The organism is Tolypothrix sp. FACHB-123 (genome assembly GCF_014697075.1).
Lineage (GTDB): Bacteria > Cyanobacteriota > Cyanobacteriia > Cyanobacteriales > Nostocaceae > Aulosira.
The window spans coordinates 1-57,671 of sequence record NZ_JACJRE010000022.1 but is presented as its reverse complement, the minus strand read 5'-3'; the positions used below and the strand labels follow the sequence as shown (position 1 = coordinate 57,671).

Genomic DNA, 57,671 nt, shown 5'->3' with positions numbered 1-57,671 from the left:
AACCCTTGACTCTTCAGTCTCATCAACAGCCTCATTCATAAGTAATGCAATAGGGGCTAGAGACTAGAGGCTAGGGACTAGGTAAGAGAAATTTGTATGTTTGCTTGTGAGTTTCATGAGGAGCTAGAGGGCTAGAGGAGTAATATTTTCATTCTGATTTTTGGTATTTTCGCGCTCATAACCGGAAATCAACCTAATTAACCTAATTAACCAGAATCAAGAAATACTCTGTTTCCTAGCCCCTAGGGCGTGTCTTCAAAGTATCGAATGCAATTACATAAGGCTGACAACGGGACAATGGGACGCGGCGACGCGGTGAAAATTTGTTCAAAAAGCTCTAAAGTACCGCGTCTCCCCCTCCTCCCCTGATTCAAGAAATGAGTTTGAAAACACGCCCTAGCCCCTAGACCCTAGACCCTAGCCCCTAGCGCCTAGCCCCTAAATCCCGTAGTCTGCAAGGTCAAGGAGAACTTAACCAATGGATAGTTATATTACTTCTGAGGACTTGCATCACCCAGCTGGTGAGCATACTCACGACGAAGAAGGCAATAAGATGTTTGGCTTTATTGTCTTCTTAATCTCAGAAAGCGTCATTTTCTTGAGTTTTTTCGCTGGTTATATAGTTTACAAAATCACAACGCCTAACTGGTTACCAGCTGGGGTTTCTGGTCTAGAAATCAAAGACCCAGCAATCAACACAATCATTCTGGTTTCTAGTAGCTTTGTGATTTACCTAGCAGAACGTGCCCTGCAACGCCACGATTTATTAAAATTTCGTCTGTTTCTCGCAGCCACGATGGCTATGGGTAGCTACTTTTTGCTAGGACAGGCGATTGAATGGCACGGACTCGCCTTTGGCTTCACATCCGGGACGTTTGGTGGAATGTTCTATCTACTTACAGGCTTCCACGGTTTGCACGTATTCACTGGTATTTTATTGCAGCTAATCATTTTGATTCGCTCTTTTCTTCCTGGTAATTACGACAATGGCCACTTTGGTGTAAATGCAACTTCACTGTTTTGGCACTTTGTTGATGTTATCTGGATTGTTTTGTTCATTTTGATTTATATCTGGCAATAAGCTTTACCTACAACACAAATCTTTCCTAAAGCCACTCCTCTCAATGCTTTTAAGCTAAATACGAGGGTGGTTTTTACCTTTTCTTAATCAAAAGATAAGCTTTATATAACTTTATCGAGATGCTTTTATTTTTTAAAGTAAACAAACATTCTCTATGTTTTTTTGATAAAGATAACCAGATAATCCTTGTTTTTGTATTGCTTACTAAACGTGGCATCTAAAAAATAATGTATAAAAGTAAGAGTTGCTCTACCGAAATATCACTTTGATTTGTTTCGGTAATCTGGTCTAGTTCATTTCGTGGAATCGATATTTTATAAGCAGTAATTTTCTGTCTGATGGCGATTACTGCAACGAAATGCAATCTGTATTTTTTGCCCAAATGTTATCAGAGTGCTGATTTCTGTTGTCAACAATTACCATTTTGGAGAAATTAAATTATGTTGAAACCCGCTGTATTCCTGCAAGCTTTGGGTGCAGGTATCATAGTCATGTTCACTGCTGCCTCAGCTAATGCAGCTACTATCACCTTAACAGGCACAATTCGCGACTTTAACGATACCCATGAAGATTTTGAATATAAAATTAAGACTGATAAAGGTATTGTGCAATCTACTCTAGGTGGTGACGGTAAGCCAGTGTATGCTGGAAATCCATTTACTCCAACTACTACTGGTAAAGATAACTTTGACCAATGGTATCGAGATGTTCCAGGTGTGAATCTCAGCAAACAGTATAGTATTACGTTAGACGATACTGGTAATCCTCCTGGTATTTACTCGTATACTAACAACAATTTCTTCCCCATTGATGGTGAGCTATTGGGTAATCAGGGACGTAAGCACAACTATCACTTTACTTACGAAATTGCTTCTAAGTTTACTTATCAACCTGGACAAATCTTTAAATTTAGTGGAGATGACGATCTGTGGGTTTTCATTAATAAGAAATTAGCCATAGATCTTGGTGGCGTTCACCAAACACAGACAGGAATTGTGAATCTTGATGATCTAGGTCTGACTGCTGGGAAAACTTATGATTTCAACCTCTTCTTTGCAGAACGACACACAAATAAATCTAATTTCTCAATTACTACTTCGATCGCGCTAGAACCGCCATCGGTTCCTGAGCCTCTAACCATTGGTAGTACTGTAGTTGCAGCTGGTTTGGGTTTGTGGATGAAGCGCAAGCAAAAAACTGCGCACCTAGCATAGTTGCGTAGTTGTTCTCACTTTCGTCAATTATTTTAATTTAATGCCCTTGTGTTCTCCCCAAGGGCATTAAATTTCTTTGCTTCAAGATAGTTTTTGTGCCTGAATTACCTGTAAACTGCCACCTGCATACAACTTGGGTGTAGGGACTGTAAACCCTATTTCTGCTAATAAGCTAGGTAAATCAGTTTTTAATAGTTGCCAAGCTGTCTCTGTTTCAAACAACAACAAAAATAGTGATAACCCAGGCCAAAATAGAGGATTAGTAGGAGGATGAAAATCTACTAAGGTAAATATACCCCCTGGTTTGAGTACTCGATAAACTTCGCTAAGAATATTACGCAATTGTTCGCTTTCCATCTCATGTAGCGCCACACTTGTATGCACTACATCAAAGTCACCATCTGTAAAGGGCATATTTTCTGCAAAAGCTTCTACATAAACTGCACTAGGTACATTTTGCTGGGCCCGATTTAAAGATAAGGGAGAGGCATCTAATCCTGTTACATTTTGTGAATATTTCACTAAAAATTGCGTTGCTTGACCGCTGCCACAACATAAATCTACAATCTGTGTCTGTGAGTTGATTGTTAAACCTTGCAAAGCTAGTTGGCGAAACCGAGTTTCACCGCCTACACTTAACGCCGCTAAACGAGAAATGCCATCATAGAACCATTGATAGCGGTAACTCCAGTCCCTTAAAATTGTTGCCATGACATCATTGCGTCCTGTTAACCTTTATATTTAATAAAGATATATTGTTAACATTAGTAAAAAAACTGAAAAGGTTAGGGGAAAATAACTGCTATGGGTCGTGTAGGCGTCTTATTACTCAATCTCGGTGGGCCAGATAAGCTAGAAGATGTTGGGCCATTTTTGTTTAACCTGTTTTCCGATCCGGAAATTATTCGCCTACCATTTCGTTGGCTGCAAAAACCCCTAGCTTGGTTCATTGCTTCACGACGGACAAAGACATCGCAAGAAAACTACAAGCATATCGGGGGTGGTTCGCCACTGCGCCGGATTACAGAAGCGCAAGGCGAAGCGCTCAAAGAACAACTGAAAGATTTGGGGCAAGAAGCTAATATCTATGTGGGAATGCGTTATTGGCATCCCTATACCGAAGAAGCGATCGCACTTTTAAGTCAAGATAAAATTGAAAAGTTGGTAATTTTACCTCTGTATCCCCAATTTTCCATTAGTACTAGTGGTTCTAGCTTCCGACTATTAGAAAGACTTTGGCAAGAAAATCCCAAACTTCAGCCTGCTGAATACACTGTCATTCCTTCTTGGTATAAACAAAGTAGTTATCTCCAAGCAATGGCAGAACTCATTGCTCAAGAACTCGATCAATTTCCTAATCCTGATGAAGTTCACATCTTCTTCAGCGCGCATGGTGTACCAAAAAGCTATGTTGAAGAAGCTGGCGATCCTTACCAGCAAGAAATTGAGGAATGTACAGTTCTGATTATGCGTACCCTCAATCGTCCTAATGCCCATACTTTAGCTTATCAAAGTCGTGTCGGCCCGGTAGAGTGGTTGCAGCCATACACAGAAGATGCGTTGAAAGAGTTAGGAGCCAAAGGCGTTCAGGATATAGTTGTCGTACCTATCAGTTTTGTCTCAGAACATATTGAGACACTCCAGGAAATTGACATTGAGTATCGGGAAATTGCCGAAGAAGCTGGAATTCACAACTTCCGCCGCGCACCTGCTCCTAATACCCATCCAGTATTTATTAGAGCACTGGCAGATTTGGTGATTGATTCCTTGAACCAACCCAGCCTCAAGCTGTCCCAAGTCACTCAAATGAAGAAAAAGGTGAAAATGTATCCCCAAGAGCGTTGGGAATGGGGTATCACCACCAGCGCCGAAGTCTGGAATGGCCGGATTGCAATGCTCGGATTTATTGCCTTAATTATCGAGCTAGTTACCGGGCGCGGACTACTGCACATGATTGGACTTTTGTAACTCTTAAGCACAGTCAACGTAACAACGGAACAGTGTGTTGTGGAATAAGTCGAGTCATATACAATCCTTGAGGTGCAAACCTACAATGACTCGCAACCAAATCTTAGGGAAAGTACTCACAGTATGGACTCTTACCTTAGTCACTACTGCTGTTTGCGGTTGCACTGCATTGACTGCTAAATTTCAGGACTCAGTTAGCCAATCTTCCCAAAATAGTCAACCGCTCCGCAAGCTCTCAACAGAATCAGATTCAGGTTATTCTGTTGCTTATTCTCCAGAAGTATCGAAAGCAAACAATGCTGTTGCTTCTACTCTTCTGGCCAGTGCTGGTACTAAAACCGTTAAACTTTGGCATCCCAGCACTGGAAAACTTATCCGTACCATTAGCGGACAGGCTTGGGCTGTTAACTTTAGCCCAGATGGTAAAATTCTGGCTAGTGGTGGTCAGAATGGAAATCTAAATTTATGGAATGTTGACACAGGAGAACTAATCCGTACCCTTCAGCATTCCCAACCAGTAATTGATATAGTATTTAGCTCCGATGGGCAGACACTAGCTAGTGGTCTTGACCAAGGCGCTAACATGAGGTTGTGGAATTGGCGCACCGGAAAAATCATTCCTATCCCTGATGATTCTCATGCTGCCACAAAGGGATTTGATAACTTCAAATCTGTACCCATCGTTTTTAGCCCAGATAGTCAGACTTTATTTGCGAGAAATGCTTCAGCTAACGCTATTCAGTTGTGGAATATTAATACTGGTAAATTTCTTCGCAGTTTCGATGCCCAATCATTAATTAACGATGTCGCCATCAGTGCAGATGGAAAAATTTTAGCTATTGGCATTCGTGACAAGGCTATTAAGCTATGGAATGTTAATACTGGCAAACTCATCAATACTTTAACTGGTCATACAGGTGAAGTGAGAGCGGTTGCTTTCAGTCCAGATGGAAAAACTCTCGCTAGTGGTAGCCAAGATGGAAGTATCAAGCTATGGAATGTTAGTACTGGCAAACTGATGAGTACGTTCATGGCGCAAAAAGAACAAGTTTGGTCTGTTGCTTTCAATCCAGATGGCAAAACTCTTGCTAGTGGGAGTCAAGATGGCATCATCAAGATTTGGCAGGTATTACCATAGTCTTTAGCCTATCTTGTGAAATTCTCCAGATTTCAGTTAAAAGGTGAATCTAAAATTATTTCCTAGCTTTTTGACTGCCGATGGCGATATTGCCAATACCAGTCATACCATTGTTTAGCACTGTGAATTGCGAACCAAAGGAGGATAAAAGTAATTAATCCTCCTGGCCAAGGGGCATGAAAAGCAAATATGATTAAAACAACACACAAAAAATCTTGCAGAAATGTTGCCCACAAAGGTAAACCACGCAAGCGATAAAACCAGCCAACTTGCACGAGTTGCAATACCAATGCCAACAAACCACCAATCAAAGCAATTAGCCAATGGGGTGATATAGCTGTTGAAGCAGCGGCTAAACCCAGAATTGCTCCGACAATCGGGGACAATAGCAATTCAAATATTTGTAGTACTCTTTGCCCCAAGCGTCTTTTGGAAGCTACCAGTTCGACCAAAGACCAGATACTAAACAAGCCTAGCAACACTGGTGGCGAAATATAAGACAAAATTGGGACTTTTGACCACAGTTGAACTCCGTGCAACAATCCCATAATTAGTAGGGGTAAACCTATTCTGATGCCTGCTGCCGCAGAAGCAGAAAGTGCGGCTAGGATTTCAATCATCACGGCACTGGAAGCCTTATTCAATAGGCTTTTAAGGAAATTAATCGACTTGGCAGATGCGATTGGGTAAGTATGTCAGCTATATAATATTTTACAACAAAAAATTTTGTTTGTGGGTAGGAGGGGGAAGGGGACAAGGGGACAAGGAGGACAAGTTAGTGACTCTTGCCCAATGCCCAATGCCCCATACCCCATACCCCATACCCCATTCCTAAATCCCTAGTCGTTGATAAACTTGTTCTAAATGCCGCAGATGTTGTTGAGGGTCAAAACATAACTCAATTTCTGCTGAGGTTAACTTTTCGGTGACGCGGGGGTCTTTAGTAATTAAGTCGTGGAAGTTTCCTTCTGGTTTATTCCAGGCGGCGTGGGCATTTGATTGCACGATCGCATAAGCTTCTTCCCGGTTAACTCCCTTTTCTACTAAGGCTAGTAGCACTTTCTGGCTAAATACTACCCCGCCATAGCAGTTGAGGTTACGTTGCATGTTTTCTGGGTATACCAGTAGGTTGGTTACCAAGTCAGTAATTTCATGCAGCATAAAATGAGTCAAAATGCAAGCATCTGGCAGAACTACCCGTTCTACAGAACTGTGGGAAATATCTCTTTCGTGCCATAGTGCTACATCTTCTAAAGCTGCACCTGCATGGCTTCTGACTAAGCGCGCCATTCCTGTTAGCCGTTCAGAACGGATGGGATTGCGCTTGTGGGGCATAGCTGAGGAACCTTTTTGCCCTTTAGCGAAGAATTCTTCCACTTCCAGAACGTCGGTTTTTTGCAGGTTACGAATTTCCACTGCAAACCGTTCGATAGATGCGGCGACTAAGGCTAATTGCTGTACATAGTCGGCGTGAATATCGCGGGAGATCACTTGTGTAGAGGCGGTATCTGGTTTGAGTCCGAGTTTTTGACAAGCGATCGCTTCTACACGGGGTTCAATATTTGCATAGGTTCCCACTGCGCCAGAAATCTTGCCTACAGCAATTGTTTTACGCAGAGTCTGTAACCGTTCTTGGTGGCGCAATACCTCGGCTAACCACCCAGCTAGTTTAAAACCAAAGGTGATGGGTTCTGCGTGAATACCGTGAGAACGACCAATCATCACTGTATAACGGTGTTCTTTGGCTTTATTGCGAATAGCTTGAATTAAATCTTCTAGACGTTGCAGCAACACATCTAAACTGGCTACCAATTGCAATGCTAAAGCTGTATCTAGCACATCCGAACTTGTTAAGCCCAGGTGAATATAACGTCCAGCATCACCAACATATTCATTGACATTTGTTAAAAAAGCAATCACATCGTGGCGGACTTCAGCCTCAATTTCTAACACCCGCTTAGGATCAAAATTCGCCTTGGCTTTAATTTCTGCAACCGCCTCAGCGGGAATGTAACCCAACTCAGCTTGTGCCTCACAAACAGCAATTTCTACTTGTAACCAAGTTTCTAGCTTATAGGCTTCACTCCAAAGATTACCCATTTCGGGCAAGGTATAACGATCAATCACAATCCGCCACAGAATACAACCGTCATATTTTACATTTTTATTAGGACAGATCGCTTTTTGATTTACTTTCTTCTGGAGGCATCAAGTTAGTTTTGCTGTCGGAGGTGATGACACTAATGCTACCGTCAGCTTCCATAAATGCTAACTTCACATCTTCCAGATATTCGATACTTTGCTGGCGTAACTTACTCATCAACTCTTCTTCTGTAATTAATTCCCGTTCTAGATGTCGGTGAATCATTCGGCCATTTTTTACCAACAGCAAAGGTGGGGGATTAAGCAAGCGCTGAAACTGCGGAAGTTTGTAACCTAACCAGTTAAGCAAATAGCTCCAAAAAATCACAGTTCCTACCAGAATACCCCCTTCAGTAATCGATGTATAATTACTGGCCATTGCGTTTTGAGCAGCTTCAGCAAACAACACAACTACAAGTAAATCGGTAATTCCTAGAGTTCCCATTTGTCGGTTAGGTAGCCAGCGCAGTACTGAGAACAACGCTAGGTAGACTAGAGAACCGCGAATTACCAATTCCAGCACGCTGATACTAGGTACAAAAATTGCGTGCCAATTAATCACCAACCATTTGTCCATTAGTATAAAATCCCTCTATTTTCCAAGCAGCAATTATATGTATAGGATTTATATTACTTGTATTTAATTTCTGACATTATCTGTAGGGTGTTCCCTTAACGATAAAACTGTGCATAGTAATCAATGCTACAAATATTCCAGTCAACCAAGTGGCTATTTTTATCTGCATTAGCGAACAGACAATTTAATCCTAAAAATAGTAAATTCACTGATGAATGTGAATTTTTGATAGGGAATTTTGTCCTTAAACAGGGGGATAAATCATGATTGTGCAAAGATATAGTAATTCTACTAGCACGGAAACACCTTTATAGTTAAATTAAAGGCTATAAAGAGTAGCCTTTGTTGAGAATGAATCGATTTCCTCCACAATTAACACAGCTGCACGAGTGGATTTTGCAGGAAACTCGACTTGGTCGCATGTGTGGCTCTCCCGAAAGATTTCGCGATCGCTATGAAATTCTCCAAGTTTTGGGTAGAGGTGGCTTTGGGATTACCTTTTTAGCTAAAAATGCTGTATTACCTGGTAAGCCCTTGTGTGTAATTAAACAACTTTGCCCCAAGGTTACTAGTATCAAAAGTTGGGAAAGAGCCTGTCAGAGGTTTAAAAAAGAAGCAAAAGCTTTGGGTGAACTAGGTAATCATCCTCAAATCCCCATGTTATTAGACTACTTTGAAGTCAAAGGAGAGTTTTATTTAGTTCAAGAATATGTGCGTGGTTCTACTTTGGCGCGTGAGATAAAAAAAACTGGCCTCAAAAATGAAGCCACAGTTAGAAAATTTTTGCAGGAATTATTACCAGTCTTAAAATATATTCATCAACATGGCACGATCCATCGCGATATCAAGCCACATAACTTGTTGCGTTGTGAAGACGATGGGCGAATTGTACTGATTGATTTCGGTGCAGTGAAACAGGAATTAGTTAACGCTGGTCAAAACTCAATCCATCGCCATGCTACGACTAATTTTGTCGGCACAATGGGATATGCACCACCAGAACAGTTTTCTTTAAATTCAGTCTATGCAAGTGATATTTATGCTTTGGGGGTGACTTGTCTTTACTTACTGACTGGTAAAAGCCCTTTAGAATTTTCTTACGATCAGAATACTGGTGAGATTTGTTGGCAACAGGAAGTAAATGTGAGTGAGAGTTTTGCCCTGATTTTGGGCAAAATGGTGAAAATTCCTGTAAAAGAGCGGTTTAAGTCGGCGCAGGATGTGCTGAGAGCATTGGAAATAGAAAGCTATGTACCGACTTTGACTAACTGTTTAACTACCCAACCACCTAGAAGTCATACTCACAAAAAACCAGAACTTGCTCAAGGCTACCTGACACCAGCGCAAAAAACTGCGATCGCAATTCGCGAATGGAAAGCGAAACTTAATAAGAAATAAGGGCATGGGGCATGGGTGATGGGACATTTAACCCGGGTGTGGCTACAGATACTAAGTCTGCCTGTAGGAATTATGAAAAAGCAAGCTTTTTAGCCCACGCAGGTGGGCTTTGTTCATATAGTCTCAAGCATTGGTTCCTGAAGGCTTTTAGGATTTGAAAATACGCCATATTCCCTATTTTCCAGCCATCACCGTATAGGCATCATTAATTTCTTCCCCATGCCCAATGCCCAATGCCCAATGCCCAATGCCCCATGCCCCATGCCCTTTAGTTACATTTTTCACAGATTTGAAAATCTGATTATTATATCATCAAGAAATAATTATTTTAGCTCTTGTAATTTTCCTCAATTAGGGGAAAATTGACTATAATCTACAAACGCTGACTATCTTAAGTAAATCCCCGTTTCCAACACAGGGATAATCTACCATCAGTAAACAAGAGCTAGTTTAAAACTAGGGAAATTGCGGATAAAACTTAGCATAATTTGTCATGCAGTAGCGCCTATCATCTCATGATCTGCTGCTTAAATCCTGATTGCTCAAATCCACTAAATTCCGATGAAAATAAGTTTTGCCAAGCCTGTAATACCCCACTCTCAGGACTGTTAAGAAATCGCTTCCGTGTTATTCGCGTCCTTTCGGATGAGGGGGGATTTGGTAGAACTTATTTATCACAAGATGTAGATAAACTACACGAACGCTGCGTAGTCAAACAATTAGCTCCAAAGTTTCAAGGAACTTGGTCGCAAAAAAAGGCGATGGAGTTATTTGCTGAAGAAGCTAAACGACTACAACAACTCGGAGAACATCCGCAAATTCCGACTTTATTAGCTTATTTTGAACAAGACCATTGTCTGTATTTAGTACAACAATTTATCAATGGTCAGAATTTGTTAATGGAGTTGCAGCATGGTAAAACCTATAAGGATAAGGATATTCACGCACTGTTGCTGGATTTATTACCTATCCTCAAATTTATTCACGATCGCGGCGTGATTCACCGAGATCTTAAGCCAGAAAATATTATCCGCCGTCACAGTGATGGACGTTTATGTTTAATTGATTTTGGTTCTTCTAAGCAATTAACAGCCAGAGTCCAAAATAAAATTGGTACTTCGATTGGTTCTCATGGTTACTCCCCTATTGAACAAATTCGCGATGGTAAAGCTTATCCAGCTAGCGATTTGTTTGGTTTGGGAACTACTTGCTTTCATTTACTGACGGGAATTTCTCCATTTCAGTTGTGGACAGAACATGGCTATTCTTGGGTAACAAATTGGCGGCAATATTTGCGTAAACCTTTAAATTCAGAATTGGATCGGGTCATGGATAAGCTGTTACAAAAAGATATCCATAAGCGTTATCAATCTACTGATGAAGTTATCCAAAATTTGTCACAAAAACCACAAAGACGGGTGTTACCTGTAGTTAAATTTTCGGCTAAAACACCAAAAACCCAGACACAATATTTACCTAAGAAATATAATTTCTTGAGACTACTGATTTTGACTTCTTCTGTACTTTTGTTATTTGGATTTGGTGACTTTTGGTATAAACCATTTCTCGAACTGCACAGTAGTTTATTGTCTCGCCTGAGTCAACAACATAATCGTCCTCGGAATACGGAGGCTGTTTTGACTCAGCAGTCAAAAACATCTAGATCATTAGAGAAAATTTCTTTAGCCAATACCCTATCAGGACAGGAAAATGGGGTTTTATCTGTGGCGATTAGTCGTGATGGTCGGTTGTTAGCTAGTAATAGCGATCGCATAATTAAAGTTTGGCATCTCGCCACAGGTAAAGTAATCTCTAACTTCAAGGGTCATTCCCAAAGAGTGAATGCAGTCATTATCAGCCCCAATGGCAAAAAATTAGTCAGTGGTAGTGATGACAGTACCATCAAAGTTTGGAATTTGGCGACAGGTAAAGTAATTCGCACCTTAACGGGACATTCTGACTCAATTCATGCTTTAACTATTAGCCCCGATGGTAAAACCTTGATCAGTGGTAGTGATGACAACACTATCAAAGTTTGGAATTTAACTACAGGAAGAGAAATTTATACATTGCAGGGACATAAATTCTGGGTGCGTTCCATAGCTATTAGTCCAGATGGGAAAATTCTGGCTAGCGGTAGTTTTGATAAAACTATCAAATTGTGGAATTTAGATAAAGGATACATAATTCGCACCCTCAGAGGAGATAACAAAACGATTACCTCTTTAGCTATGAGTCCTGATGGTCAAACTTTAGCTAGTGCAAACCGCGATCTGACAATTAAACTGTGGAATATCACTACAGGTATGGAAATTCGGACACTAGTAGGTCATGATAATACAGTCACGTCTTTAGCCATTAGCCCAGATGGAAAAAGCCTTGCTAGCGGTAGCCGCGATCGCACAATTAAAGTATGGAATTTAACTACAGGCGCAGAAATTGCCACTTTAGTTGCCCATAGCAATACAGTAACATCTCTTAACTTTAGCCCAGATGGTAAAACCCTCATCAGTGGTAGTGAGGACAACACTATTAAGATTTGGCAACTGTCGAGATAGATAAAGTTGAGTAACTATATATAATAATAATTTAATATAATATTCAGTAATTTTATCGATGTGCTTGCTATGTTATTGTGCAGCATTCAGGCAGTACTACTGGGAGATCTGCGATGTCTGTAAATCTCACTAACTCAAAACTTAAAGTCTTAACAACCACAGCTTTCCTGGTGTTAGGATTTGGCATGTCTTCGCAAGTTCCCTTAGCTGCCAGCAGTGGTAATGCGGATACCAATGAACGAGTATCAGAAATCTTAAATCTCAATGAGAATTCTGGTTCAGTCAAAGATGTAGCCATTAGTCCCGATGGTAACACGCTTGCTAGCGTCAGCACAGATAACACAATCAAATTGTGGAATTTGAATACTGGGCAAAAACTCCGTACATTAACAGGTCACAGCAATTGGGTGAATTCTATAGCTTTTAGCCCGGATGGCAGTATCCTCGCTAGCGGCAGTATAGACAAAACTATCAAACTGTGGAATCTATCTACAGGAAAAGAAATTCATACCCTCAAAGGTCATAAACTTTCGGTACAGTCTGTAGCCTTCAGCCCCGATGGCAATACTCTAGCTAGTGGTGGTTGGGATCAGACAATCAAATTATGGAATGTGACCACAGGAGAAACCATCAACACCATAGAGGGGGAATGTGATATTATCAATTCCCTAGCCTTTAGCCCAGACGGCAATACTCTTGTTAGCACTAATCATTTTGAAAAGAAAATAAAAATCTGGGATTTATCTAATGGCACAGTTATACATAGCCTGGGAGGCCATAGTGATGTCGTTAATGCGATCGCTATCAGTCCCAATGGCAAAACCATCGCCAGTGCAAGCTGGGATGGCACGATTAAACTTTGGAACTTGCGCACAGGGCGAGAACTCAGTACCCTCAAGGCAGATGCCAAAAGAGTTTGGTCTATAGCTTTCAGTCCTGATGGTCAAACCCTTGTCAGTGGTGGTTGGGATAACACTGTCAAACTTTGGAATGTCCCGCAAAGAAAAGAAATCCGCACTTTCACAGGACATACCAATAAAATTTGGGCTGTCGCCTTCAACCCCAATGGCAAAACCATTGTCAGTGCAGGTAAGGATCGCAATATTAAAGTTTGGCCAGTTGTGCAGTGAAATTTAGATGAGGGACAAGGAAGACAAGGGAGATAAATAATATATTTTCCCATGCCCCATGCCCCATGCCCCATGCCCAATGCCCAAATTAATACAAAGTCAATCTGTATCTACCCTTTTCTTGCGGATTAGCAGAGGTCACTACCACATAATAAGTATCATCTTCTGGTAATCTAGCGCGATCAATCAGGGCACTGAATTTACCATCATTAGCATTATCCGCAGCAATAATTTTACCTTGAGAATTTAATAAGACTACGTAAGGAGAAAATTCTTCAAATACACTGTCTGCACGAATACTAACTAGCTGATTTTTTTTGCCCTCAAACCTGGAAATATCGTAAGGGCTTTTATTTTGTTTTAAAGTCAGACTTTGGGCAGTTAGTTCGGCAGATTCGTCTAAAGCATAGCTGGCGCGATCGTTTCTCAGTGCTAAACTATAGCGACCTGTATCGCCGGGATTGCGACTAGTGACGGCGATGGTATAAGTGCCGTCAACAGGTAGTCTGACAAAAACAAATGCATCTTTAATTCCATTGGTTGCCTGTGTACTGCCTCGCTTGACAATGACGTTATTATCAGGGTCAAGCAGAAACATATAAGGATTGAGACTGAGATTATTTGATCGACGTGTATCAGTACTCCCACCAAGCCTAATTTGCACTAGTTGATTTGCTCTGCCCTCAAATTGGTAGAAGTGATGATATCTACCTTGAGATTGGAAATCGCCTTTGCTGAGAATACCGAAGGCAAAATCTACAAAATTTATTGGCTTGTAATTCAGATTTGCAGGTACAGAGATAGGTGAACCTGGACGAGTTGGCTGGTTACCTGTACGTGGTGTAGTTCTTGGTTGATACCGTCCTGACTCTGGACGAGGAGAAGCATTATTTACAGGTTGGGATGGTGCGGCTGGTTTCGGTTGGGGTGCTGTATTTACAGGTTGTGATGGTGCTGCGGGTTTTGGTTGGGGTGCTGTATTTACAGGTTGGGATGGTGCTGCGGGTTTTGGTTGGGGTGCTGTATTTACAGGTTGGGATGGCGCTGCGGGTTTTGGTTGGGGTGCTGCATTTGTAGTTGTAGGCGGTACACGGGGCGGTAGAGGTGAATCTATTGATTCGCGGCGTTGCGGTGCTACAGGTGTTTGAGATGTGGGAATTTGCTCAATTCCTTGTTCTACAGCTTCTGGTTGTCTTTCATCAGGTGGTTTGGCAATGATGAATTTTCGCAGGTTAGGCATTTCTAAAGCATTGATAGGCAGAGAATAAGTACCTATCAAAAAACTGTTAGTAATTGCCAACACGATCGCTAATTTAGCCCGAAAGCTGGGTTTTTGAGATTTTTTTACTAGCATCATCTCACTCCTCTAAATATATATCTACAGCAAGATGCGATCGCTGTGCCAAAGTCTTAAACTTACGCAGTTTTTTTACCCTGAATTATTAAAAGTACATAGTTAATTCTCAATTAACACCATAAGCATGGAAGATGCTATCAGCGATCGCTCTTTTAGGAAGTTATTTTTAATTTTAAATTGTTGAGTTACCTATAGATTAATTTACGAATGCAAAATAATCATTATCGGCAACTTTATAGCAAAATTATGTGTCATGAATTAATATATACACAAACTGCATATGGATTCCCAGTATGCGCTGCTGTCTGAATCCCGATTGTCTTAGCCCTGTAAACCCTGACAATAAAAAGGTTTGCCAAAGTTGCAATACACCATTGATAGAACTTTTACGAGGTCGCTATCGTGTCATAAAAGTTATTTCTGATGAAGGCGGATTTGGTAGAACCTATCTAGCGGAAGATGTGGATAAACTTAATGAATGGTGTGTAGTTAAACAATTTGCACCCAAAATTCAGGGAACTTCCGCATTAAAAAAAGCTGTAGAACTTTTCCAAGAAGAAGCTAAACAACTGCAAAAGTTAGGAGAACATCCACAAATTCCCACGCTTTTAGCTTACTTTGAACAAGACAATTATTTGTTTTTAGTACAGCAATATATTGATGGTCAAAATTTGCTTCAAGAATTACGCCGAGGTGTAATTTATGATGAAAATAAAATCATCCAACTTTTGTTAGATTTACTTCCCATTCTCAAATTTATCCACGAGCGCGGAGTCATTCACCGCGATATCAAGCCCCAAAATATTATTCGCCGTCAAAGCGATGGGCGATTAGTTTTAATTGATTTTGGCTCTTCTAAGCAGCTCACAGCAACCGTACATACGCAAATCGGCACAACTATAGGTTCGCATGGTTATACTCCGATGGAACAAATGCAAGATGGAAAAGCTTTTCCATCGAGCGATTTATTTAGTTTAGGTGCAACTTGCTTTCATTTATTGACGAAGATTCGCCCATCCCAACTATTGATGCAAAAAGGCTATGCTTGGGTCAACTCTTGGCAACAATATGTCAATAACGAGCGCAGCCATGAAGTCCGCACCGATGTCAATTTAGATCGGGTACTCAACAAACTATTAACTACAGATATTCAGAAACGCTATCAATCTGCGGATGAAGTCATCAAAGATTTGACACCGCAAAATCTATTAGCAGCATCTCTACCTACGGTAATTTCTGGCTCCTCAATTACCCAAAAACCAAATTTGCAAAAATCTTGGTTAATTGGTGCAGGAATTTTATTAATCCTATTAGGAGGAATTGGTTATTTACACTCGCGCTCACAACCAGCGATTAGATTTTCCGATCCTCGTCAACCAATAAATACCACAGATAATTCCCAGCAACCCAACACCCTTAAAGGACATGCTAGCGATGTCAATTCTGTCGCCTTTGCCAAGGATGGGAAAATATTAGCAAGTGGTAGTGATGACAATACAATCAAACTGTGGAATTTAGCATCGAAAACAGAAATCCGCACTCTCAAAGGACATTCTCAATGGATTTGGACTGTCGCCTTTAGTCCTGATGGCAAAACCTTAGCTAGTGGTAGTGCAGATAGAAATATCAAATTATGGAATGTCTCAACTGGGGAGGAAATTCGGACATTAAAAGGACATAAAGATGGAATCGCATCTGTAGCTTTTAGTCCTGATGGCAATATTTTAGCCACTGCTAGCTTAGACAAAACAATTAAACTTTGGGATATCTCAACCGGACAAGTAATTCGCACATTAACGGGACATAATAAGGCAGTTTCTGCTATTACTTTCAGCCCCGATGGGCAGACCATAGCTAGTGGAAGTTGGGATAATAAAATTAAACTGTGGAATGTAGCAACCGGAAAAGAAATTCGTACTTTTAGCGGCCATGCTCAATTAATTTTGACTGTGGCTTTTAGCCCCGATGGTATGACTATTGCTAGTGGTAGTAAAGATAAAACTATTAAATTGTGGAATTTGGTAACAGGAGAAACAATGCGGACGTTACAAGGTCATGATGACAAAGTTAATTCTGTTGTCTATTTACCTAAAGTAATAGCTAGCAAAACATTAAATAATGTCAGTCTTGTCAGTGGTAGTAATGATAATACAATTAAACTTTGGGATACAAAAACTGGAAAAGAAATTCGGACTTTAAAGCGAGATTCTGGTTATATTTATGCTGTAGCTACTAGTCCTGATGGTCAGACTATTGCTAGTGGTGGTAGTGCGGAGAATATTATCAAGATTTGGCATTTATCGGATTAAAAGCAAATAATTTTATAGGGGCACAAACATGTTGTGCCCCTATAATTATCTGTACCTCACCCAGTAGCAATCTGCTGTATTAATGTGAACTATAGCTATAAGCTGTGTACACATCACGACGGGTGCTATGAGATGGATCTAACCCTTCATTGCGAGAACGACGACGCAAATCGCCAACATCTGGTGTAATGTTAAAAGCATCTTCAATACTAATTTGACCAGTTAGCATCAATTCACAAAGGGCATCATTCATAACTTTCATACCCTCTCTGCTGCTAGCTTCCATCAAGTCATAGGCTTCTGCTTCTTCACCTTTGAGCAGGTAATCTTGCATTGTCGGTGTATTGAGCAAAATTTCCATTGCGGCTGTACGTCCACCATCGGTTGTGGTGAGCAAATTTTGATTAATCACAGCCACTAAGGAATCGACAATTTGCACCCGCATGATTGGTTGTTCATCAGGCTGATAGAGGTTGAGTAAGCGATTAATTGAGCGAATACTGTCTTGCGAGTGGAGAGTACCCAATACTAAGTGACCAGTTTGTGCGGCTTTGAGGGCAGTATCGACAGTCACGCGATCGCGCATTTCTCCGATTAAAATTACATCTGGATCTTCCCGTAATACTGACCGCAAAGCTTCATGAAATTCATTGGTATGCAAACCAACTTCCCGCTGGCTAATTAAGCAATTTTGGGATGTATGCACGTATTCAATGGGGTCTTCAATCGTGACAATATGTTTTTGGGCTGTTTCATTTAGATAGCGAATCATTGCCGCTATTGTCGTAGATTTTCCTGAGCCTGTCGGGCCTGTAACTAATACTAATCCTTGTTTTTTATTAATAATATTTTTCAGGATAGACGGTAAACCCAAGCTATCGATACTAGGAACATGCAAGGTAATTAACCGTAGTACTATGGCACCGCCAGTTAAGGTTTCAAAACAGTTGACGCGACAACGCAGAAATCCTGGATAAACTATTGCCGTATCCAGTTCTTTGGTGTTAGCAAACTGCTGTTTTCCTAAGGGAGTGAGAATCTCGTCTAAATATGCGGCAAAGATTTTTGGGGTGATTAATTCTCCTAATTCATATACTTCCATCTGTCCCCGAATCCGAAATCGCGGTAATTCTCCCACGCGAATGTGAATATCAGAGGCTTGCTGAATATAGGCATCGCGAACCATTTGCTGAATCGAGACTACCTTTTTTTGCGATTTGTATGGCACAGGTGGTGGTGGTGGTGGTGGTAGTTGCAGTGCGTTGTCCATATAATTTTTGCCATAGCAAGTATTAGCTAATAAGCAACGGTTAAACTTAGCTTGGACGATAAATTTTAAATTGCTGATGTTGAGATTTTTTTACTGCTGTTTCACGTTTTATATATGAGAAAAATCCAAGATATAAGATTGTTGCTGCAACAAACTATCCAGTTAATCCCAAACGAATAGATTAACTGATTTGCTTTAAGTCAACCGTAGACTTACTTAGATGATCTAATCTACTACCTGGGGAGAAAATATTTTTATTTTTGAAATTATCTTCATCAATTCTTTAGGTAAATACGGAAGTTTTATAAATTTTCGATATGGGTAAGCTAAAAAGGAAATTATGAAACTTACCACATCGATGATTAATTGGTTACAAAACCGCGCTTGTGCACCTGCATATAGCGGTGGGGTATTAGCAGGAGTTGCTATTTGTTTTTTTGGGGCTGCTGTTAACACAATGGCTGGGTGGTTGTACGCCATCAGCGGTATCAGTTTTGCTTTGTTGATTGTCGCTGCTATTTTACCGCCGCGATCGCTTATGGGTTTAACTGTCAAACGCCGTCGGATTAAGCCGATATCCGCAGGTGATGAATTAACTGTCGAAATAGAAATTCACAATCAAACTCAGCAGCCAGTGAACATGCTCAAAGTTGAGGATATATTACCTTTTGTTTTAAGTAAACCAGTCACCACAGCCATAGAAACTATTCCTCCCCAAAGCCATTATCGTTGGGTATACTATCAACCCACACAACGCCGGGGCGTCTATCGCTGGCAAAATGTTGAATTAGTTACTGGTGCGCCTTTAGGATTGTTTTGGTGTCGCCGTCAGCGTGAATGTCCAGCCACAGCAATTGTCTATCCTAGTGTGTTACCTCTGTCCTACTGCCCCCTAGTCGATGAAATGGGGCAAGAAGAAAGCTATACTAACCATCTGCGGGGTAAGCCTTTGCAAACAGAAACTAGTGGATTAGTGCGATCGCTACGTCCTTACCGAGTCGGCGATCCCATTCGTCTGATTCACTGGCGTAGCAGCGCCCGTTACGGGGAATTACGGGTACGAGAATTAGAAATAGTCACTAGCGGACAGGAAATAGTTATTGCCCTAGACAGTGCATCGCAATGGGAAACAGAAAACTTTGAACAAGCGGTAATTGCTGCCGCTTCATTATATTTTTATGCCCAACGCCAAAACATGCAAGTAAATCTATGGACAGCATTTACAGGTTTAATCAATGGCGATCTGACAGTTCAAGAAGCCTTAGCCGCTACCACAACCCAAGAAGATAGCAAAACTCCTTTACCTGAAGGCTACCCGGTAATTTGGTTGACACAAAATCCTGATAGTATTTCTGCTCTCAGTTCCGGAAGTCGCTGGATTTTGTGGCAAAATACTTCTTTACCCGCACAACCAGTAGCAGTCAATCAAAACTTCTCTGGCATTATGGTGCAAAGCGACCAAGCACTACAACCCCAATTACAAAAACCATTGGTTTGATGAAAGATTTACAGTTGAATGTGTGCGATATTTCAATATGTTTCTAAAAATTAACTCTTGTTGATAACTGCAATTTTTTTTGTTCCCAGTAATCCAGACATATCAGCCTTTAAGCAAACCTAAGACAAATTTCCTGTCTGAGGTTGGGGAAATATCCCAGCAATAGCCCTCTAAGGCTGATGTACAATGCAAAGAAATGTTTAAATTATGAGCAGCCGATTCCATGATCTCACCAGAAGTTAACACAATATCCAGCGATAAAAGCCTAGAGGCAATGCGGCATTTTTCCGAACAATACGCTAAGCGTACTGGAACATACTTCTGTTCTGAACCTTCTGTGACAGCAGTAGTGATCGAAGGGCTAGCCAAACATAAAGATGAACTGGGATCACCATTATGTCCCTGTCGTCACTACGAAGATAAAGAAGCTGAGGTCAATGCTGCGTATTGGAACTGTCCTTGTGTACCGATGCGAGAACGTAAAGAATGCCATTGTATGCTGTTTTTAACTCCAGATAACGAGTTTGCCGGTGAAAAACAAGAAATCACCATAGAAACAATCAAAGAAGTACGAGAAAGTATGGCATGAGTGAGACCATGCCCCAAGAGTTTTGGCTAGGTGTAGAACAGTTCAATTCTGCACAGTTCTATGCCTGTCACGATACTCTAGAAGCTTTGTGGATTGAAGCCAGCGAACCAGAAAAAAGCTTCTATCAAGGGATTTTACAAATTGCTGTAGCGCTTTATCATTTAAGTAATCAAAACTGGCGAGGTGCTGTAATTCTCCTAGGAGAAGGCAGTAACCGTCTGCGTCGCTATCCAGGGAATTATGCAGGCATTGATTTAGAAGCGCTATTAACCCAGACTGTAGACTTATTACAAGCATTACAGAAAACCGGCCCGGGTAAGACTGGTGCTGATGACTCAGGTGAAGCTGACACCTTACCCTTACCCAGAATTGAACTAATTAATGACCAGTAATTAGCCTTAGGGGTGCAGGCTGACTATGATATCAACTTGCAAAACAATCCCCCGAATTTATTCGGGGGATTAAATATCATGATTAATAAGTAGTCAGTAGCTCAACTACTGACTAAACTAATGCCCATCTAAAATTGCATCAATAAGCTAATGCGCATCTAAATTGCACAACTACTAATAAGGGCTGTTAACTGTTGTACGGGCGGGTGTAGGGGCGGGTTCACCGATATCCGCGTTGAGCAACAAAGATCTAAATAAACCCGCCCCTACTGTCAACGCTCAACAGCCTTTACGACGGATTGTGCAACTTAAAAGCAGAATAGCTTACTAATAAAGGCTGTCAACGGTCAACTGTCAACGGTCAACAGCCGAATGGCACTAAGATAACGCCAAACCCATTACCTATAAGGCTTTTGGGTGTGGGGTGTCGGGTGTCGGGTGTAGTGTTCGCGTAGCGTGCCGTAGGCAAGAAGGAAAATATTTATGTTCGTACTCGATATTTGGTTTTCTTAATTTCCCCCTACACCCAACACCCTGCCCCCAACACCCTACCCAGACGAGCTTTCAGCTTTTCTTAGTGCCATTCGGTCAACAACCCTCAAAGGATAGCTTTACCGCCCTAGTGTCATCTTTTGCGCCATTTCTAAGTGCTGTTTCACAACCGGTGCAATTCCACTGGCAAAAACTCTCAAATCAGCATCTAATCCTGTTTGTAAATAATTTTGATATTCAGCCAAAGTTTTTTGGTGTGCTTGAGTCTGTAATTGCATGTAAGCTTGGTCAAAATTACTACCAGATAAACCTTGGAGCTTGGTTAATAAAGCTTGATTTTGGGAATCCAGTTCTGTTGGGAGAGTCACACCTTTAGCTTGCGCGATCGCAGCTAGTTTTTGGCTGGAAGCTGTATGATGTTTAATCATTTGCTGGGCAAAGTTACGCACAGCTGTGTTTTGTGATTTTTGTAGTGCTAGCTGACTGGTTTGAATCTCAGTTAAATCACTTTGCGCTGCTTGGTTAATGAATTCTACATCCGTTGTGGTTAATGGAGTATTAGAATTCATGGGTTGTGGGCTAGCTGTGGGATTTGCAGTCGGCGTACTATTTTGATTCAAAACATTGCGATTTGAATTGTTTTGACCCTGATGATTGCAGTTAGCTTGGGCTAATACTGGCAGACTCAAGAAGGCGCTGGCGCTAGCTATTCCAACAAAGGTGGTAATAACCTTTTTCAAACTTTTTGTTTGATATAGCATATTCATTGATTGATATTGTTTGGTTTGAATCTGGAAACAATCTTGGCGATCCCCAATCAAACCTGCCTGGGGTAAATTTGGGAAAAAATTTTTGGCAGTATTTGCGGCAGGTGCAATTTATGTTGATTTCTGATGACAAAGGTAGCTACTGAAGCGAGGGCAAAACTTCTACCAGAGGAATAGGCTTTAATTCTCTCTGGGGAGAGACTGTAAAGTTACAAAGAATATTTCTGAAAAACTTGACTAGATTTGACCATACAGCTAATTATGGAAAAATAGCCTTGACCCATGCCTTCGGCAAAGGATAGCCTTGTGTACAAAGAATATTAATATACTGAAAATTAATAAAGTATTTTTGTGCTGACTGATTAAATATTACCTATGCTAAAAACAAAACCATTTCAGACTGAACCTGTAGTCATTGCGGCGGTGGCTGAGTATTTCAAGGTGCTATCCGAGGTAAGTAGGTTACAGATATTGATCTGTCTCAAGTCAGGCCCGATGAATGTGATGGAAATTGCGGATGCAACTGGTTTAGGACAGGCAAATTTATCTAAGCATCTAAAAGTGTTGACTCAAGCTGGAGTTTTATCTCGTCAGCCCAAAGGGACTAGTGCTTTTTACGAGATTACCGATCCGATGATTTTTGAACTTTGTGAGATAGCTTGTAACCGGATTAGCGATCGCATTCTACAACAGGCAGAAAGCTTAAAAGCTATACGTAGCAATACAGCAGTATTTTAATAAAAAAGCACCCTCACAAAAAGGGTGCGATCGCTATGAACCAGAGGAGAGATCGAGAAGTTACCAACTAGCTGGCGATGGTTGGTGCTGTCAGCGCAATTGGTTGAGCCTCACCACAGGCTAAATCTAAAGGGAAGTTGTGCGCATTACGTTCATGCATCACCTCAATTCCTAAGTTGGCTCGATTGAGTAAGTCAGCCCAGGTGGGAATTGTCCGTCCTTCGCTATCCAACACAGAGTTATTGAAGTTAAAGCCATTCAAGTTAAATGACATGGTGCTAACACCCAAGGCTGCAAACCAAATCCCAATTACAGGCCAAGCCGCAAGGAAGAAATGCAACGCCCGGGAGTTATTAAAGCTGGCATATTGGAAGATTAACCGTCCAAAATAACCATGTGCGGCGATGATGTTATAGGTTTCTTCTTCTTGTCCAAATTGATATCCAGTATTTGCAGATTCAATTTCTGTTGTTTCCCGCACCAGGGTAGAAGTAACTAGAGAACCGTGCATTGCGGAAAATAAAGCACCGCCAAATACCCCTGCAACACCCAGCATGTGGAACGGATGCATGAGAATGTTATGTTCTGGTGAGAACACAATCATAAAGTTAAAGGTTCCGGAAATCCCCAGCATCATCCCATCAGAAAAGCTACCTTGCCCAATCGGATAGATTAACAATACAGCTGTGGCTGCTGCCGCTGGTGCAGAAAATGCCACAGGAATCCAAGGACGCATTCCTAAGCGATAGCTGAGTTCCCATTGCCGACCCATATAGGCATAGACGGCAATGAGAAAGTGGAAAATAATCATTTCGTAAGGGCCGCCATTGTAAAGCCATTCATCTAAAGAAGCGGCTTCCCAAATCGGGTAGAAGTGCAAGCCAATGGCGGCTGAAGTTGGAACTACAGTTGCAGTAATAATGTTATTGCCATAGAGCAATGAACCGGTTACAGGTTCCCGAATACCATCAACATCAACTGGAGGTGCAGCAACAAACGCCAAAACGAAAACAATCGCGGCTGTCAAAGCTGTGGGAATTAAAATGACTCCAAACCAGCCCACATATAACCGATTTTCCGTACTGGTGACCCAGTTACAAAACCGATCCCATAACCCAGCGCTTCTGCGCTTTTCAAGAATTGTTGTCATTGTTTAATGAGTGCAAATGTATTGGTTAAATATTGCGCCGCAAGTTACCCTGCGCATAAACAATATATAACCATAAAGTTATATAGCTTGCAAGCTTATAAACAGTAATTTCCTGGATATTTTTTTGAGAGGTGCGATCGCAGTCTGGAAAAGATTGTTAATTGTAGCCTTGCAGCCTGGATTTCAACGACACATTGCCAAACCAATTGAACCCGAACAATTAGTGAAAGTCATTGTTCAGGTTTCAGAAAAAAGCTAAGGCTATGGAGGTTAGCGGACTCGAACCGCTGACATCCTGCTTGCAAAGCAGGCGCTCTACCAACTGAGCTAAACCCCCGTAAAATTAAAGATGTAGGTAATTAAGCTATCTCTACAATACTACCTGAATATAGTCACTTTAGAAACGGAATGAAGCAAGAAAATCTCTTAGTGGTGGCAACACTTTATAAATTCGTCAGTTTGCCAGATTTTGCACAAATGCGAGACCCTTGGTTGTCTTACTGTCAACAGCAAGGTATTAAGGGCACAATTTTGTTAGCCCAAGAAGGCATTAACGGTACAATTGTTGGTTCTCGTCAAGCTGTTGACTCAGTTTTAGAATTTCTGCGTTCCGATTCTCGTTTGGCAGACTTAGAACACAAAGAGTCTTATACGGAAACTCCGCCGTTTGAGCGGATGAAGGTGCGGTTGAAGTCAGAAATTGTCACTTTAGGTTTGCCGGAAGTTGACCCAAATCAACAAGTGGGTACTTATGTCAGCCCAAAAGAATGGAATAAGTTAATTTCCGATCCAGAAGTAATTGTGATTGACACCCGCAATGATTATGAGGTGAATATTGGTACTTTCAAGAAAGCACAAAATCCTCAAACGCACTCATTTCGCGAATTTCCCGATTATATCAGCCAAAACCTTGACCCCAGTAAACACAAAAAGATAGCCATGTTTTGTACTGGTGGTATCCGCTGTGAAAAAGCCTCATCTTATATGCTTTCACAAGGCTTTGCCGAAGTTTATCACCTCAAAGGAGGTATTCTCAAATATTTAGAAGAAGTTCCCGCCGCAGAAAGCTTATGGGAAGGAGAATGCTTTGTCTTTGATGAACGAGTGGCTGTGCGTCACGGTTTAGAAGCCGGTAGCTATGAGATGTGTCAAGGTTGTGGTCGCCCAATTTCTGCGGCAGATAAAGCTTCACCTCAGTATGAGTCAGGTATTTCTTGCCCCTACTGTTTTGACAGCCTTACTGAAGAAAAAAGAGTACGTCAGCAGGAAAAAAGGCGACAGTTTCTCCTTAAAAGTAACCGCAAAAATAAATAATTACAAGGGATGGGGAATTGGGTATTGGGCATGGGGCGTGGGGCATTGGGCATGGGGCATTGGGCATGGGGCACTTGTACTGAGCGAAGTCGAAGTATTGGGCATTGGTTATTTCTTCCTTGTCCCCCTTCCTTTGTCCCTAGTTATACCAATTCACAAAATTATTGATACAAATCTTCCTCTGCTCCTCTGCTTCCTCTGCTTGCCCATATGTATCATTTTTAAAATGAAATGGTATTACTAGGCTGCTTGGGGATTGAGGTTAATCATCTTCCAGGTGGTATAAGTACCGATGGGACTCCAAAGCAGGTAGGGAACTAATAATAAAGCTGCCCAACCAGAAGTAGTCAAAACTGCAAGTGTTAGTAATAAACCAATAATGAAACCTGTACCGCCGAGAATTGTACCTATTTTGAGACTACGGAGGCGAAACATTACAGGTGTATAGGCAATAGTAACAATCTCTAGAAGTAGGTATAAAGCCATCATTACCCAAGTTGCGTCACTGCCTGGGTTTTTTTCCCAAATAATATAAGCTGACCAAGCACCACAGATAAAAATTACAGTCCAGATAATGGGAATGGCTCCTTCAAAGGTTAACCACCTGGGTCTTTGCAAGCGCTCAAACCACTTGCGATCGCTTGGCGTAATCAAATTAGCTGCTAAAGCAACTACGAAAGCTACGCCGCCAATTACCATCCAAGATCTAATCATGCTGCCCTATCCTTTGCGATCGCTAGCAACTATCAAAATTTCACACATTCAAGTCCAATATTGGCAATTTAGCCCTTTTATCTCATCATCCTTGAGTTTGATTACTCGCCTCATTCAGAGATATTTCCTCAGTCTATAAATGTTTAATTTTTCATCATCTTCCTTTGCTTGTGTTCATCCCACCCCTTGAAGAAGTGGGCAATCGAGCGCCGATTTTATGTAATTACCGCGTGGCAATTGTCACAAAAACCACATTTATTGTCAAGCGTAATTCGGCATAGTTGCGCATCATTTCTAGACAAGACCGCAAAATATTGCAGCTATGATTGCGGCTGGCGGTTAGTATCTAGTTGCGATTGTATTTCTCTGGATGTGGTAGTGGTTCTGTCTGGGGATGGGGGTATGGGACAAGCTAGTAGACATATTCTTAGGGATTAGGGGAGGAGCTAATCACATGGAAAGTAATATGCAAACTCAATCAGAAACGAGAGCGATCGCACCAGGAATTCAAAGCATCGCTAATAATATTCGCTTCACAGGCTGGATCGCCTTTTGGATACAGTTGGGATTGGCTGTGGTTTCTGGCTTAACTTTGTTGTTTGCTGCTACTGGTCGAGGTTTTGCTGAGCAACAAATTGCAGGTCTTGGGGTGGGCGTGTTTTGGGCTGGATGTGGAATTCTCGTACTATTATTTAGCGTATATTGGGATTTTCGTTATACTCGCATCGGTAAGCGTTTAGGAAATCTCAATCCTGCCCTTCACCCTAGTAAAGCAGATACTGTTAAAGCAATTCGCTGGGGAATTATCGCCGCTTTAATTGGCATACTTTTAAATCTCTTAGGCGCTGGTTTTACGATAGGAGTGTTAGTCGCAAAATCTATATCCCAGCCTCCCGGCGTAGCTTTCACCGATCCTTATAAAATTATTCGTGCCCTTGATGTATTTGTAGCAGTAGCAAACATCAATGGAATTGCGGCTCATTTTGTTGGTACAGTTTCTTCGCTATGGCTACTTGAGCGGGTAAATCAACATTAAAAAAGGGTTTGAAACAATCCCCAAAAATCAATTCTTCTCTTCTACCCTTTACCACTGAGCAAAGTCGAACACTAAGCGAAGTCGAAGTGTTCCCTCTGCTTTTCTTCAGCCTTAGTATAAGAAATGCTCTTTCAGGAACTTGTAGTTACAATTAATCATCCTAAAAATCACAGTTCCTGAGAAAATCAACACTCATGCCAGCGCCTAAGCCTGAATATAAATTACCTGCATTTATCTGCTTATTTTTATTAGGAGTAACTCTAACTCAAGCATTCAGACCGGGAATTTTTAACTCTAATGGTAAAAGTAATACTTCTCAAGTAGTTGCCCAAACTTCACCCAAACCAGCACCTCAAGTAATTGTGCAAGCTGGGGAAGTACGTCCTTTACCTGGAAAGCTGGATAATATTCCTGTATTTAATAGCAATAGCCCAGAATGGGTCAAAAATGAGGGGATTTTACTTTCCACATTTCCCCCAAATGGCAAAAAAGTCCCAGCAGCACATCTGAATTTTCCGTTTCAGGGACGCTTTGATTTATTTGCGCACCACTATACCCATACCCCTAAGGATTTACAGACTCTTTACTTGGGCGTAATGTTGCATAATCCTGGTAAAAAACCTGTGACAGTGGATGTTTTACAAGCAGCGAGTTATTTACTCAAGGATGCGCCTTTTGTCACCTTAGCGCCCTACATCGAAAATAATGATGGGAAAGCTTTCTCTGGGCCTGGTGCGCGTGCTGTGAGTGATGTGTTGCGGGGAGTTCGTCAAGCTGAGTTTCCTGCAAAATTGATTATTCCACCGGGACAAAGCCGATTATTACTCAATCATGGCATTGAGGTGAGAAATTTAGAAAAACCTGTCAATGGTCGCTCTACTTTTATGCGGTTGCGTAGTAGTAATAAAGTTTATGCCGCTAGTTTAGCAATGTATGCCAAGAAAAATCCTGATGGGAGCGAACGCTCTCCCACTTTAGCCGAATGGCAAGCTTTACTCAATAATGGTAACTTCGCTGGCCCTAGAGATAAAACTCCTACTCCGCCCAATGCTACCAGCGGTGCGCTAATTTATGGGCGTGTAGCAGGTGTTTCTAGTGGTTCGCAATGGCAAGCTTTACTTACAGATAATGCCAAAGCGCAAACTCTGACTATTCCCCAGCGCGGTCAGGCGATTTCTTATGCTATAGATACTTTACGCGGCGGTCAATTGGGTAGCGGACAAATCCAAACGGCAAAGATGTTAGTACGCTATCCAGATACAGCCTATGAAGCTCATGGTAATTATGGGGTGGAATATAATCTCAGCTTACCTTTAAATAATCCCAGCAAAGAAACACAGACAGTCACCGTCACCTTGGAAACACCGTTAAAAGAAGATAAATTATCCCAAGGTGGTATCCGCTTTCGCAAACCATCCTTAGATTTTCCCTTTTTCCGTGGTACTGTGCGGCTGCGCTATACTGACGAGCGCGGGCAACAAAAAACGCGCTATGTACATTTATGGCACAGGACAGGTCAGGTTTTAGAGCCTTTGTTAAAGCTAACGCTACCACCTGGAAGTCAACGCAGGGTGCAGGTAGATTTGATTTATCCACCAGATTCCACACCACCACAGGTGTTAAGTGTTAGAACTGTTGAATGAATCTCTGGCGCAGCTGAATTAAGGGATTTCCAAATAAAAAATATACCAATTATTAACTTACCAAGCCAGTAATTCTCAGGGACGGGGACACCCCGCCCCTACAATTTGGGATAATTCATTTTTTGGAGTTACCCAAAACAGGTATTGTTTTATAAATTAAATCAAATTCCTATATATTATTGTCCAGAAATTGCTTTTATTCTTATTGTGAAACTTAATATTTATATAAAGAGTTAAAAATAAAACTAAGCGATTTTTAATTAATGCAAAAAACAATTATTATTTTGACGAAATATCAACAATTCAAATTTTCGTTAACACACAACAATATTGCACCGCTAAGCTGGTACTTGATTTACCGAAAATAAGCTGTATCTTTAATCTAGGCGACTTTTGAGTGTTAGCCTAGAGCTAGTATCAATTTAAAATAATTGCTATAGCTTTTAGGTTTTAGATTGAATACCAAAATACCAATCCTCAATACCGACGATTTCTGAAGTCAGGGATGAGAATCGCTTAGTGCCGATACGGGAGGTAACCAAAATCATAATGCGCTCCTGGTTCAATAGTATACTCTTATCTAGCCTGCGGACTCGTCTGGTACTACTCGTCCTTCTAGCCGTGGTGCCGGCATTAGGGCTAATTCTTTACACGGCTTCGGAACAAAGACGCAGCGCTATATTAGAGACGCAAGAAAATACATTACGGTTAGTGAGATTAGCAGCTACTAACCAAAAGCAGGTAGTTGATACAACTCGTCAGATTCTCACAATATTGGGGCAATTACCTGTGATCCGTCAGGGTAAATCAGTAGAGTGCGATCGCTTACTTGCAGATCTGTTACAGCAGTATCCTACCTACGCCAACTTTGCTGTAATTGATGTCCAAGGCAACAAGATTTGTAGTGCCCTTTATAACACAGATTCTGTTAACTTAGCAGATCGCCCTTATTTCCAAAATGTGTTGCAAACTCGCAAATTTGAAATTGGTGAATATCAAATCGATCGCTTTACGAAAAAAGCAACGGTTAACTTTGCTTACCCGATTTTAGACCAGAAGCAACGAGTTCAAAATGTAGTCATCGCAGTTGTCGATTTAGATCAGTTGAATAAGTTAGCAGCACAAGTAAAGTTACCTCCCGAAGCATTACTGAGTGTAGTTGATGACCAGGGTAAGCTTTTAGTTCGCTATCCCGAACCGCAGAATTGGGTAGGGAAATCTTTACCAGAAGCAGCTTTTTATGAAATGAAACAGGCTCAAGGTGAGGGGACATACGAATCGATTAGCTTGGATGGTATCCCTCGCCTCTTTGCTTTTACCCCACTAGGTGATAATCCACTCAAGCCAGATGCTTACATTAGAGTTGGTATTCCCCTATCTACTATTTTGGCGCAGCAAGATAGGCTGTTAGTTCGCAATTTGCTGGGGTTAGGTGCTGTTACTACCTTGGCGTTAATTGCGGCTTGGGTAGGTGGCGATGTTTTTTTGATTCGCCAGGTGAAATTGCTCGTGCAAACAGCCGAGAAATTGGGTAAAGGTGAACTGAATACACGCACCAGACTATCCCATAAGATGGGGGAAATCGGTCAACTTGGCCGTGCTATTGACGAGATGGCAGCAGCATTAGAAACTCGTGAAGTAGCGATCGCTTCTTTGAACCAAGACTTGAAAACTCTGTTTGAGCTAACTCCTATCAGTATTCTCATCGCTCAAGATCCAGAATTTAAACAAGTAAAAGCCAACCCAGCATTCGCTCAAATTTTAGGTATATCCCCGGAAATTAATGTTTCCTACACCCCAGTTAATATACAGCCTCCAGCTTACAAAGTATTACGGGATGGACAGGAACTGACAGCAGACGAATTTCCCCTGCGTTATGCAGCCATTCATAAAGTAGAAATCAAAGGTACAGAGCTGGATATCGTCCGTGCTGATGGTACTATATTTAACTTGTTTGGTTATGCAGCTCCCTTACTGGATGAGCAAGGTAACGCGAGAGGTTCGGTAGCTGCGTTTTTAGATATTAGCGATCGCAAGCGGACAGAGGAACATACCAATCAGTTAATGCTGCAAATCCAGAACCAGGCGAATGTATTACAAGCCATTCTCTCTGCTTCCGTCGATCATATTTATATTTTCGATTTGCTTGGTCGCTATCAATATGTTAGTGATGGTGGTGCAGCTATCATGGGCTGCAAACCTGAGGATCTTGTGGGTAAGATTTGGCAAGAACTTAGTTTACCCCTAACCGTTGCGGAAACGATGAATCGGCTGGATACTCAACGTGCAGTAGTTATGAGGACAGGACAACCCCTCACCGCTGAGGCTGAATATCCGACACCAGACGGAATACATTACTATGAATACATTCTGGCTCCTCTGCAAACTCCAAAGCAGATAATTGCGGGTGTAATTGCAGTTTCTCGCGATATTACCGATCGCCAGCGGACAGATCAAGCACTCAGAGAGAGCGAGCAAAGGCTAAGATTGGCGCAGAGAGCAGCCAAAATTGGCACCTGGGAATGGAATGTGAGAACGGGAAAAATATCATGGTCAGAGGGGATCTGGGATATTTTGGGCTTAGAGCGCAATATTGAAGAACCTAGCATCAAGTCTTGGACAGATTTTATTCATCCTGACGATCGCCAACGCACATTGCAAACTGTGGAAAATTTGTTTGCTCAAGGTGATGAATACTACGACGAATTCCGCATCGTCCGCAATGATGGTGCTATGGTCTGGCTGTCATCTAAAGGGCGAATTATCCGGAGTGTAGATGGGGAAGTCGAGCGGTTTTTAGGTGTCAATATTGATATCAGCGAACGCAAGCAAGCAGAACAGGAGCGCGAACAATTATTACTGCGGGAGCAGAGAGCTAGGGAAGCAGCAGAATCCGCAAACCGAATTAAAGATGAATTTCTCGCAGTCTTGTCTCATGAACTGCGTACGCCTTTAAATCCAATTCTGGGCTGGACAAAGCTGCTGCGGAATGGCAAATTGGATGATGCTAAAAAAGCGATCGCCCTAGAGACAATCGAGCGCAATGCTAAATTGCAAACTCAACTAATTGGCGACTTATTAGATATTTCCCGGATTCTGCAAGGGAAATTGACACTAAATATTTGTCCGGTTGATTTAGCAGCCACCATTGAGGCGGCGAAGGAAACAGTACGTTTGGCGGCGGAAGCTAAATCAATTCAACTTCATACAGAAATTGTTTCCCCTGTCAAGCATTTCCTGGGTGATTCTAGTCGTTTGCAACAGGTAGTGTGGAATTTGCTCTCCAATGCAGTTAAGTTCACCCCCCCAGGTGGACAAGTGAACATCAAACTAGAGTCTGTTGGTAGCGAAGCTCAAATTCAAGTCAGCGATTCTGGTAAAGGAATTAGCCGAGAGTTTCTACCTTACGTATTTGAGACATTTCGTCAAGCAGATAGCGCCACCACCCGCCAGTTTGGTGGTTTAGGGTTAGGATTAGCGATCGTGCGTCACATTGTCGAAATGCATGGTGGTACAGTTCATGCAGACAGTCCTGGAGAAGGACAGGGAGCTACCTTTACAGTCAAATTACCGCTTTTAGTAGCCACAACAGCCCAAAAACCCCAGGAAATTCCACCAGAAAATACATTAGATTTTACTGGAGTCCGCATACTAGTAGTGGATGACGATGTAGATACCAGGGATTTACTGAGTTTTATTCTGCAACAACATGGTGCTGAAGTCACCGCAGCAGCATCAGCAGCCGCAGCCTTAGCAGAGTTGAAACATTCACAACCCCACATTCTGCTGTGCGACATCGCCATGCCGGAAATAGATGGGTATACATTGATACGAGAAATTAGAACTATGGCAATAGAGCAAGGCGGTAAAATTCCCGCGATCGCGCTGACAGCATTTGCAGGTGAGTTGAACCAACAACAGGCTTTAGCGGCGGGTTTTCAAAAGCACCTAGCCAAACCAGTAGAATCTGATGAATTAGTGCAAGCGATCGCCAGACTTCTGAAAAAATAATTAGTAACTAATGAATCGGCCAGCCACCCCCTTCAAAACCATGTCGAGCTTTGGTATAAATAGGGCCGCCATGTTCAGATTTAATTCGAGAAACTACAGGTGGCTTAGGAGTTGGACGAGGATTACCACCTGTTTCGCTTCCTGGACATGGAGCAGATATACACTGGATATCACCACCTTCTTCCCCTAAAGCCTTAGTAGTAAAATTTCCACCTTCTTCACCTAAAGCCAAAGTAGTTACATCAGTTCCACCTTCTTCACCTAAAGCCAAGGTAGTTACATCAATTCTACCTTGAGTTCCACCTTGAACTTGTTCAGCTTCCGCTTCTGCTAGCTGTTCTTCAAAATCTAGTTCTAGCAATTCTAAATCAGAAAGATTGAGTCCAAAAGGGTGATGCATAAAATTTTTTCCTGAACCTACAACACAATTAATCAACAAAATATCGCCAACAGAAAGTTTGACAATCATGAGGGATGTTAACAGTTAACACCTTGATTAGTAGTTATGCAATTTAGACGTGCATTAGCTTACTTTTAGCTATATTTATTTAGCTATTTTTTAGCCTAATCCAGCTTGACGTTTTGTTCTAGCCATTTTGGCTTATTTGCCTAAAAAAGTTGCCAAAATGGCTATGATTAACTTTCAAAAATAATTTTATTTTTTATTTAGTTCATACCAATTAAAAAAATATAACCACCTGTAGGGGAGGGGTCTCTCTGCCGACAAAAATGGCTCTTACTTGTGGGTGGCTGTATTTAATTTTTAATTAAAAATTAATTCATTAATGCATCAGCAACTTCAACAATTGTTCTGTAATCGGAAAACCAGTTTGTTTTTCAAAATGCAAAAACATCGGGCTAGGATTAGCTTCTAAAAATATATATTCGCCCGTAGGTTTTAATCGCCAATCAATTGCTGTCCACTGTAACTTTAATGCTTGAGTAATCGCTAAACATTGCTGTTTGACAAATTCAGGTACTTCTTTTGGAATTAACTCAGCTTCCATATCTTCGCGAAAATCTAAAGCAGCGCTGCGAATTTCCGCAGAGTAGACGGAATCAGCAATTACATAACTACGAATATTTGTACCGACAATATATTCTTGTAAAGTCACAGGAGAAATTTTTACAGCCAAATTCAAGCGTTTGGGATCTAAATGAAACTCTGTGACTAACTGGGTATGTGCGCCGCCATACACAGGCTTAAAAATAACTTTTTCGTGCGACTGTGCAAACTCTGTAATTGCTTGGGGATCGTTAGCAATCAAAGTTGCAGGAATATTTACTCCCAGTTGTTTAACAGCTTTTAGTTGTAAAGGTTTTTCTTTATGAAATTCGTAAGCTTCCCAGGAATTTACCCATCGACAAGGACAAGCTTGCAGGAGCGATCGCAAAGTACTCATTGAATCATTCAAGGCGATTCTTCTTTGTTCATCATCCTGTAACTCAGGAATATAAACTCCAGAAAACTGTCGCCAAAATACACTTTTAATATCTGTAAAATTTAAGCGGCGTTCGCCTAGGATTAATCCCCCTATTTGTGTATCAGGTTGCCAAAACATTTTTATCTGGGAAGGAAATAAAGCAGTATCTAAATAATCTGCTGTGACACCTGCTTGGGTTAAGGCTTGTTTAATATGTGCAGCATGTGAATCCTCTGCATTACCCAAAATTAAAATATTCATCTTTGTTGCAATCAGACTCTCCATTGAAGAAATCAATAATTAAGCATTAATATTCATTAATACATTTATGATTGCTACAGCAATTATTCTCAGCCAAATATATCAAGGTTATCTGTAAATGGATAATTTAAAATTTAACTGTTTTGCTGACAGTTTTGTAGCCATTTTGGCGAGAAAATTTTGCATAGGGAATTAATTTTGAATTAAGATGTAGTGTATATTAAGATTCCTATCTATTTTCAAAAATATACGTATTTATGTTGATGTCTGACATATCCAAGCTTGGGTAAGCAATACCTCAGCGAAGTAGCCGATACAGAAACCGATGCAAAAAAAATTCATGCAAACATATTTCAGTGTCAGCATACTGATGAGCAATATTGAAAAAACCTGGTTATCTGGGCTATGCACGCATCAGGGCGGAACCTAGCATATAGTTACAAAAAGATATCTCAAAGCGATCTCCTCAGCTCCTTGGCAGGAGATTATGCCATCTTGTCTTCAATTAGATACTATTGATGCTAGATAATGGGAAGGCTTTGACATTTACTTGCCCATCTAGAGCGGAAGAACAGAATTAACTACTATGCGAACTCACTATTGCGGCGAACTCCGAAAAGAAGATATTGGAGAAACTGTTACCTTGTACGGATGGGTAGACCGTCGCCGCGATCATGGGGGCGTGATATTTTTAGATTTACGCGATCGCTCTGGTATTGTCCAGATTGTCAGCGATCCGCAACGCACCCCAGATTCCTATGAGCAGGCGAATGCTCTGCGGAATGAATACGTTGTCGCAATCACTGGTAGGGTGACACAACGTCCCGACGAATCTCTCAATCCTCGCCTACCTACAGGTGAAATCGAAATCTACGCGGATAAAATTGAACTACTCAATGGTGTGCGCAAACAGTTACCATTCCAGGTTTCCACGGCTGACACTGAGTCAGTGCGCGAAGAATTGCGACTGAAGTATCGTTACTTAGATTTGCGACGCGATCGCATGGCGCGAAATATCCAATTGCGTCATCAAGTTGTAAAAGCTATGCGCCGCTACTTAGAAGACGTAGAAGGTTTTATTGAAATTGAAACCCCAATACTGACTCGTTCTACCCCAGAAGGCGCTAGAGATTACATTCTCCCCAGTCGCGTTAACCCCGGCGAGTGGTTTGCTTTACCCCAATCACCGCAATTATTTAAACAATTGCTGATGGTATCGGGTATGGACAGATACTATCAGGTGGCGCGTTGCTTCCGCGATGAAGATTTACGCGCCGACAGACAACCAGAATTTACGCAGTTAGACATGGAAATGAGTTTCATGTCCCAAGAAGAAATTATCCAACTCAACGAGAAGTTAGTTGCTTATATCTTCAAAAGCGTCAAAGGAATTGAGTTACCACATCCTTTCCCCCGTCTTACCTATGCTGAGGCGATGGAACGCTATGGTAGTGATAAACCAGATACCCGTTATGGTTTAGAACTAGTTGATGTTTCTGATGTTTTAAAAGATTCTGGTTTCAAAGTCTTCCGCGATGCGATCGCTCATGGTGGGATCGTCAAAATTTTACCCATTCCCAACGGTAACGATGCTATTTCTAATGTCCGCATCAAACCAGGCGGTGATATGTTCAAAGAAGCCGCTGAAGCAGGTGCGAAAGGTTTAGCTTATATTCGCGTTCGCGAAGATGGTGAAATTGACACAATTGGGGCGATTAAAGACAACCTCAGCCCCGAACAAAAAGCGGAAATTTTACGCCGTACAGGTGCAAAAGCCGGTCATTTATTATTATTTGGGGCGGGTGATGTTGCTACAGTTAATAAAACTTTAGATCGATTGCGGCAATTTGTTGCTAAGGAATTTCGGTTAATCGATCCAGAAAAAATTAACTTGCTCTGGATTACCGATTTCCCCATGTTCGAGTGGAATGCAGATGAAAAACGCTTAGAAGCATTACACCACCCCTTCACAGCCCCCCATCCCGATGATTTACATGACTTAAAAACCGCTCGCGCCCAAGCTTATGATTTAGTATTTAACGGCTTTGAAGTTGGCGGTGGTAGTCGGCGGATTTATCAGCGAGATGTGCAAGAACAGGTGTTTGAAGCTATAGGTTTATCGCCAGAAGAAGCCCAAAATAAATTTGGCTTTTTGTTAGAAGCTTTTGAATATGGAACACCGCCTCATGGTGGTATCGCTTACGGTTTAGATCGATTAGTGATGCTATTAGCTGGGGAAGAATCCATTCGCGATGTCATCGCTTTTCCGAAGACACAACAAGCCCGTTGTGTGTTAACAGATGCACCTTCTGGAGTTGATGCGAAGCAGTTAAAAGAATTGCACGTTGCTTCAACTTTCAAACCAAAAACTTAGGCGATAATTCGTAATTCGTAATTCGTAGTAAGGACTTTAGTCCTTTGTTGGGAAGCACTGAAGTGCTTACTACGAATTAATCATCGTCAAGAACGGGAAAATCTCGCCCTGAAATTTTCCTTGTGTGAAGTGATGCATCTTCCTTCAGCCAGATGAACTCAACTGACAACTAACAACTGTACGGGCGGGTTCACAGATATCCTCAAATATTCATAACGATCTCCCATAAACCCGCCCCTACTGACAACTGACAACTGACAATTCCCAAACAAAAACCCGCCTGAGCGGGCTGACACACAACAAAACTACGCAGAATAAAAGCTTTATTTAGCCAAAATAACGCATTTCCGCTTCTAATTGACGGATTAGCTTTTCGTCACCTTGGGATCTAGCTACTTGCAAACGGCGCTCAATGTTGCGTTGAATGTTTTGTTTGTGCGCTTCTTTAGCTCTGTTAGCAGCTTGTAATCTATTTGTATTCATAAGGATTACCTGGTTAAGTTTTCACTTTTTTATTTTGTTTTCCTAATATAGCATAAATTCCGTAGCCTTTGTTACAGAAATAATTACTTTTTTGCATGTGTATAGATATACTTCTACTATGACTATAGAGCCAGCAAGTATCTGTAATGCATCCTCACCCCAGGAGCAAAAGTTACCACAACCCGGTATTGTGACGTTATTGAGCGATTTTGGCGATCGCGATATTTATGTAGGAGTGATGAAAGGTGCGATCGCGCAAATCAACCCCAACCTCAAAGTCATCGATTTAACCCACCAGATTCCGCCGCAAAATATTGTTGCTGCTAGGTTTTGTTTAATGAATGCTTATCCTTATTTTCCTACAGGGACAGTACATATAGCGGTGGTAGATCCCGGTGTGGGCAGTAGTCGCAGAGCGATCGCGCTACAATTTGCTGGAGGATTTTTAGTAGGGCCAGATAATGGGCTATTTAGTGGCATACTCAGTCAAAATATAGCGATCGCCGCCGTTGAGTTAACAAATTGTAACTATTGGCGGACTCCCCAACCAAGTAACACATTTCACGGGAGAGATATCTTTGCACCAGTGGGAGCTAATCTAGCTAGTGGTGTACCAATTCAAGAATTAGGAACAGCTATCGATCCCGCAACTTTGGTACAGCTAAATATCAGTGAGTGTCAGCAAACTCCAAGTGGTGTCCTCGGTTGTATTCAATATATTGACCATTTTGGTAACTTAGTAAGTAACATTCCTGGAAGTTACGTACAAGGTAAAAACTGGTGCGTACAAGTGGGTGGTTTGACTATCCCTGGTGCGGAAACTTACAGTCATGTGAAGAGAGGAGAAGCGATCGCTTTAGTGGAAAGTAATGGCTGGGTAGAAATTGCTATAAATAACGGAAATGCACATTTACAATTACAGTTAAACTTGCAAGATAGTCTAGAAATTATTAATTATTAGACTAGTGACTACTACAGATGCTCAATCCAAATTGATTAATTATGACTACACAAACATTATCCACACCAGCAGTTTATCAAGGTCAGTTTGGGGAATTTACAATTACTCAGAGCGATCGCATCGGTGTTATCATCTACCGTGCGGGATTAACGGGAGCAGCAGTTAGTTTGGCAATTGGTAGTGCTTTAGTATTATTCAACAATCAGCCAATAAATTATCACATCCTCACTCTGCTATACGCCTGTTTTACTCTGGCTCTCGGCGTGAGTTTATTCACCATTCATATATATATGGTGATACTGCACAGATTGTTACAGGTTTTTTGGGCAATTGGCACCATTGCTGCAATCGGATTGGCACTATGGAGTCAGGAACCTTTAGCTGTTACCGTTTACAATCATCCGCTTACCTTATTCGGAATTGGCTTTACCTTTGTTGCGCTCACAGGTATTTATTTCAAAGAAGCTTTTTGCTTTAATCGCCTAGAAACCAAATTCTTAACTTTTATCGTACCTCTATTATTACTCGGTCATTTAGTCGGAATTTTACCTGCTCAGGCGGAACAAGTTATATTAGGAGCTTGGGCAATTTTATTTTTAATATTTGCCTTGCGTAAAACGGTGCAAGCAATTCCTGCGGATATTGGAGATAAATCTGTCTTTGCTTATTTGAAACAACAGCGTTCAGCAAAGGTTTAATGCAGAAGAGAAGAAATCGTCGGTGGCTGAAACTTCCCAAAATTACCTTAATCAAACGCCAAGAAATCTGGACATTAACGGCTCAGGGATGGATAATTGCGATCGCTCTCATCGCTAGTTGGGTAATTTTCATAATTACTCATATACATCCATTTCTAGCCGTTACTTCTCCTCTGAAATCAGCAGAATTTATGGTTGTGGAAGGATGGCTACCAGACTACGCATTGCAAGAAGCTGTCACTGAATTTCAAAATGGTAATTATCGGCAAATAATTACTACAGGAAGTCCCTTAGAAGTAGGAAATTATTTAACTGAATATCATAGTTTTGCAGATGTATCAGCAGCCACTTTGCAAAAATTAGGTTTACCACCAGATAAAGTGATAGCTGTACCTACACCTATGGTAACTAAGGATCGTAGCTATGCATCTGTAGCGGAATTTAAGCGTTGGCTATCCCAAGCAAATCTACAGCCAGCATCAATTAATCTGGTATCCTTAGATGCCCATACTCGCAGGAGTTGGTTAGTTTTTAAAAGATTACTGGCTCCGGAAATTCAAGTCGGTGCGATCGCTACTAAAACCAGAAATTACGAGCCTCAGCAATGGTGGCGTTATAGCGAAGGGGTGCGCACAGTAATTTATGAAGCGATCGCTTATATTTATGCCTTATTATTTAATTGAACAGTACTTAGGGACTTCCAAGTAAAAAAATATTCCATTACTATTGTTCACTGTTGACGGTTGACAGTTCACAGTTAACAGTCAACTGTCAACCGTCAACGACTTGAACGGAATAATTTATTTTTTGGAGTTCCCTTAGGCAACTTGCATATTATTTTCAGATCGTAGTCAGGATTTCAGTCCTAACATACGAAATGAATTGATAAATTTTTATCTACTCAATTTTAATTGCCATAAATAAGGATTCATACTGCTTTGTTGCTTCTGGAGGTAAGGGCAGTAAAAATTCACTTTTAGCTAAAACTTCTTGGTTATTTACTAACAGATTCCTTAATTGCGCAGGAATTTCTGAAGCAACAATATTGGGAGCAATTGGCGAATTAGTTTTGCTGAGTACAGAAATATCCTTGGCGATCGCACTTTGCAAACAAAAATCCATCCATTGATTAGCTAAGCTATCTTTTTGTGCGCCTTGAGGACGTACCCACAAATCAGCCCATATGGCTGTTCCTGATTTGGGAATCACTGCTTTGAGGTGGGGATAACGCGATAGGACGGGGATAATATCCTCAGACCAGCCAACAGCTAGCCAAGTATCCTCAATAATTAAGGGTTCAAGGTAGGTGTTAGAGTTGTAGAACTTGACTTGTTGATTTAAAGCGCGTAGTTCTGTTTCTAAATCTGGTACTTGGTCGATATTTTCTGTATTGTAGGAATTACCTAACTTTTTTAACACCAGACCAATGACTTCTCTAGGGTGATTGAGTAGAGAAATCCGCGATCGCAATTCACTGCGCCACAAATCACTCCAATCTGTTGGCGTCCATCCTAATCCTTGGAATTTTTTACTGTTATAAACAATCGCTGTACTACCCCAACGGTAAGGAACACCCCACACTTTTCCTTGAGGATCGGGATTACCATTATCGTTGCGTTTTACCAAATTCTTCCACCGCTCGTCTAAAGCTGACCATTGTTTAATCTCTGCTTCATTCAACGGTTGGATCAACTTTTGCTCAATTGCAGCTTTTAGCCAAAAATCACCCAATGACACCAAATCAGCTACTGGGGTTTTTTGTGCTTGTATCCAAGGGATATAACGACTCCATCCTTGCTCATCTTTCGATTTGGGCTGTTGTTGCCAATTTTGTAATTGTTTAAATAAATCTTGTATCTGTTCTACAGGTGCAAATTTTAATTGCTCTTGTGACTTCAAAGCTTTCTGAAATTTATTAACTACCTGAGCAGGTATAGAACCTTTTAATAGCTGTACTTTCAGTTGAGTCTGGCTGCTTCCATTACAGCCAATCAGCAGTTGTGAAAGTGCTAATGTACCTGTGGCTAATAAAAAGGAACGTCGATCCATTGATGTTTAAATATAAAATTTCATATTATAACTTTCTTCCGCCTGGAAGTACCGGATTTAGCCAAGTGCATCCCAGTTTTGGTGATGGGAAAAAATGATGGGACTTAACATGCCACAATCAACAGTAAAATAACACTAGCATAAATACTGAAACTAATTGTATTTTTTGATTTGTTATTTTAATTTAGTATTTTGAGTCGGTAATTAAATCATTTTGACCTGTAACAATACTTTTTCGGGTTTTTGTCTGGCCAATTTTTCTAGGTTACCTAAATTACTTAATTCTTAATTATTTCTTTGGTTTCTGATTAAATTGTCATCCTTCCGTAATAACTAGTAGAGCCAAGCAGGAAAAGGGATAAGTGACACAAAATTCTTTTTAACAAACTCATGTTTATCCTCTAAAACAGATGACTGAATCCGCTGTGATTTGTCTAGATTAACGGAAAAATACCGAAAAAATTGAAAGATTTAGCAGCTTTATTCTGGTTATTGGAAAGTAACAACGTTGAGCTTAATATTTCTTAAAATAATTGGTAAAGTTTAACATCATAAATATTGAGTTATGTTTATAAGTAATGAAATTAATGTCACATTCCTACAATGGATGGGAAAAATTAAATAATTCATAAGTATTTTTAAGGTTGCCAGTAAATTGAATAACATAGAGAAAATATGCGGATTAGGGTATTAAATGGAGCCATTACAAAAGCAGATCATGACTCTGAGCTATAAACTGGATGCCCTCTGCCAAGTAATTGAGGAACTGGACAATAAAGTTTCTCAAACTTTGTCAGAGTGCTCTTTAGCTAGAACCCAGGCAAGAGAAAGTTATTCAGAAAATAGCGAAGCCTTACATTACCATCAATTCAAAGCTAATCTCAATTTCAATCCTGACATGGAACACAAAGATGTGTTGTCAGACGGGATTTATCCAGATATGAATCGTCAAGGTGGAGAAAGAACCATTTCACCAGAAATTCAAATACAACGACTAACAGCTCAATTAACAGCAGCGTATAATCGCATTGCAGCCTTAGAAGAACAATTACTGCGGGAGAGAATTCACTAATTTATTTATAGGAAATTTCTGAGTTTTAGCATCCGCTATTGGTGATTGAATCTGCTCAAACGCTCAAGTTGTTGTTCAATGGCTTCCAAAAGTTGTGGTTGCTGCCAACCTAGACTCAGACTAGCAGCGATCGCAGCTCCTCCAGCGCCCATGCCTTCTTTCACAAAACCCTGCTCGTAAGCTTGGAGTTGGGGATAACGAGAATCAGCAAAACTCAGTTGAGTTGCTAATAGGGGTGGAACCTCTCCACCCCTAATCATGCTTGTTTTAGCTAAATTCAGAGCTAATTCCACTGTACCGCCTGTAGGATCTTCGGCTACCCAGCGGGTGGTACCCACAACCACCTCTGCTGTTTGCCAAGGTAAATTGTAGGTTTGGGCGATCGCATTCATCAAGGCATAAACTGCCAACATTTGCGTCCCACCAGCCAGCAACACACCACAGCGACGACTAGCAGCGATCGCCATTCCTGCAACTACCACCTGCATCGGATCGCCTACAGCGGCGACTAATTCTAAAGGATCGAGGGAATTTGAGTTTTCTTGCATCCTGGCTAAACCGGCTTGTACCAAAGCCGATTTTTGTATGTGGTTACACACTGGATGACTACTGTTAACTTTCCCCTCAGCAGCTATGCCCAAACCCTGTAAAATTGCCAAGGCGGTAGTCGTACCGCCGACTACACATTCACCTAAAATTAAATAACTCTGTGGAAGATTTGCAGCCAGCACCGCACCCCAATGTAGGCCTTGCTCTAGTAGGTGCTGGACTGTGGAAAGTTCCATCGCCTTACCCAGACTTAAACATCTAGCGGGAACGCCTCCCAAATCAATTGTCGGTACTGCTGGGGTTTGGGGTAAGCCAGCATTCAATAAATAAACTGGAGTTGGTAACGCTTCAACCACAGCGCGGGAAATCAATACAGGTGAAGCACCCGCAGTTAAAGGTGGTAAAGGATACTTGGCTTGATGTTCTGCTCCGTAGGATAAAAATTCAGCATCAGCACAAGCAGTTAACTTGCGGTCTTCTGGAGTCTTTCCCGCCGCCGAAATCCCCGGAATTAAGCCAGTTTCCGTAAAACCTAAAATACAAGCAAATATAGGCAAGCGATCGCGGTACTTATTAATCCAGGCTTCACCCTGAGGAATTTGGGTATAAATATTAATCATAGGTTGGTCAGTAGTCAGTCGTCAGTGGTCAGTTGTCTTTTTTGCCAATGACAAATGACTATTATTCATAATCCATTAAAACTTGTACCCAACGTGGCGGACGGGGGATGGGATTTCCTAGACGATCTAAGAGTAGCCATGCTGCTAGGTGGACGATAAATAAATAAATAAAATTATTTAACATAATCAGAGCGATCGCGCCGACTTGAATCCAAAAAATACTGGGATTGCTTAATAACCCCAGCTTGAGGAATAACCACTCCGCTAACTCTGTGACTTGGTTGATCGCATAAACCCACAAATCCTCACCAGACAACAAAGATAGTAACCAGACGCGGAAAAAGGCTCCTAAAGTACCTAGTAGCATACCCAAGGTAATCGACACTATCCAGGGGGCACGACGGTTCCATGTGGTTCCTAATAGCACGCCCATCACGCCAAAGGGCATAACAAATAACAAACTCCGCACTGGCCCCATTAATACCGCCAGCAGTAACCCAGATGTGACTGCTGCCATACTCGCAGCTCTTCGCCCCCAACGGAGATAAACCAGCGCAATCGGGATGGGAAAAAATATCCGTAAAACTGGCCCTAAGGGAAAGTAAAAATTAACAAACCAAATTAAACTAGCAGTACTCGCTAAAAAAGCCGTTTCCACCATTCTCAGAGGTGCATCAACCTTGAGTTTGGGCGATCGCAGTTTGTCTTCATTGCCAAACTTCACATGACTACCTTGTTTGTCTAACTCTGAATTTTGACTAATTGGCGATGTTGAAGATGGGCTTTGCTCAGGTTCCTCTGGCAGAGAATCTAAGATACTCATAAGCTATGACGCATTTAAACTGTATATTGACTCATCAGCTTGTCGCTTTGCCACTTGTCATTGTTCATTGTGTCCTTTCCGCAAATGACTAATGACTAATGACAAGTGACAGCTTTCACGAAAAATGTTCAATTTAGACGCGTTTAAGCTTCAATTGACAAGTTTTTAAACGATCATTCGTTCCAAAGCTGAGATATCGGGAATACAAATAATATCCTGATCCCGTTTAATTAAGCCTTTCTTTTCTAACCTAGTCAACACTCTTGTAACTGTTTCCCGCGCCAGCCCACTTAAACTACTTAGTTCTCGATGTGGTAAATTAGGTATTTCCGTGCCTGTTTGTGCCTTTTTACCTTGTCCTTCTGCCAAAAATAGCAAAGTATCTGCCACTCGTGACTGGCTGTCAGATTCCCGCAAGCGCAGCCGACGATTGACTTGGCGTAAGCGTCGCGCCATTAATTGCGCTAATCGCATTCCAGCTAGGGGTTCTGTTTGCAGTAACTTGACAAAGTCCTGTGACGGCATACTGCCAATTATTGTGGGTGTTAGAGTAATTACATCGGTAGAGCGAGGTACTTCATCTAACGCCGCCATTTCACCAAACAATTCCCCCTTACCCAGAATATTCAACGTCACTTCTTTGCCTTCTAGGTTATAGGTGCGAATTTTGACCCATCCATCCACAATAAAATATACAGAACCACCCCAGTCATTTTCCAGTAGAATTACCTGATTGGCTGGGTGAGTACGAGTCACAAGATGGGTGAGAGCTGATTCTACAACCAGTTCGGGCAACCCTTGAAAAAAGGGGGCCGACGCGATCATCCAGGGATTTACAGGCGTTTGCACGCTATATCGGTCTTCCATTACAACATCTTGATTACATACTTATTAAATAAAGCTGTTGGGTATACAACAAACGCGATCGCTATATTCAGCCTCAGCTATCAAAACACAGTCCTGTAACAAAATAAAACTAAACTATGATACACAAGAAAGCGATATAAACCTAGAAACAATTATGCATCAAGCAGATTGTGGTTTTTGAAGTCTTGGTTTGGGAGCTAACTCTAAAGAAAGCCCGATGACTTCAAAACACAGGTAACCATCATTAATGATACTCAAGGGAGTTAATTTTTGCTAACCTAAAACTTTTAGCTGTTTTTGGCTCAAGGCAGAAGATTTAAAGGGCAACGGGCAACACTTCCCTACGGGACGCTACGCGAACGGCAGAGCTTCAGTGCATCGCCGTCAACAGTCTGTAGGGGCGGGTTCACCGAGATTCGGATTATAAAAGCGAAGATATTTGTAAACCCGCCCCTACCACCGTCAACCATCAACCGTCAACCGTCAACCGTCAACCGTCAACCGTCAACCGTCAACACCCCTGATTACTAGTTGCTGGTTAGGTACACAAATTGTTTTTTTACCAAAAGTAGTTTAATAACTGTGGTATTTTTTTTGTTTTTTTATGCTATGAAATCTGAGAAGCTATAACATTACTTGTTTGGTGAGCAAGGACAGCACCCAGTAGACTGTTGTGCTGCTGACGCTACCAAACATCTGTTGTCCTCTCTGACTTTCAGTAGCTACCAAGCCGATTTTCGTAAATAGTTACTGAATTAACAATCGCCAAGATTGCCAAAAGCGATCGCATCAACACAATTGCACCCAACAACTCGACGGGTAAAAGCCAGCCCTTGTAACTTTAATTATTGTAAATTAATTTCCTCGCCAATTTAACGTAAATTTCTACATAAGGTATCTAAAGTGACTTCTCACACAGATGAAATTCAAAAATTGATCGCAGATATTGACAATTTACTTGCCAGTAATGGTAAGCGTCTGTCTAAGTTGTTGTCTGGACAGTCTCAAGAGCCAAGAGAGGTTCTAGAGCGGACTCGCGACTTTCTGGGGAGATTGGCAGAAACTACAACTTTAGCGGCGGATGAGCCAAACAAACCCGCTGAACAAAAAACTCTATCGCCTTTGTTAGCAAAGTTTGTTGAACACAATCATCAGTCTGTAAGTGAAAACCAGCAAGCAGAGCAAGAACAAATTACTACAGCTATCTCGGCTTTAATTCAGCCAATCAAAGCCGAATTAGCTGGCTTATTACAAGAGCGAGCGGCGCTAGTACAAGAAATTCGTCAGCTAGAGCAAAGAAGACTACAGAGCCATTCCCTCAGCCAACAGTTGGCAAATCAAGAGCAGATAATTAACGAATTTTTACAAGTTTTAGGCAATCGCTTGCTGCCTAGTTTAACTGCCCAGTTAACTCAAGGTGTAACCAATTCACCTGTAACAGTAAATCCAGGTGGTATATCCGAAACATCACCCCAAGGAGAGCGCCTATCTAAGCTAGCCAAGGACTTAGATCAACGCTTACTCTCCTTAGATGGGACTGTGAATGTAGTCTTTGAAGCACTACAGCGGAATATTCTTACTTACCACGAATCCCTATCGCAAGCCTTGGCGAGAATGCACAATCAAGGATTACAAGGCGAACAGGTAATGGTCGGCTTTGTCAATAACTTGACCCAGTATATACAACAATTTCCCGGCGATCGCCCAGCTTTATCAATTAGCCAAACCAGCAGCGATTCAGTTGATCATCAAACCCCAATCCAGCCACAGCCAGAAGCACCAGATCCTACCACAGAAGATTTAGATACGGTGCTGTCGCAACTGATTGCAGATGCAACCCCACCTACCCCACAAACTCAGGCGGCAATTCCGAATACATTCCTGGTAGATAGTTCCCCAGCGGATGAAGTAGATCAACTGTATGCGAGCTTGTTTAGTAGGGAAAATATTCCTAACTCACTTAGAGCAGTTTCGCCGCCACCAGTAGTAGCGGATGCAGTCACCGCCGAAGAAGATACTTCTGGAGCAGATCTATTAGATTTAAGCGTTACCGATACTCCAGCGGCGGATACTGTGTTAGAAACAGCCGCCACTTTGCCAATTCCAGAGCCACCCATACAGCAAACCGAGCCATCACCAGAATGGCAAGATTTATTTTTTGACGAAGCCACAGAGACAACTAGCTCGCCACCAGAAGTAGTTACTGTCCCAGAAGCTCAAGCCAATCAATCTGGTATTTATACGATTACAGCCCTGACAGAGCTACTAGGGGATGGAGATACAGAAATCCTTCCAGCCTTAGAATCTGTTAACGAAGTTATTAAAACTACAACATTCACGCCTAAAACCGCCAAACCAGAAGTAGTAATTCTCGATGAAGAGCAAAATCAATCCTTCGATAATTATATTCCGGCTTCAGCACAGGAAAATTTGCTAGAGCCAGAAGTAACTCCTACCATGCCAGAGATTACCTTGGATGAGGAGCAGTTGCAATTATTGGATGAAGATTTAGCTCAATTTGATGGGTTACTAAATTCTCCATCCAAGCTAATTACTAGTTGGGTGAATAGCAACAATCAAAACCATCAAGAACAGTTACAAAAAGAGTCTACTACTAACAATGAATTACCACAAATGGCGGCGGGTGCTGCGCCGCAAACAGAGCCGGAATTACACTTTAGCCCGATAATTGAAAAAAAAAAGCAAGAGACAACAGCCGATGCAGCAAGCCCTTCTTTGTCTGTAGCACACAGTGGAAATCAGCCAGAAGTCTCATTAACAAATAATCAGGAATCGCGCTGGTATTTAGGAATTGATTTAGGAACGACGGGAATTTCTGCGGCACTGTTAAATAGTTCAACTTTTGTCGTTTATCCGATCTATTGGTTAGCAGAAAACCAAGCCGGAGCATCTGCTTTTCAACAATCATTTAGGTTACCAGCAGAAGTTTATCTTCCCACTGCTTCTGTCAACCAAGGTGAGGGGGAAAATGCACCAGCATCTGACTTAATTAAGACTTCCTACTCGGCGCAGTTGAAACCATATTTACAACTAGCTATTCCCTACAAAAGTGCTAGACAAAAATGGGAACCCGTACTGCAATTTAACGAATTTTCTGCGGGGCCGTTAGTTTGGGTAGTGCGATCGCTCTCTAAACTACTATTAACATTAAAATCCGATCGCCAAAGTACTACTCAAGGTTTAGCCGCTGCGGCTGTTGGTTTAGACGAGCAAAGTTTTCGCAATATTATCAATAATCTTGCCGGGGCAATCTGCACTTGTCCAGCTAGTTGGTCAGAACAATATCGCTTTAATGTGCGGGAAGCATTGCTGACAAGTAAATTAGTCCAACATCCCCAGCAAGTCTTTTTTGTCGAAGAAGCGATCGCTAGTCTTTTAAGCTTACTCAATGCTAGCAACGGTGAAACGGTACAATTAAGCAGTAATCAAGGTTTGCGCCCGATTCAAATTAACGAGCAGCCTTTGCTAGGTAATACCCTAGCGCTGAATATTGGCGCAACCGCCACCGAAATGGCATTAGTAGATTTAGCAGAAAACTTCCAAGAACTAACTCATAATGATTTCATGCTCCATAGCTTTGCCTATGGTGGCAAGAGTATTGAGCAAGATATTATTTGTCAATTATTAGTACCACCAAAATCTCGCCAATCGCGTTCAGAAATTGTTGGGGAGCAAATTAGCTCTCAGCCAGGATTGTGGCGCTCGAATATTCCCGGTTTAGACTACATGCATTGGCAAAGTTTGGGTTTGGAAGAATTAGAACTTCCCCGTGTGGGAGAACCAGATATTAGCGCTCGCGTTCGTCTCCAGCAGCGTTTAGAAAGTTCGCTGTTAGGACAAGCGGTACTCGATGCAGCATTAGCTTTGAAGTTGATTTTACAACATCAAGAATCTTTCACCTTAGATTTAGCTGACCAGCGTTGGGTATTGCAACGGCGAGATTTAGAAAGCCAAATCTTAGTTCCCTTTGTGCGCCGCCTAAATCGGGAACTGAACAAATTGTTGGTTGCTCGTGGTATCCCCACAGAAGCGATTAATCAAGCTATCTTAACTGGTGGGGTTGCTTCCATTGGTACAATTAACCGTTGGCTAAAACAAAAACTACCCAACGCCAAGATTATGCAAGATGCATATTTGGGTGAAAATGGCGCTCCCAATTGTAGCCGAGTTGCCTATGGTTTAGCGATGTTACCTTTACATCCCCAGGTTTTAGAACTAGCCAGACAACAATACACCGATTATTTCCTGTTTACAGAATTACTGCGGCTATTACCAGAACGTGCCCTATCTTTTAATGAAGTTATCCAGTTATTTGAGGGTAGAGGAGTTAACACTCGCACTTGTCAGCAACGCCTGTTAGCTTTCTTAGAAGGGGAATTACCTGCGGGTTTAATTCCTAATGGCGTAGATATTAACTGGCTTACCCAAAGTTCCCAAGAGAACCCAGATTATCATGCGATCGCATCTGCTCCTCTATTTGAAAAACAAGGTAATCTCACCTATCGCCCTAATTCTCAGCAACTTCTAGCTTTACGTCGCTATTTAGATGCAATTAAAGCTAGTACTCGTCAATCTTTGGAAGAACCATATACCCTCAATTTTTCCTTAGAAGTTGCTCATTAGTTTGGGGATTTCTAAATTAAAAAACATCCCCATTATTAATTTACCAAGCACGCAACTCGTAGGGGCGGGGTGACCCCCACCTGTGTCAACTTAAGCTAAAAGCTATATACGGCGAGTGTTGTACAAAAACCCTCGCCCTCATCCCCTCACCCCTTCTCCCCCAGGAGAAGGGGAATTAAATCTCTTGCTCCCCTCTCCCGGTGGGAGAGGGGTTGGGGGTGAGGGGAAAAACCTTGCTACAAAGCTGGTTTCGCGTTAAGTTGACACCAATGGGTGACCCCCCGCCCCTAATAATCCTGTCAACCCCATGTGGTAAAAATATTCGTTCTAGAATCGCATCGTTATATCCCAATACGGTTCAGTTAAGGATAATTGTAGGTTGGGCTTACCGTGTGTAAACCCAACAAACTCCTGGAAATGTTGGGTTTCGTTCCTCAACCCAACCTACGCAACTTAAGGTTTTTGGCGCTAACTGAACTGTATTGCGTTATATCCTGGCAAATCTGGATTTAGCATAGATACATAGCAATCCTATGCAATTCGCATCGCTAACTACTACGCATTTTTACATATCACTGGCTTGCTACATCCTCCGGAAAAAATACTGAAACTTTATAATACTCATTAAATTCCAAAGATTGTGTAAAGTTGCCGTTGATATTGAAAAAAATTGTCTATATTAGCACTCAGTACAACTCTCGGTGGAAACGGAAAATTACAGTAGTAACGGCTAAGTCCAGTAAAAACCGAAGGCTAATTATGTCCCTATCTACTTTCACTACTGATGTTAAAGATTGTATTGTGGATAATTTAACTTTATTGAGTCAAATTGATTCTGTAAATTTATCTCCACAACCTTTACACCCTTCTATCAGCAGCAGAAGAAAACGATTGATCGATATTCTCGGTGCAATTGTTGGACTCGCGATTACGGCTTTAGTTGCAGTTCCCGTAGCAATAGCTACTTTGATTGATAACCCTGGGCCAATATTTTATAGCCAAGTGCGTTGTGGTTTGAACGGAAAACCCTTCCGCATGTGGAAATTCCGCTCAATGGTTGTCAACGCTGACAAGCTCAAGCATTTGGTAAAAAACGAAGCTCAAGGTCACATTTTTAAATCCGTAGACGATCCCCGCATTACTCGTGTGGGTAAATTTCTGCGTCGTACCAGTCTAGACGAATTACCTCAATTTTGGAATGTCTTAAAAGGAGATATGAGCCTAGTAGGTACTCGTCCACCAACTCCTGATGAGGTAATCAAATACGAACCGCATCACTGGGAAAGATTGCGTGTCAAGCCAGGTATGACTGGAGAATGGCAAGCTAACGGTCGTTCCAGTATTATCAATTTTGAAACGATCGTCAGTATGGATATCGATTATCAGCGTAAGTGGTCTATAGTTTACGACCTGGGTCTAATTTTTAAGACGATCCAGGTAGTATTGTTGAAAAGCGGTGCTTATTGAATTGTTGCCACTCTTGTCAGTTAGGGTGTGCCTATCTCGAGATGAGATAAAGTTCAACATTATGAATTCAGACATCCTATTTGATCCGGGAATTTATAATATTGAATTTTGAGTTGTTTAACCTTTCACCCCACTCCCAGTTTCTGTAGGTACGATATAGCGTTGCAAGAAGAGAAACAGAACCAAGACAGGGGCTATAGAAATTACCGAACCCGCAGCTACCAAACGCCAATCTAGAGAAAACGTACCTGCAAGCTTGGCGACTCCTAGGGGAAGGGTATACAAACTTTCGTCTTGAATGACAATCAACGGCCAAAGAAAGTCACTCCATGAACCGATAAAGACGAAGATAGCCAGGGTTACCAAAGCCGGACGAATAGCTGGCAACATAATAAACCACCACAAACCTAACTCGGAGCTGCCATCCATACGGGCAGCTTCTTCTATTTCTTTGGGAACGCTCATAAAGGCTTGTCGCAGCAGAAAAATCCCAAAAGCCGAAGCTAAACTGGGAAAAATCATTCCTAAATAACTGTTTCTCAAGCCGATTTGCACTGTCAAAATATACAGGGGAATCATCACGATTTGAAACGGAATCATAATCGTGGCGACAATGGCAGTAAAAATCCAGTCTCGCCCCGGAAATGAGAGTCTAGCTAAGGGATAAGCAGCTAAGGCGCAAAATAGCAAATTTAAAGCTACAGTCAGCAAGGCTACCATAGTGCTGTTATACAAGTATTGGGCAAAAGGTAGGGACTGCCACACATTAAAGAAATTATCTAATGTGGGTTGACTGGGTAATAATTGCGGTGGCGACTGCAATATATTTTCTGTAGGGGATTTTAAGGCAGTGCTAATTAACCAGAGTAAGGGAAATAGCGTTAGGATGGCGATCGCTCCCAACAATCCATACATTCCTAATATTTGCAGCCGTGATTGGTAACGTTGCCAATTAATCATCTGTTTGGTGAATGTTGTTTATCTGACAGAGCGCAAAAATAGCTTTAAAAGATCTAAATAGGTTGGCGTAATTAAATATAACTGGCAAAGGCTGTCATTGGTCATTGGGAAAAGTTTTAAGTATATTTACGTTGTATAGTAGATTTTTTCGGCAATTACGCAAAATGCGATCGCGTTCATAACGAAGGGGTTCACTTTCATAACCAAGGGGTTCACTTTCATAACCAAGGGGTTCACCTTCATAACGAAGGGGTTCACCTTCATAACGAAGGTGTTCACCTTCATAACCAAGGGGTTCACTTTCATAACGAAGGGGTTCACTTTCATAACGAAGGTGTTCACCTTCATAACCAAGGGGTTCGCTTTCATAACCAAGGGGTTCACTTTCATAACCAAGGGGTTCACTTTCATAACGAAGGTGTTCGCTTTCATAACCAAGCTTCTGTCCCAGTCTACCCCCTTGCTCCCTGCTCCCCTGCCTCTTGTTGCCCTATACCCTTATCTGATTCTCTGTAGCGACGAAATTTAAAGGTTTATCCCAATGTGCAACGGGTAATTGGGGTAAATAAGCAAAATCAAAGATAATTCCGATAGTTGGTTTTGTCGCCCATTCTGGAGAACTTAATAAGCGATCATAATAACCGCCGCCATAACCTAAACGATATCCTTGGCGATCGCAAGCCACGCTAGGAACTAAAATTAAATCAACCTCCTCCGGCTTGATAACTGGGGCGTGGGGATGGGGTTCGCTAATACCATAACTGCCGATTGCTAAACTATCTTCAGGATTCCACAAATGCCAAGACATAGATTGACCCACACAACGGGGAAATCCCCAACGGTATTTGTTGTCTGTAAATAGCGGACTTAAATCTGGTTCTTGGCGAAAACTAAAATAAGCGAGTATGGTTTTAGCTTGAGTAAACAAAGCAGAATTTTGCAGTTGGTGACAAATGCGATCGCTTTTTTCTCTCCATTCGTTCACCGACATTAATTGGCGTTGTTTCAGCAGAGTACGCCGGAGTTTGGTTTTAGCTAATTGCGAATCATCTACAATCATTTTTAGAGATTTACAGTAAATACATGCATCAATAGGGGCACAATATCTTGTACCCCTAGAATTATCTCTACTTTAAGTCGAAATCTGCTGTATGGTTTTGCGCCATCAAGGGTATATCTTCACACCCTTACTGCCAGTGTATCTACACTTTACTCAAGAATTTATGACCGTTATTGTTAACAGGCTCATTATTCACCCCCTCATTATTCACCGCCTCATTGTTAGCAGTGTTATTGTCAACAAGGTTAGTGTTAGCACTTTGGACAGTCACAAAATTTTCCCGACCGGTAATTAATCTAGAGCGACGATTTCGAGTGATGTAATTCCACGCCCACTGAAATACTACTAGTAATTTAGTGTCAAACTCAATTAAGAAGTAGATGTGAATGATTAGCCAAAATACCCAAGCCAGGAAACCTGTGAGTTTGAGCGGGCCTAAATCAACAACGGCTAAATTTTGCCCAATCATCGCCAAACTACCAACGTGGTTGTAATGGAATGGTGGCATAGTATAGCCTTGAAGCCGTAGTTGAATAAGTTGAGCTACATATTCACCTTGTTGTTTGGCTACAGGTGCAACACCAGGTAAGGGTTTACCATCTTCATGGGAGAAGTTACCTAAATCTCCGACAACGAAAATGTTTTTATAACCCTTGATAGTCAAGTCTGGTTCAACAATCACCCGTCCGGTGCGATCGCATTCTACACCTGTACGTTCTGTGAGGACTCTCCCCATTGGTGAACCTTGAACACCAGCAGCCCACAATATAGTTTTTGAGGTAATAGAAGTTAATTCATTGTCTTTTTTGAAAGTAACAATATCATTTTCAATATTGGTGACTCTGGTGTTAAGTTGGATTTCCACACCCAACTTGCGTAAAGATTTGGCTGCGACTTTCGATAAATCTGGCGCAATGTGTGGGAGGATGCGATCGCCACCTTGTAAGAGGAGAATTTTCGCTTCAGAAGTGTTGATGTTGCGGAAGTCTTCTGTGAGGGTTTTGTATGCTAATTCGGCGATCGCACCTGCTAATTCTACACCTGTGGGGCCACCACCAACAATCACGAAAGTCAATAAAGCGCGGCGTTTTTCGGGATCGCTTTCCTTTTCTGCGGCTTCAAATGCGGAGAAGATCCGGCGACGCATTTCAATCGCATCTTCAACAGTTTTCAAACCAGGAGCTAAATCTTTCCAGTCATCTTTACCAAAGTAGGAGTGATTAGCACCAGTGGCGACAACTAAGGTATCGTAAGGTACGACATGACCATCCAAAATCACTGTTTGTGCTTGGGGATCGATATCAGTTACTTCTCCCAACATTACACGGGTATTTTTGCTTTTGCTGAATACAGCTCGTAATGGCGAGGAAATATCCGCAGGTGATAAAGTACCTGTAGCAACTTGATATAAAAGCGGTTGAAATAGGTGAAAGTTACGTTTATCGATGAGAGTAATTTCTACATTCGCATGAGCCAGAGTCTTGGCTGTATAGAGTCCACCAAATCCTCCACCAATGATTACAACCTTATGTGGTGCTTTCTTTTGAAATGAAACGACCATAAGAATATTTCCTAGTGTTAAGGGAGTTGTAACTTTTCTTTACAAACATCTAACAATATGAGAATCAAGATTGCCGTTTATTGAGAACATTTTAAGAAAATATAAAAGTAGCCATGTGTTACAGAAATTTTTTGATTTCAATGTATTGATGACGTGAAATTCAATGAAAATCAGTAGAGAAGACCAAGAAACCCTCGAACGTCTAGAGGAAGAGTTATGGCGTGAAGAGACTCGCTTTGATATGGAACGGATGAACGAACTGATTGCTCAGGATTTCTTTGAGTTTGGACGCTCTGGCCGCATTTATCCCAGAGAACATACACTTGCTGTAGCGCGTCAAAAAATAGATGCTGTCTTTCCCCTACCGGAATTTCAGGCTCGCTTACTGGATGAAAACACTGCCCAAGTCACCTACAATAGCGCTGTGACTTATGATGGAGTTGTCGAGTATGCACGCAGAAGCTCTATTTGGTCGCGCAATCATAGCGCTTGGGTACTTCGCTTTCATCAAGGTACACCATTTCAGCCTTGAAAAAAATGATCGACACAATTACCTATAGAGCGCCAGAGATTGGAGATGAGGCGCAAATTAGTGCTTGCATGTGCGCTTCTGCGGAATTATGGGAACTCACAGATGGGACACCAGAAGGTCTTGCTGAATGGAAAAAAATTTGCGCTCCAGCAGAATTAACAGACAGAATCCTGAGTGGTGAGAGAACACTCATTGCAATAGAAAATCAGATAGTTGTTGGTTTTATTGCATTTCGTAGAGGAAATCATCTGTCGTTGTTCTTCGTCCGCAGAGATTTTGCTGGGAAAGGAATCGGGAGAGAACTTTTCACTCGATGTAGCAATGGTCTGGATAAAATCACTGTCAACTCATCTGATTTAGCTGTAGGCTTTTACCAAAAATTAGGGTTTATTCAAAGTGGCGATCGCTTTTTCAAAAATGGAGTATGGGCGACACCAATGAAGAAAATTAAAAATTAAAGACATCCGACATTGTTGACTGATGACGGTTGACGGTTGACGGTTGACGGTTAACAGTCAACCATCAACATGAAATCCCACCTGCTTGTTAGGAGACAGGTTTGTCGCCATCGTCAGAAATGTACCATCGCTAATCACTACACCAGGAGCGAGAATACATCCGGCTCCTAAAAAGACATCATTACCAATTTTGACTTTTTTGACATACAACATTAAGTTTTGCTTGCGGGGCTTAATGACATGGGAAGAGATCGCGATACGATGCCCCATAACCACGCGATCGCCTATTTCAATTAAACCGCGATCGGCAATCTCTAATCCTGGTGTCCAGTAAACATCTCGCCCTACTTTTGCACCCCACAACCGCAACCAACAGGAAAATACTCCCGGAATTAGCCGTAATATCGCTTCAAAAACCGGAATTGTAATGTAAATCACCTGAATTTGATGACTACCCCACCAAGGACTATATTCTTTACCACGTAGATAACTAATACCTTCTTTTACAGGGTAAGCCCATTGATGTAAGCGGTAAACTAGCAATGGCAATCCGTAAATTGCAAACAACAGTGCCAAAATACTAAAAATGTTAGGTGAATAGGCAAGGTAAACGATTGCAGCACCAATAATAATTAATATAAAAGTAGGAAAAAATAACAGAATTGTGCTTAAAAAGGTCATTTGTTAGTTGTCAGTTGTCAGTTGTTATTCTCCACGTTCTGTCTATTCTTCATGAAAAAGGGAATAAAAGTTTTTGAGTCAAAGTTAATGAAGTGGAAATTCCGATTGTAGATGGTAACTCTTGATTTTCATAATAAGTACCATGTAATTTATCCCAAAATTTGAAATTTGCGCCATAGTTGCAATTATAAATTTCACTGCAATGATGCCAAGCATGATCCTGGGGGAGGATTAACCAAGAAGAGACAAATTTATATAGCCAGTTATTTGGAGAAATCATTAAGCGGCTATGTCGCCATAAATCTAGGGCAGAAGTTAAGCTAACTCCTAGTAAATAAGCTGTTGGGTTTGCTAATAAATATAAAAATAAAGGATGTATCCATAAATAAATGATGATAAAACTTGCCCAAGCTGTATTACGTGAAGTTCCTAATACATCCATCTGCGTTACTGTATGATGCACTTGATGCACTGACCAGAAAAATTTGCTATGCAATAAACGATGGTTCCAATAATATAAATAATCTACTAAGATAAAACTGATAATGAAACTAACAATTGATGATAATTGGATAATTCCTTTTTGATTGGGTAATAAATAATGGTAAAGCCAATAGACTAATGTAGCTTGTAGTAAGGGAATTAACATGCCTTGAATCGTTAATCCTATCCCATCTATGAGCCAATCTTCTCGGCTTTTTAATTGTAGTTGCTTTCTCTCCAATGGATTGCTAATTGTCCAGCCAACTAATCCCATAAAAGCAATAAAAATTATAATTTGTGCCAGGTTTTGCATATTTTATTAAATAATTTCTACTTCTTATTTATACTTACTGTACAATTTTATTATAAAGAATTTAATCTTTAATCAAAGCCAAATACCGTAGGGGCATGGCACTGCCATGCCCGAAAGCGCGTACATTGAAATACGCTGTATTAATACGTTGGGCAATGCCCACCCTACTTTGTTATGTTATTTGGGAAAATCGCTCGGAAAATCAGAGAATATTAATTACGAATTACGAATTAATAATTCTTCTCTCACATTATTTGCAGATTTAATTAAATCGGCAGCTTTTTCGCCAATCATAATTGTCGGTGCATTTGTGTTGCCGGTGGTAATTGTTGGCATAATTGAGGCATCTACAACCCGCAAACCTTCAACACCATGTACTCGCAATTGCGGATCTACAACGGCTAAGGAATCAGTTCCCATTTTACAGGTACCCACTGGATGATGTGTTGTATCGCAGGCTTCCCTAACATAAGCTTTCAGCGCTTCATCGCTAGATGCATTAGCACCAGGCGCGATTTCTTCATCTCGGATGTTATCAAATGCTTTGGAGTGGAATAACTCACGGATAATTTTAATTCCCGCAACAAACTTTTGCAGATCTGATTGACTTTGCAGATAGTTCATCTGAATGACGGGTGAGTCATTCGGTGAAGCGGAACGCAGACTCACATAGCCTCGACTTTCGGGACGCATGAGACAGGCTCCAATTGTGAAACCTGGGACTTCGCGCATATAGGCTGGAGGTAAGCTGTTGTGCATTTAAATTGTGATAACAGCGTCGCCTTTATTTTTGAGTTTTCGCCCCCATTTAATAATTAACTCTCCTTCATTTAAAAGTTGATGTA

The 57,671-nt window shown here is 41.4% G+C and carries 51 protein-coding genes and 1 tRNA gene (1 of these 52 running past the window's edge); 28 read left to right on the top strand and 24 right to left on the bottom strand.

Going from position 1 to position 57,671, the window contains the following annotated elements:
* The 3 genes from ctaD to H6G41_RS16210 all read left to right on the top strand — a co-directional run.
* A protein-coding gene (gene ctaD / locus H6G41_RS16220; protein WP_190747215.1) for a cytochrome c oxidase subunit I crosses the window boundary here: on the top strand, window positions 1-41 show its end. 1,633 nt of this gene lie to the left of the window's left edge; 41 of the gene's 1,674 nt are visible here — the last part of the coding sequence; the start codon falls outside the window, past its left edge; it ends in the stop codon at window positions 39-41.
* A 437-nt stretch (window positions 42-478) separates the two neighbouring features.
* Window positions 479-1,081, top strand: coding sequence for a heme-copper oxidase subunit III (locus H6G41_RS16215; RefSeq protein WP_190747214.1), 603 nt, complete (start codon window positions 479-481; stop codon window positions 1,079-1,081).
* 440 nt (window positions 1,082-1,521) lie between these two features.
* The gene (locus H6G41_RS16210; RefSeq protein WP_190747213.1) at window positions 1,522-2,295 is read left to right on the top strand and encodes a PEP-CTERM sorting domain-containing protein; all 774 of its coding nucleotides are present in this window, start codon (window positions 1,522-1,524) and stop codon (window positions 2,293-2,295) included.
* Window positions 2,296-2,376: 81 nt separating this feature from the next.
* Here H6G41_RS16210 and H6G41_RS16205 read toward each other — a convergent pair whose 3' ends face one another.
* Window positions 2,377-3,006: a methyltransferase domain-containing protein gene (locus tag H6G41_RS16205; protein WP_190747212.1), complete on the bottom strand. Its 630-nt coding sequence runs from the start codon at window positions 3,004-3,006 to the stop codon at window positions 2,377-2,379.
* Window positions 3,007-3,099: 93 nt separating this feature from the next.
* Between H6G41_RS16205 and hemH the strand changes: the two genes are divergently transcribed.
* Window positions 3,100-4,263, top strand: coding sequence for a ferrochelatase (hemH, locus tag H6G41_RS16200; protein ID WP_190747211.1), 1,164 nt, complete (start codon window positions 3,100-3,102; stop codon window positions 4,261-4,263).
* Window positions 4,264-4,348: 85 nt separating this feature from the next.
* Window positions 4,349-5,401, top strand: a complete 1,053-nt coding sequence (locus tag H6G41_RS16195; RefSeq protein WP_190747210.1) for a WD40 repeat domain-containing protein — start codon at window positions 4,349-4,351, stop codon at window positions 5,399-5,401.
* 62 nt (window positions 5,402-5,463) lie between these two features.
* Here H6G41_RS16195 and H6G41_RS16190 read toward each other — a convergent pair whose 3' ends face one another.
* The 3 genes from H6G41_RS16190 to H6G41_RS16180 form a co-directional block, all read right to left on the bottom strand.
* Complete coding sequence (locus H6G41_RS16190) at window positions 5,464-6,021, bottom strand: DUF4126 domain-containing protein (protein WP_190747268.1); 558 nt, start codon at window positions 6,019-6,021, stop codon at window positions 5,464-5,466.
* 211 nt (window positions 6,022-6,232) lie between these two features.
* A complete protein-coding gene (purB, locus tag H6G41_RS16185; RefSeq protein ID WP_190747209.1) occupies window positions 6,233-7,528 on the bottom strand; it encodes an adenylosuccinate lyase in 1,296 nt (431 codons plus the stop codon).
* Window positions 7,529-7,568: 40 nt separating this feature from the next.
* Complete coding sequence (locus tag H6G41_RS16180) at window positions 7,569-8,120, bottom strand: DUF421 domain-containing protein (protein WP_190747208.1); 552 nt, start codon at window positions 8,118-8,120, stop codon at window positions 7,569-7,571.
* A gap of 351 nt (window positions 8,121-8,471) precedes the next feature.
* Here H6G41_RS16180 and H6G41_RS16175 point away from each other — a divergent pair, with 351 nt between their 5' ends.
* The 3 genes from H6G41_RS16175 to H6G41_RS16165 all read left to right on the top strand — a co-directional run bounded on the left by H6G41_RS16175 (window position 8,472) and on the right by H6G41_RS16165 (window position 13,206).
* The gene (locus tag H6G41_RS16175; RefSeq protein WP_190747207.1) at window positions 8,472-9,518 is read left to right on the top strand and encodes a serine/threonine-protein kinase; all 1,047 of its coding nucleotides are present in this window, start codon (window positions 8,472-8,474) and stop codon (window positions 9,516-9,518) included.
* Window positions 9,519-10,033: 515 nt separating this feature from the next.
* The gene (locus H6G41_RS16170; RefSeq protein WP_190747206.1) at window positions 10,034-12,076 is read left to right on the top strand and encodes a serine/threonine-protein kinase; all 2,043 of its coding nucleotides are present in this window, start codon (window positions 10,034-10,036) and stop codon (window positions 12,074-12,076) included.
* 113 nt (window positions 12,077-12,189) lie between these two features.
* Window positions 12,190-13,206, top strand: coding sequence for a WD40 repeat domain-containing protein (locus H6G41_RS16165; protein WP_190747205.1), 1,017 nt, complete (start codon window positions 12,190-12,192; stop codon window positions 13,204-13,206).
* A gap of 88 nt (window positions 13,207-13,294) precedes the next feature.
* On the opposite strand, the gene H6G41_RS16160 is transcribed toward H6G41_RS16165, so the two are convergent.
* Complete coding sequence (locus H6G41_RS16160) at window positions 13,295-14,560, bottom strand: PPC domain-containing protein (RefSeq protein WP_190747267.1); 1,266 nt, start codon at window positions 14,558-14,560, stop codon at window positions 13,295-13,297.
* A gap of 296 nt (window positions 14,561-14,856) precedes the next feature.
* On the opposite strand from H6G41_RS16160, the gene H6G41_RS16155 reads away from it, so the two are divergent.
* Window positions 14,857-16,872, top strand: coding sequence for a serine/threonine-protein kinase (locus tag H6G41_RS16155; protein WP_190747204.1), 2,016 nt, complete (start codon window positions 14,857-14,859; stop codon window positions 16,870-16,872).
* A 79-nt stretch (window positions 16,873-16,951) separates the two neighbouring features.
* On the opposite strand, the gene H6G41_RS16150 is transcribed toward H6G41_RS16155, so the two are convergent.
* A complete protein-coding gene (locus H6G41_RS16150) occupies window positions 16,952-18,142 on the bottom strand; it encodes a type IV pilus twitching motility protein PilT (RefSeq protein ID WP_190747203.1) in 1,191 nt (396 codons plus the stop codon).
* A 340-nt stretch (window positions 18,143-18,482) separates the two neighbouring features.
* On the opposite strand from H6G41_RS16150, the gene H6G41_RS16145 reads away from it, so the two are divergent.
* The 3 genes from H6G41_RS16145 to H6G41_RS16135 all read left to right on the top strand — a co-directional run bounded on the left by H6G41_RS16145 (window position 18,483) and on the right by H6G41_RS16135 (window position 20,621).
* Window positions 18,483-19,640: a DUF58 domain-containing protein gene (locus H6G41_RS16145; protein ID WP_190747202.1), complete on the top strand. Its 1,158-nt coding sequence runs from the start codon at window positions 18,483-18,485 to the stop codon at window positions 19,638-19,640.
* A gap of 223 nt (window positions 19,641-19,863) precedes the next feature.
* Window positions 19,864-20,229 carry a ferredoxin thioredoxin reductase catalytic beta subunit gene (locus tag H6G41_RS16140; protein ID WP_190747201.1) on the top strand — a complete coding sequence of 122 codons (366 nt, stop codon included), beginning with the start codon at window positions 19,864-19,866 and terminating at the stop codon, window positions 20,227-20,229.
* The gene (locus H6G41_RS16135) at window positions 20,226-20,621 is read left to right on the top strand and encodes a DUF309 domain-containing protein (protein WP_190747200.1); all 396 of its coding nucleotides are present in this window, start codon (window positions 20,226-20,228) and stop codon (window positions 20,619-20,621) included. The genes H6G41_RS16140 and H6G41_RS16135 overlap by 4 nt, the downstream gene beginning before the upstream one ends.
* Window positions 20,622-21,232: 611 nt before the next feature.
* Here the strand turns inward: H6G41_RS16135 and H6G41_RS16130 are convergent.
* Entirely contained in the window at window positions 21,233-21,874 is a 642-nt protein-coding gene (locus H6G41_RS16130) for a DUF4142 domain-containing protein (protein ID WP_190747199.1), read from the bottom strand.
* 381 nt (window positions 21,875-22,255) lie between these two features.
* Between H6G41_RS16130 and H6G41_RS16125 the strand changes: the two genes are divergently transcribed.
* Window positions 22,256-22,618: a helix-turn-helix transcriptional regulator gene (locus H6G41_RS16125; protein WP_190747198.1), complete on the top strand. Its 363-nt coding sequence runs from the start codon at window positions 22,256-22,258 to the stop codon at window positions 22,616-22,618.
* A 67-nt stretch (window positions 22,619-22,685) separates the two neighbouring features.
* Here the strand turns inward: H6G41_RS16125 and psbA are convergent, their stop codons facing one another.
* Both psbA and H6G41_RS16115 read right to left on the bottom strand, forming a co-directional pair.
* Window positions 22,686-23,768: a photosystem II q(b) protein gene (gene psbA, locus H6G41_RS16120; RefSeq protein WP_190747197.1), complete on the bottom strand. Its 1,083-nt coding sequence runs from the start codon at window positions 23,766-23,768 to the stop codon at window positions 22,686-22,688.
* A 264-nt stretch (window positions 23,769-24,032) separates the two neighbouring features.
* Window positions 24,033-24,105: transfer RNA gene (locus tag H6G41_RS16115), tRNA-Ala, on the bottom strand.
* A gap of 71 nt (window positions 24,106-24,176) precedes the next feature.
* On the opposite strand from H6G41_RS16115, the gene H6G41_RS16110 reads away from it, so the two are divergent.
* Window positions 24,177-25,082: a rhodanese-related sulfurtransferase gene (locus H6G41_RS16110; protein ID WP_190747196.1), complete on the top strand. Its 906-nt coding sequence runs from the start codon at window positions 24,177-24,179 to the stop codon at window positions 25,080-25,082.
* A gap of 240 nt (window positions 25,083-25,322) precedes the next feature.
* On the opposite strand, the gene H6G41_RS16105 is transcribed toward H6G41_RS16110, so the two are convergent.
* The gene (locus tag H6G41_RS16105) at window positions 25,323-25,796 is read right to left on the bottom strand and encodes a TspO/MBR family protein (RefSeq protein ID WP_190747195.1); all 474 of its coding nucleotides are present in this window, start codon (window positions 25,794-25,796) and stop codon (window positions 25,323-25,325) included.
* Between H6G41_RS16105 and H6G41_RS16100 the strand changes: the two genes are divergently transcribed.
* The 4 genes from H6G41_RS16100 to H6G41_RS16085 all read left to right on the top strand — a co-directional run bounded on the left by H6G41_RS16100 (window position 25,795) and on the right by H6G41_RS16085 (window position 32,486).
* Entirely contained in the window at window positions 25,795-25,935 is a 141-nt protein-coding gene (locus H6G41_RS16100) for a hypothetical protein (protein WP_190747194.1), read from the top strand. The two genes, H6G41_RS16105 and H6G41_RS16100, sit on opposite strands and share 2 nt — an antisense overlap.
* Window positions 25,936-26,262: 327 nt before the next feature.
* Window positions 26,263-26,832, top strand: coding sequence for a DUF3611 family protein (locus H6G41_RS16095; RefSeq protein WP_190747266.1), 570 nt, complete (start codon window positions 26,263-26,265; stop codon window positions 26,830-26,832).
* Window positions 26,833-27,026: 194 nt separating this feature from the next.
* Window positions 27,027-28,475, top strand: a complete 1,449-nt coding sequence (locus H6G41_RS16090; protein ID WP_190747193.1) for a DUF3370 domain-containing protein — start codon at window positions 27,027-27,029, stop codon at window positions 28,473-28,475.
* A 549-nt stretch (window positions 28,476-29,024) separates the two neighbouring features.
* Complete coding sequence (locus H6G41_RS16085; RefSeq protein WP_190747192.1) at window positions 29,025-32,486, top strand: PAS domain S-box protein; 3,462 nt, start codon at window positions 29,025-29,027, stop codon at window positions 32,484-32,486.
* Between the two features lie 7 nt (window positions 32,487-32,493).
* On the opposite strand, the gene H6G41_RS16080 is transcribed toward H6G41_RS16085, so the two are convergent.
* The gene (locus H6G41_RS16080) at window positions 32,494-32,886 is read right to left on the bottom strand and encodes a hypothetical protein (RefSeq protein ID WP_190747275.1); all 393 of its coding nucleotides are present in this window, start codon (window positions 32,884-32,886) and stop codon (window positions 32,494-32,496) included.
* Between the two features lie 382 nt (window positions 32,887-33,268).
* Window positions 33,269-34,171: an MvdC/MvdD family ATP grasp protein gene (locus H6G41_RS16075; RefSeq protein ID WP_190747191.1), complete on the bottom strand. Its 903-nt coding sequence runs from the start codon at window positions 34,169-34,171 to the stop codon at window positions 33,269-33,271.
* Between the two features lie 586 nt (window positions 34,172-34,757).
* Between H6G41_RS16075 and aspS the strand changes: the two genes are divergently transcribed.
* Window positions 34,758-36,545: an aspartate--tRNA ligase gene (gene aspS, locus H6G41_RS16070; protein ID WP_190747190.1), complete on the top strand. Its 1,788-nt coding sequence runs from the start codon at window positions 34,758-34,760 to the stop codon at window positions 36,543-36,545.
* A 327-nt stretch (window positions 36,546-36,872) separates the two neighbouring features.
* On the opposite strand, the gene H6G41_RS16065 is transcribed toward aspS, so the two are convergent.
* Complete coding sequence (locus H6G41_RS16065) at window positions 36,873-37,028, bottom strand: hypothetical protein (RefSeq protein ID WP_190747189.1); 156 nt, start codon at window positions 37,026-37,028, stop codon at window positions 36,873-36,875.
* A 118-nt stretch (window positions 37,029-37,146) separates the two neighbouring features.
* Between H6G41_RS16065 and H6G41_RS16060 the strand changes: the two genes are divergently transcribed.
* Genes H6G41_RS16060 through H6G41_RS16050 form a run of 3 tightly spaced genes read left to right on the top strand, consistent with a single transcriptional unit; the run spans window position 37,147 to window position 39,370 of the window.
* A complete protein-coding gene (locus H6G41_RS16060; RefSeq protein ID WP_190747188.1) occupies window positions 37,147-37,989 on the top strand; it encodes an S-adenosyl-l-methionine hydroxide adenosyltransferase family protein in 843 nt (280 codons plus the stop codon).
* A 41-nt stretch (window positions 37,990-38,030) separates the two neighbouring features.
* Complete coding sequence (locus H6G41_RS16055) at window positions 38,031-38,687, top strand: DUF2301 domain-containing membrane protein (RefSeq protein WP_190747187.1); 657 nt, start codon at window positions 38,031-38,033, stop codon at window positions 38,685-38,687.
* Entirely contained in the window at window positions 38,687-39,370 is a 684-nt protein-coding gene (locus H6G41_RS16050) for a YdcF family protein (RefSeq protein ID WP_190747186.1), read from the top strand. Before H6G41_RS16055 ends, H6G41_RS16050 begins: the two co-directional genes overlap by 1 nt.
* A 214-nt stretch (window positions 39,371-39,584) precedes the next feature.
* Here the strand turns inward: H6G41_RS16050 and H6G41_RS16045 are convergent, their stop codons facing one another.
* Entirely contained in the window at window positions 39,585-40,736 is a 1,152-nt protein-coding gene (locus tag H6G41_RS16045; RefSeq protein WP_190747185.1) for an extracellular solute-binding protein, read from the bottom strand.
* 694 nt (window positions 40,737-41,430) lie between these two features.
* On the opposite strand from H6G41_RS16045, the gene H6G41_RS16040 reads away from it, so the two are divergent.
* A complete protein-coding gene (locus H6G41_RS16040; protein WP_190747184.1) occupies window positions 41,431-41,808 on the top strand; it encodes a hypothetical protein in 378 nt (125 codons plus the stop codon).
* Between the two features lie 35 nt (window positions 41,809-41,843).
* On the opposite strand, the gene cobT is transcribed toward H6G41_RS16040, so the two are convergent.
* The 3 genes from cobT to H6G41_RS16025 form a co-directional block, all read right to left on the bottom strand.
* Window positions 41,844-42,977 carry a nicotinate mononucleotide-dependent phosphoribosyltransferase CobT gene (gene cobT / locus H6G41_RS16035; RefSeq protein WP_190747183.1) on the bottom strand — a complete coding sequence of 378 codons (1,134 nt, stop codon included), beginning with the start codon at window positions 42,975-42,977 and terminating at the stop codon, window positions 41,844-41,846.
* 61 nt (window positions 42,978-43,038) lie between these two features.
* Window positions 43,039-43,800 carry a DUF2232 domain-containing protein gene (locus H6G41_RS16030; protein ID WP_190747182.1) on the bottom strand — a complete coding sequence of 254 codons (762 nt, stop codon included), beginning with the start codon at window positions 43,798-43,800 and terminating at the stop codon, window positions 43,039-43,041.
* 165 nt (window positions 43,801-43,965) lie between these two features.
* Complete coding sequence (locus H6G41_RS16025; protein WP_190747181.1) at window positions 43,966-44,667, bottom strand: Crp/Fnr family transcriptional regulator; 702 nt, start codon at window positions 44,665-44,667, stop codon at window positions 43,966-43,968.
* A 297-nt stretch (window positions 44,668-44,964) separates the two neighbouring features.
* Between H6G41_RS16025 and H6G41_RS16020 the strand changes: the two genes are divergently transcribed.
* The 3 genes from H6G41_RS16020 to H6G41_RS16010 all read left to right on the top strand — a co-directional run bounded on the left by H6G41_RS16020 (window position 44,965) and on the right by H6G41_RS16010 (window position 50,778).
* Window positions 44,965-45,198 carry a hypothetical protein gene (locus H6G41_RS16020; RefSeq protein ID WP_190747180.1) on the top strand — a complete coding sequence of 78 codons (234 nt, stop codon included), beginning with the start codon at window positions 44,965-44,967 and terminating at the stop codon, window positions 45,196-45,198.
* Between the two features lie 372 nt (window positions 45,199-45,570).
* Window positions 45,571-49,311: a hypothetical protein gene (locus H6G41_RS16015; protein ID WP_190747179.1), complete on the top strand. Its 3,741-nt coding sequence runs from the start codon at window positions 45,571-45,573 to the stop codon at window positions 49,309-49,311.
* A gap of 759 nt (window positions 49,312-50,070) precedes the next feature.
* Window positions 50,071-50,778, top strand: coding sequence for a sugar transferase (locus H6G41_RS16010; RefSeq protein ID WP_190747178.1), 708 nt, complete (start codon window positions 50,071-50,073; stop codon window positions 50,776-50,778).
* 117 nt (window positions 50,779-50,895) lie between these two features.
* On the opposite strand, the gene H6G41_RS16005 is transcribed toward H6G41_RS16010, so the two are convergent.
* The 4 genes from H6G41_RS16005 to H6G41_RS15990 form a co-directional block, all read right to left on the bottom strand.
* Window positions 50,896-51,738: a carbohydrate ABC transporter permease gene (locus H6G41_RS16005; RefSeq protein WP_190747177.1), complete on the bottom strand. Its 843-nt coding sequence runs from the start codon at window positions 51,736-51,738 to the stop codon at window positions 50,896-50,898.
* Window positions 51,739-51,864: 126 nt separating this feature from the next.
* Window positions 51,865-52,170: a hypothetical protein gene (locus tag H6G41_RS16000; protein WP_190747176.1), complete on the bottom strand. Its 306-nt coding sequence runs from the start codon at window positions 52,168-52,170 to the stop codon at window positions 51,865-51,867.
* A gap of 58 nt (window positions 52,171-52,228) precedes the next feature.
* Window positions 52,229-52,798, bottom strand: coding sequence for a 5-formyltetrahydrofolate cyclo-ligase (locus H6G41_RS15995; RefSeq protein WP_190747175.1), 570 nt, complete (start codon window positions 52,796-52,798; stop codon window positions 52,229-52,231).
* A 142-nt stretch (window positions 52,799-52,940) separates the two neighbouring features.
* Window positions 52,941-54,359 (bottom strand): NAD(P)/FAD-dependent oxidoreductase, encoded by a 1,419-nt coding sequence (locus tag H6G41_RS15990; protein WP_190747174.1) that lies wholly within the window; start codon window positions 54,357-54,359, stop codon window positions 52,941-52,943.
* Between the two features lie 163 nt (window positions 54,360-54,522).
* On the opposite strand from H6G41_RS15990, the gene H6G41_RS15985 reads away from it, so the two are divergent.
* Both H6G41_RS15985 and H6G41_RS15980 read left to right on the top strand, forming a co-directional pair.
* Window positions 54,523-54,891, top strand: coding sequence for a DUF4440 domain-containing protein (locus H6G41_RS15985; protein WP_190747173.1), 369 nt, complete (start codon window positions 54,523-54,525; stop codon window positions 54,889-54,891).
* 5 nt (window positions 54,892-54,896) lie between these two features.
* Complete coding sequence (locus H6G41_RS15980; RefSeq protein ID WP_199316190.1) at window positions 54,897-55,349, top strand: GNAT family N-acetyltransferase; 453 nt, start codon at window positions 54,897-54,899, stop codon at window positions 55,347-55,349.
* A gap of 57 nt (window positions 55,350-55,406) precedes the next feature.
* On the opposite strand, the gene H6G41_RS15975 is transcribed toward H6G41_RS15980, so the two are convergent.
* The 3 genes from H6G41_RS15975 to H6G41_RS15965 all read right to left on the bottom strand — a co-directional run bounded on the left by H6G41_RS15975 (window position 55,407) and on the right by H6G41_RS15965 (window position 57,585).
* A complete protein-coding gene (locus H6G41_RS15975) occupies window positions 55,407-56,030 on the bottom strand; it encodes an acyl transferase (RefSeq protein WP_190747172.1) in 624 nt (207 codons plus the stop codon).
* Window positions 56,031-56,079: 49 nt separating this feature from the next.
* The gene (locus H6G41_RS15970) at window positions 56,080-56,826 is read right to left on the bottom strand and encodes a sterol desaturase family protein (protein ID WP_190747171.1); all 747 of its coding nucleotides are present in this window, start codon (window positions 56,824-56,826) and stop codon (window positions 56,080-56,082) included.
* 216 nt (window positions 56,827-57,042) lie between these two features.
* Complete coding sequence (locus H6G41_RS15965; RefSeq protein WP_190747170.1) at window positions 57,043-57,585, bottom strand: GMC family oxidoreductase; 543 nt, start codon at window positions 57,583-57,585, stop codon at window positions 57,043-57,045.
* Between the last annotated feature and the right edge of the window lie 86 nt (window positions 57,586-57,671).

Bases quoted from the DNA above. Each gene is read 5' to 3' on its own strand.
- H6G41_RS16170 (WP_190747206.1), top strand. From the start codon at position 10,034: ATGATCTGCTGCTTAAATCCTGATTGCTCAAATCCACTAAATTCCGAT.
- H6G41_RS15975 (WP_190747172.1), bottom strand. From the start codon at position 56,030: ATGACCTTTTTAAGCACAATTCTGTTATTTTTTCCTACTTTTATATTA.
- H6G41_RS16100 (WP_190747194.1), top strand. From the start codon at position 25,795: ATGCTGCCCTATCCTTTGCGATCGCTAGCAACTATCAAAATTTCACAC.
- H6G41_RS15990 (WP_190747174.1), bottom strand. From the start codon at position 54,359: ATGGTCGTTTCATTTCAAAAGAAAGCACCACATAAGGTTGTAATCATT.
- H6G41_RS16030 (WP_190747182.1), bottom strand. From the start codon at position 43,800: ATGAGTATCTTAGATTCTCTGCCAGAGGAACCTGAGCAAAGCCCATCT.
- H6G41_RS16175 (WP_190747207.1), top strand. From the start codon at position 8,472: ATGAATCGATTTCCTCCACAATTAACACAGCTGCACGAGTGGATTTTG.
- H6G41_RS16205 (WP_190747212.1), bottom strand. From the start codon at position 3,006: ATGGCAACAATTTTAAGGGACTGGAGTTACCGCTATCAATGGTTCTAT.
- H6G41_RS16080 (WP_190747275.1), bottom strand. From the start codon at position 32,886: ATGCATCACCCTTTTGGACTCAATCTTTCTGATTTAGAATTGCTAGAA.
- H6G41_RS16055 (WP_190747187.1), top strand. From the start codon at position 38,031: ATGACTACACAAACATTATCCACACCAGCAGTTTATCAAGGTCAGTTT.
- cobT (WP_190747183.1), bottom strand. From the start codon at position 42,977: ATGATTAATATTTATACCCAAATTCCTCAGGGTGAAGCCTGGATTAAT.
- H6G41_RS16000 (WP_190747176.1), bottom strand. From the start codon at position 52,170: ATGAAAGCGAACACCTTCGTTATGAAAGTGAACCCCTTGGTTATGAAA.
- H6G41_RS16160 (WP_190747267.1), bottom strand. From the start codon at position 14,560: ATGCTAGTAAAAAAATCTCAAAAACCCAGCTTTCGGGCTAAATTAGCG.
- H6G41_RS16095 (WP_190747266.1), top strand. From the start codon at position 26,263: ATGCAAACTCAATCAGAAACGAGAGCGATCGCACCAGGAATTCAAAGC.
- H6G41_RS16050 (WP_190747186.1), top strand. From the start codon at position 38,687: ATGCAGAAGAGAAGAAATCGTCGGTGGCTGAAACTTCCCAAAATTACC.
- H6G41_RS16040 (WP_190747184.1), top strand. From the start codon at position 41,431: ATGGAGCCATTACAAAAGCAGATCATGACTCTGAGCTATAAACTGGAT.
- H6G41_RS16060 (WP_190747188.1), top strand. From the start codon at position 37,147: ATGACTATAGAGCCAGCAAGTATCTGTAATGCATCCTCACCCCAGGAG.
- H6G41_RS16180 (WP_190747208.1), bottom strand. From the start codon at position 8,120: ATGGACAAATGGTTGGTGATTAATTGGCACGCAATTTTTGTACCTAGT.
- H6G41_RS16145 (WP_190747202.1), top strand. From the start codon at position 18,483: ATGAAACTTACCACATCGATGATTAATTGGTTACAAAACCGCGCTTGT.
- H6G41_RS16090 (WP_190747193.1), top strand. From the start codon at position 27,027: ATGCCAGCGCCTAAGCCTGAATATAAATTACCTGCATTTATCTGCTTA.
- H6G41_RS16130 (WP_190747199.1), bottom strand. From the start codon at position 21,874: ATGCTATATCAAACAAAAAGTTTGAAAAAGGTTATTACCACCTTTGTT.
- H6G41_RS16195 (WP_190747210.1), top strand. From the start codon at position 4,349: ATGACTCGCAACCAAATCTTAGGGAAAGTACTCACAGTATGGACTCTT.
- H6G41_RS16140 (WP_190747201.1), top strand. From the start codon at position 19,864: ATGATCTCACCAGAAGTTAACACAATATCCAGCGATAAAAGCCTAGAG.
- H6G41_RS16210 (WP_190747213.1), top strand. From the start codon at position 1,522: ATGTTGAAACCCGCTGTATTCCTGCAAGCTTTGGGTGCAGGTATCATA.
- H6G41_RS16075 (WP_190747191.1), bottom strand. From the start codon at position 34,171: ATGAATATTTTAATTTTGGGTAATGCAGAGGATTCACATGCTGCACAT.
- H6G41_RS15970 (WP_190747171.1), bottom strand. From the start codon at position 56,826: ATGCAAAACCTGGCACAAATTATAATTTTTATTGCTTTTATGGGATTA.
- psbA (WP_190747197.1), bottom strand. From the start codon at position 23,768: ATGACAACAATTCTTGAAAAGCGCAGAAGCGCTGGGTTATGGGATCGG.
- H6G41_RS16085 (WP_190747192.1), top strand. From the start codon at position 29,025: ATGCGCTCCTGGTTCAATAGTATACTCTTATCTAGCCTGCGGACTCGT.
- H6G41_RS15965 (WP_190747170.1), bottom strand. From the start codon at position 57,585: ATGCACAACAGCTTACCTCCAGCCTATATGCGCGAAGTCCCAGGTTTC.
- H6G41_RS16125 (WP_190747198.1), top strand. From the start codon at position 22,256: ATGCTAAAAACAAAACCATTTCAGACTGAACCTGTAGTCATTGCGGCG.
- H6G41_RS15995 (WP_190747175.1), bottom strand. From the start codon at position 52,798: ATGATTGTAGATGATTCGCAATTAGCTAAAACCAAACTCCGGCGTACT.
- aspS (WP_190747190.1), top strand. From the start codon at position 34,758: ATGCGAACTCACTATTGCGGCGAACTCCGAAAAGAAGATATTGGAGAA.
- H6G41_RS16010 (WP_190747178.1), top strand. From the start codon at position 50,071: ATGTCCCTATCTACTTTCACTACTGATGTTAAAGATTGTATTGTGGAT.
- H6G41_RS16215 (WP_190747214.1), top strand. From the start codon at position 479: ATGGATAGTTATATTACTTCTGAGGACTTGCATCACCCAGCTGGTGAG.
- H6G41_RS15985 (WP_190747173.1), top strand. From the start codon at position 54,523: ATGAAAATCAGTAGAGAAGACCAAGAAACCCTCGAACGTCTAGAGGAA.
- H6G41_RS16165 (WP_190747205.1), top strand. From the start codon at position 12,190: ATGTCTGTAAATCTCACTAACTCAAAACTTAAAGTCTTAACAACCACA.
- H6G41_RS16045 (WP_190747185.1), bottom strand. From the start codon at position 40,736: ATGGATCGACGTTCCTTTTTATTAGCCACAGGTACATTAGCACTTTCA.
- H6G41_RS16155 (WP_190747204.1), top strand. From the start codon at position 14,857: ATGCGCTGCTGTCTGAATCCCGATTGTCTTAGCCCTGTAAACCCTGAC.
- H6G41_RS16150 (WP_190747203.1), bottom strand. From the start codon at position 18,142: ATGGACAACGCACTGCAACTACCACCACCACCACCACCACCTGTGCCA.
- H6G41_RS16135 (WP_190747200.1), top strand. From the start codon at position 20,226: ATGAGTGAGACCATGCCCCAAGAGTTTTGGCTAGGTGTAGAACAGTTC.
- H6G41_RS16025 (WP_190747181.1), bottom strand. From the start codon at position 44,667: ATGGAAGACCGATATAGCGTGCAAACGCCTGTAAATCCCTGGATGATC.
- H6G41_RS16105 (WP_190747195.1), bottom strand. From the start codon at position 25,796: ATGATTAGATCTTGGATGGTAATTGGCGGCGTAGCTTTCGTAGTTGCT.
- H6G41_RS16110 (WP_190747196.1), top strand. From the start codon at position 24,177: ATGAAGCAAGAAAATCTCTTAGTGGTGGCAACACTTTATAAATTCGTC.
- H6G41_RS16190 (WP_190747268.1), bottom strand. From the start codon at position 6,021: ATGATTGAAATCCTAGCCGCACTTTCTGCTTCTGCGGCAGCAGGCATC.
- H6G41_RS15980 (WP_199316190.1), top strand. From the start codon at position 54,897: ATGATCGACACAATTACCTATAGAGCGCCAGAGATTGGAGATGAGGCG.
- H6G41_RS16065 (WP_190747189.1), bottom strand. From the start codon at position 37,028: ATGAATACAAATAGATTACAAGCTGCTAACAGAGCTAAAGAAGCGCAC.
- H6G41_RS16005 (WP_190747177.1), bottom strand. From the start codon at position 51,738: ATGATTAATTGGCAACGTTACCAATCACGGCTGCAAATATTAGGAATG.
- hemH (WP_190747211.1), top strand. From the start codon at position 3,100: ATGGGTCGTGTAGGCGTCTTATTACTCAATCTCGGTGGGCCAGATAAG.